Source organism: Paenibacillus sp. NPDC056933, from assembly GCF_042674385.1.
Lineage (GTDB): Bacteria > Bacillota > Bacilli > Paenibacillales > Paenibacillaceae > Paenibacillus.
On the sequence record NZ_JBHUQN010000005.1, the window covers coordinates 1 to 57671 of the forward strand.

Sequence of the window (57671 nt, forward strand, 5' to 3'; positions counted from 1 at the left end):
TCCGCTCGACTTGCATGTATTAGGCATGCCGCCAGCGTTCGTCCTGAGCCAGGATCAAACTCTCCAATAAAGTATTGAAAAGAGCGATTAGCTCAATTTGAATCTGACGAGATTAAAATCTCATTTGTGCTTCGAAATCATACCGTCCGAAGACGAATACTGATTTCTCAGCGTCGATCTTGCAAGCAAGATCGTTACTCACTCGTTGTTCAGTTTTCAAAGATCAAACTTGTTTCTGTACTTCTTTTCCGTGTCAGCCGTTCGTTTCAGCGGCGACTTAAATAATATATCATACTGGCGAAACCAATGCAATAGTTTTTCCAAAAAAACATTTAATAGATTCTAAGTCCTTGACGCCCCTACTAAAACAATAGTGGATTTGAGGCACAATTCCATTTCCATACTGTCGTAAAATTGCCCTGTTCTAAATACAAACCTCCAAAAGACCAGCTCTTCACAGAGTTAATCTTTTGGAGTTAAATAGCATTTACTTTACAAAGTTATTGCTGGATCCAGGGATTCCTACGCTTTTTATCAGAACTTCGGTTAGTGGATGTTCCCTTGCGTTCTTTTGGAGTTCTCCCGGATACGGTTACTTTGGATTTGCTTTTCGCTCCAGGTCTGGCTGTTCTGCGTTTCGCAGTTCCTGTTTTGGCTGCTTGTTTAGGTTTCGTTTCTAGATGTGAGTCAGCCTCACTCTCTAAAGCGGACTGGCTCAAATTTGCCTCGTCACGTCTTCCTTTCTTGCCCTCCCCTTTACCTTCGGATGGATAAAGTTCACCAAATGCCCCAAGCGGTGACGGCGGTACTGTATTTTGAGTAGGGTATGGGTTCTGGTAAGCATATTCCACCGGGTGATTCGGCATCATGGAAGTGGTCATTTCAGGTTGAACGCCGTATGGGTTATATGTGCCCCACGCCGGTTCCTGGTAGTTGTGTGATGGATAAGTATAATGATGAGCAGGCATATGATGGTTGCCACATCCGCATGGTGGGTATGGGAGCATAGAGTAAGGAGAAATAACAGGCGGTTGGTGGTTCATATGTCCATGGGCTGCAAACGGAGGATAAGGACTGTTCACTTGACTTGCTGGCGCGATCGGATATGAGTTGTTCTGCATTTCTGCAGATATGTTTGGCATAAGGTTGTTATGATTATACTCATTCCCATTCCATGGAGCGTTAGGTGGAGTTCCTATAGAGTAAGGGCTCACCTCCGTTATACCAGGGAAGGCAGCATGGTTATTTACACCAGCCGTATACATGTCTTGTGGAGTAATGTATACCTCTTGCGCAGGCACAGGGACTTGCACATAGGGATGCTCTGCTGGAGCATGAAGCATTTTACTGCCACAGCCACACGGTGCTTTGGCCTCAGGCGCTACTTCCGAAGGAAACTGCATGTTATTGGGCATTACGGGTAAAGGCATAACCTCAGGAGAAATTTTAGGCATGGTATACGTCGGTGACTCAGATATCGGTTTTAATTGAACCTCAGATTTAGTTTGTTCTTTTTTCTGAACTTGCTTCTCCGGTTCCATCTCAGGCATTTCAGGCAATTGCGGTAGAGCTTCCACCTCAGGCTTCACATTAGGGACGACCGGATTTGCGGGAACAGGAGCGGGAACCGAATTAGAAACTTCAGGTACCGGTGCAGGGACTGGCTCTACGGGTACAGCTGGAGCCGTTTCTTCTTTAACTCCCGTGTATTCCTTTCCTTCAGGCGACAACTTCTCATGAGCAACATTAGATGATGCACCATTCTCTGAACCCGTATTTCCCGGTGTAGCCATCGATGGAATGTACACAGTCTCCCCTACAAGAAGAGCATTGGGATTTTTCAATTGAGGGTTCGCATTGATCATGTCCTTCAACGGAACTCCCCAAGCCTGTGACAATTTCCATAACGTATCTCCTTGCTGGACTTTATGACCGTGCAACATGCCCTCAGGCTTTGGTGTTACAGGCTCCGCAGGAATTTTGACCTTCATACCGATTTCCAACTTGTCGGGATCTGCAATTTGCGGATTAGCTGCAATAATTTTGTCCAACGCTACATTATATTTTTGGGACAGCAGATATAATGTGTCGCCTTTTTTCACCATGTGTATTTTCACTTGGAACTAACCTCCTAGACGTGATACTTGGGCAGTACATTCGCCCATACCGTTACTACATCCTATGCAGAAATTAGGCTAATGACATCAACTAAGCAAAAAAAATCCTCCCAGCCCCAAAAACCGCATACTCCGAGTATGCTGAATTTCTTGAGACAAGAAGGACTTCTCGCTACGCTATTCAGTTCGTTCAGTTTAATCTTCCCATACTTTGTAACCGTCTTTGTCGACAATCTGACGGAACGCTTCAAGCAGTCGGAGCGTTACAGGTCCTGCTACACCCGTTCCGATTGTTCTGCCATCTACCTCGTATGCAGCAATTACTTCCGCAGCGGTTCCAGTGAAGAAGACTTCGTCGGCAATGTATACATCATGCAGGGTAAATGGTACTTCTTTTAATTCAAGATCCAGCTCACCACACAGATCGATAATCGCCTGACGAGTAATCCCTTCCAGTGCACCCAGATAACAAGGAGGCGTATAGACTACACCATTTTTAATAATAAAGATGTTATCACTTGAACCCTCTGTAACATAACCTTGTGAATTCAGCATAATTGCTTCACCCACACCTGCATAGTTGGACTGGATTTTAACAAGTATGTTATTCAGGTAATTTAGCGATTTAATTTTGGGATTCAATGCGTCCGGGATGTTGCGTCGTTGGGACACAGATACGGCTTTCAATCCAGTAAGATACGCTTCTTCCGGGTAAATTGCGAGTTGCTCGACAATGATAATAACAGATGCTTTAGGGCAACGCAGCGGATCAAGACCCAGATTACCAGGACCACGAGAAACGATTAGGCGAATATAACCGTTACGCATATCATTGCGACGTACCGTTTCTGCCATCACTTCCAGCATCTCATCATAAGACAGCGGAATGTTCAGACTGATGGATTTAGCCGAATCATACAAACGATCCAAATGCGCTTTGCATCTAAAAATGTTGCCGTTGTAAATCCGAATACCCTCGAAAATACCATCTCCATACAAAAATCCATGATCATATACGGAGACGGTAGCGTTCTCTTTGGTTACATATTGACCATCCAAATAAATCCATTGTTCTGACACGTATGACTGCACCTCCATAATATTTCATTCCTCGTTTTCGAAAACTACGTTTAACCCGTTGTTTTGCAACCAATGACAAGCCATTGTCTGCCCATTTTACCCAGTCTTATGACAACCTTCAACAGACCACGCAACTAATTTAGGTCGTTTTCAGCGAAGGATATGAATAACAGGGATAACTACCCAGAACACGTACCTGACAATTCAAAGCTTCAATCTCGGCCATGGCCGCGGTAAGCAATACAGAATCGGCACTTTCCTCAACATCAATATAGAAATAATAGCTCCCCAACCGCTTCTTTGTTGGACGCGATTCCAGTCGTGTCAGGTTTAGCTTCCGCCAGGCAAACGCCGACAAAACCTGATGTAACGCACCCGGCGCATCTTCAGGCAGGGTAACAAGCAAGCTGGTTTTTACATGGTCGGGCTCCCGTGGTATTTGTACGGGTTCATTACCTATCAAAACAAAACGAGTATAGTTGTTGTCATGGTCGGTTACCCGTTCAGCCATGATGTCCAAACCATGCTTCTGTGCAGCAAGCCTTGTGCCAATAGCAACCCAGCCTTTGCAGGGATTTCTTTTCACAATTTCTACAGCTTCCGCTGTACTGTTAACACCTTCAAGGTCCGCTCCAGGTGAATGCAGGCGAATAAAATTCTGGCACTGCGGGATAGCCACGGGATGGGACATGATCTTCGTGATTTTCCCAAAATCATATTCGCCGCTCTCTGTTTTAAACTCGGAGCCATGCCCAATGACATTTTGTATAGATGGATACACCCATTCTGCTTGCATCGGTATATCCACTTCATTAACGAGCCAGTCCATATGCAGACTAACCGAACCTTCAATTGTATTCTCAATGGGAATGACACTGTATTGTGACTTCCCACTATCCGTTGCACGGAAGACATCAGAAATCAGCTTGGAATGAATCAATTCCAAAGGCTCCCCATTAAACAGAAAATCTACTGCTTCATGGGAAACTGAACCTTCAGGTAATACTGCAATTCTTTTCATGCGTTAACTTCCCCTTTAATTCTGTCCAAAAAAGGACTTTCATCTTGATCAGACAGCACGGTAACACCGTCCAAGTCCGGATCCAGCCATAATGCCGAAGCAGTAATACCTTCACGACTCATGGTATCTATCAAGTATTGCTTCAGTTCTTCCTTGCGGGTGTCATGACGATCTACCAACGTCAAAACGGTTGGACCAGCTCCGCTCAAAGCAGCGCCTAGAGCCCCATGACTGACTGCATGTTCCAGAATCTCAGCCATCCCTGGTACCAATGATGCTCTGTATGGCTGATGAATACGATCAGACATCGCCTTTTGGATCATATCCAATCGCCCACTTGCCAAAGCTGCAACGAGTAAGGATGATCTGCTTATATTGTGAATGACATCAGACTTGTCGAACTGCTGCGGGATCACATTCCTTGCTTTTGAAGTGGACAACTCGAAGTCTGGTACGATAACTAACGTCTGCAAATCCTGATGCGGCTCTATACGAATATGATCTACACGACTGCCATCCCACGCCGCAGCAATGATACCTCCATATAATGAAGCCCCCACATTATCCGGATGTTTCTCCAGTGACGTAGCCATGTCCAGAAGCTTGGCATCCGATAACGGAGTACCAACTAATGCATTAGCAGCAGCCAATGCAGCTACGATAGCCGATGCACTGCTTCCCAGTCCACGTGTGAGAGGAATATCGGAGTACATGGAAATATCCAACTCAGGCACGGAAATCCCGGCTTCGTTGAACACCATCTGTGCAACTTCGTATATCAAATTGGATTTATCTGTAGGCAGACCTGTCAGATGGTCCCCATATAAATGGAATGTCGTTTGCTCAGCCGGTTTTATCTCAAGCCAGGCATAGAGAGACAAAGCCATGCCCAGGGTATCAAACCCTGGACCGAGATTGGCTGTACTTGCCGGTACCTTAACTGTTATCCTTTGCTGCAAACTCATACGGATTGCTGCTCCAGCTGTGCAATGGCCGCCATAACCGCTTCTTCCGAGTCTTCAACAACAAGCGGTTCAGTTGCTACCGTTTTGATGGCAATATTAGGATCTTTCAGACCATGACCTGTCAGTACACAAACCACAGTCTCTCCGCCTTTAAAGTACCCTTCACGCTTCAGTTTGTATACACCAGCAACGGAAGCAGCCGAAGCAGGTTCAGCGAAAATCCCTTCACGTGCAGCAATCGTACGGTAGGCAGTCAGAATCTCTTCATCAGTAACATAATTAATCTGTCCGCCAGACTCTTCAGCTGCAGCTACAGCGGTTTTCCAACTAGCCGGATTACCAATTCGAATGGCAGTTGCCACTGTTTCTGGCTCCAGAATCGGTTCACCTTTGACAATCGCCATGGCGCCTTCCGCTTCAAAACCGACCATACGCGGCAGGGAGTTCGATTTGCCTGCTTCTTTATACTCCTTGAACCCTTTCCAATAGGCCGAGATATTTCCTGCGTTACCCACCGGAATGGCGAGTACATCAGGTGCCTCCCCAAGCTGCTCAATCACTTCAAATGCAGCTGTTTTCTGTCCCTCAATCCGGAACGGATTCACGGAGTTCACGAGCGTAATTGGATGTTTGGCTGTAATCTCACGCACTATTTCCAATGCACGGTCAAAGTTGCCATTAATCGCAATCACCTTGGCTCCGTAGATCATGGCTTGAGCCAGCTTACCTAAGGCAATATTGTTATTTGGGATCAATACGATACAATTCAGTCCCGCACGAGCCGCATAGGCAGCTGCAGCTGCTGAAGTATTACCTGTCGATGCACACATGATCGTGCGGCTGCCTTCTTCCATCGCTTTGGCAACAGCCATAACCATGCCGCGGTCTTTGAAAGACCCTGTCGGGTTCAGACCTTCATATTTGAAATATAAATTCAATCCGAGTTCCTCGGAAAGATTCTCCGCATGAACCAGAGGTGTATTTCCTTCGTGAAGCGTAAGCAGGGGCGTATTTTCATTAACCGGAAGGTGTTCTCGATAAGTTTGCAGTAATCCTTGATATCTCATTGGGGGTAAACTCCTTTGTCGTTAATAATCCGAATATTATAATTGCATGTACTATATGGTTAGACGTGTAACATAAACTTTAGCTTTGATTTGAAATTCAAACCGAAATTTAGGACGATTTATCCTTCAACCCGGTAAACACTCTTAATGCGACGAATGACGGAAAGAGATTCAAAATGTTTCAAAACTTTATCCATGCTGGCCTTGCTAGCGTTATGCGTAACAATGATAATCTCTGCATCCGGGTTATGCTCGTTTGGCTGTTGCACAACCGAAGCCAGGCTGACTTCATATTCAGCGAAGATTTGAGTGATTTGTGCAAGAACTCCTGCTTTATCATCCACATGCAGCAAAATGAAGTTTTTCGACATAATGTGCTCGTCACTTTGCAGGCGCTTCTGCTTATAAGGCACAATCGCTTTGAGACCATTCACGCCCAACTTCAGGTTTTTGATCACAGCCACAATGTCCGCAACTACAGAAGTTGCTGTCGGAAGTTCACCTGCACCCGCGCCGTAGAACATGGTCTCTCCTACAGCTTCACCGTGTACATACACCGCATTAAACACGCCATTGACGGAAGCTATCGGGTGATTCTGTCTTACCATCGTGGGCTGAACACTAATGGTGATCTCATCGTCCCGACGGTCTGCGATACCCAGCAGCTTCATCTCGTAGCCAAGTCTTTTGGCATACGTTATATCTTCACGGGTGACGGAGGAAATACCGCGGACGGTCACATCCTGCAGTTCCACGTTAGTTCGGAAGCCGAGAGTACCCAGTATCGCCATTTTCCGAGCTGCATCGAGTCCTTCGACATCCGAAGTAGGATCAGTCTCTGCATATCCAAGTGCTTGAGCCTCTGCCAAAACCTCTTCATACGAGGCGCCTTCCTGGCTCATTTTGGTCAAAATAAAGTTCGTTGTTCCGTTCACAATCCCCATGATGCGGGTAATCCGGTCGGATGAGAAACCTTCAATTAGGGTCCGTATAATCGGAATACCCCCAGCCACACTGGCTTCATAGAATACATCACATTGCTTCTCCTGTGCCTTGGCCAAAATCTCCGAACCATGCAGAGCCATCAGATCCTTGTTCGCGGTTACGATATGCTTGCCCCGCTCCAGTGCTTCAAGAATGTATTCCTTGGTCTGATCAATACCGCCCATAACCTCAACAATTACATCGATATCCGGGTGACGAATGACTTCCCAGGGATCTTCTGTGAGCTTTGCACGATCTACGGCGATGACACGCTCCTTCTCCGTATTCTTCACTGCAATTTTCTCGATGATAATCGGTGATCCAACCTGACTACTTAGATCCTCCTGATTTCCCTCTACGATACGAACGACCCCAGTACCCACTGTACCCAAACCCAACAATCCCACTTTCACCGGTTTCACTAACTAATCAACCCCCTAAGTCTTTTTTCGCCTGCCACCCCTATACATTAAATCAGAACTACAACCTATGTTTAAACGTTTTGGGTAACGTCCAATTAACCTTGGCCTACAATGCGCGTGCGCCGAACTCCGGGCATATCCTGCATCCGATCCAGCATTTCCCCGATTTCCCCATGGAGATGTGATGTCTCTACGGAAATGACAACGTTAGCTCTTCCCTGGAGCGGGATACTTTGATTAATGGTAAGCACGTTCGCTCCATAACCAGCTACATGTCCGAGCACACGAGACAAAATTCCCGACTGATGCTCCAGGTCAATGGAAATCGTTACAATTCTCTCCCTCTCAAGCTGATTAATTAAATGGATCCCATCCTTGTACTTATAAAAAGCACTTCGGCTTAGTCCAACCTGCTCAACTGCTTCATGCACTGTTTTGACATCCCCGGAAGCCAGCAGTTCTTTTACCTGCATGGTCTTCACCACTGCCTCTGGCAAAATGTCTTCCCGTACTAAGTAATAGCGTTCATTCACAGAACGTCCTCTCCTCAAAGACTCATGTATTCATATAGTGGACATTATATAGGATCTATCTCAAAAGGGCAATACCTCACATGTCTATTTTTAGAAAACTGTTCCTCACAGTATACAAGTTTCAACCTGGAGCATGTAAGAGTAAATAAAAAAAACGCAGAGAAGTGGGTCATCTCCCACGACTCTGCGTATTGCTTTAATGCTTTTTATTGTACAAGGTTCACTGCTATCTTAGTAGTAGCTGCTACCTTCCACAAATTCAAACTCAAAATCACCAATGCGCACAATGGTTCCTTCTTCAGCTCCGCGTTTACGCAGTTCCGCATCCACACCCATATGTCGCAATGTACGCGCAAGTTTGAGAATGGCTTCATGGGAATTCAACTGCATCCGTTTCATCATACGTTCAATCTTGGCACTCTCAACAACGAAGATTTCATTCTCCCGTACAATACGGAAGCCATCGTCCTCTTTTTTGTCCAAGCTGTATACTTTGCGTTCGGATAAGTCTGCAACTTCTTCCACCACAGGCTCGTCCGGGATTTGATCCAGCAGATCAGCTGCACGGTACAGGAGCTCTTGAATCCCTTTTCGTGTCAGTGACGAGATAGGCATCACTTCAATATCCGGTTGAACCTCCCGAGCCTTCTGTAAGAATTCCTCAAGATTGGCTTCGGAATCGGGCATGTCCATTTTATTGGCTGCTACAACCTGTGGTCTTTCGGCGAGGACAGGATTGTACAATTTCAGTTCCTCGTTGATTTTCTGCCAGTCTTCGAACGGATCGCGTCCTTCGGAACCCGACATGTCAACAACATGAATGATAATGCGTGTCCGTTCTACGTGACGCAAGAACTCATGTCCAAGTCCAATCCCTTCGTGGGCACCTTCAATCAGGCCTGGCAAGTCGGCCATAACAAAGCTGCGACCTTCACCTACACCAACAACACCCAGGTTAGGTGTAATGGTTGTGAAATGATATGCTCCAATCTTCGGCTTGGCTGCCGAAACAACAGACAACAGCGTGGATTTCCCAACACTCGGGAAACCAACCAAACCAACATCTGCCATGACCTTAAGCTCAAGTACGATGTAACGTTCTTCGCCCTCTTCACCATTTTCGGCCAGTTCTGGCGCTGGATTGTTAGGCGTGGCAAAACGAATGTTTCCCCGTCCGCCTCGTCCGCCACGAGCAACAACAACCTGTTGACCATGACGTGTCAAATCAGCCAGCACTTCTCCACTGTCTTCATCCAAAATCACAGTCCCTGGTGGAATACGTACAATCATGTTCTCAGCGTTCGCGCCATGCTGACTTTTATTACGTCCCTTCTCACCACGAGGAGCCTTGAAGTGGCGCTGGTAACGGAAATCCATCAACGTACGCAGACCTTCATCCACACGGAAAATGATGTCAGCTCCTCTGCCTCCATCACCCCCGGCAGGTCCGCCGTTCGGTACATACTTCTCACGACGAAACGAAATAATTCCGTCCCCTCCGTCTCCGGCTTTCACATAAATCTTCGCTTTATCTACAAACATTGGTTAACCCCTTCTTCCTATATTCCGCAAGGCATTCTGAATTGTATAAACGTATCCTCAGACGGAAGCTGCTCCGTTCTGACTTTTTTTCCTTTGAGTACGGCATTGAGCTGCCGCAATGTTTCCGGATCGGGTGTTTGATCCCCATCCAGCCGGACAACCACATCTCCGTGATCCTGTCCGAAGTTCAAGGTCAGTTTGCGAACCTCTCCCCAAGACGACCGGCCGCCGCCATATTGATAGGCTCGAATCGCATCGGCAATCGCCCCCGTAAGCGACTCGCCATCCTCGGGAGAGACCAGAGCACTAAGCTGCAACTCTTCCTCTACGACCACATGCAATTCCAGAGCGACTCCACTGGTCCGGAAAGATTGAAGATAAAATACGAGTGAAGGAATACCCAATCTGGAGATTCGGCTTTCTTCGTTAACCCGCTCTACTATTCTTTCCACACATTGCACTGATTTATCAAGTTTGCCCAGTCTAAGATATCCATACAATACCTGAAGATCGTTCATCCAATCATGCCTATGATGATTTAATGATGCAATTGCTGTCTTTTCCATAGATTGTATGATGGTTCTGCGTTCCGCCTCTGCCTGTCTCTTCATCACATTCACAGAAACAAAAAGCACCGCGACGGACCACAATGCGTATACAGCAATTGAAATAATCACTGGATACAGCATAACGAAAACCAAAGGAATCAGAAGTGAACATGCCGCAATCCAGGGCACTCTTTTCCAAGATTTCATGGCTTCTCCCCGTTCTACAAAACTCGGTTGGTTTAAACCCCACCGTAACCAAGTATAACATGTCTTTTCTGCCAGTTCATTATCGAATAGCCTTTAAATACAAAAAGCCTCCGGCAAAAATGCCGAAGGCTCCTTAGGCGGAATGCCGATATTATGCTTCTACTGCTGCTGCTACTGGAGCAACATTCACAGGGTAGATGCTTACTTTTTTACGATCGCGTCCCCAACGTTCGAATTTCACAACGCCGTCAACTTTCGCAAACAAAGTGTCATCTTTACCGATACCCACGTTAGTACCTGGGTGAATTTTCGTTCCGCGTTGGCGAACGAGAATGCTACCACCAGTTACTGTTTGACCGTCAGCACGTTTAACGCCAAGGCGTTGTGCGTTACTGTCACGACCGTTCTTTGTGGAACCCACACCTTTTTTCGATGCGAATAACTGAAGATTTAATTTCAACATGATTGGTTGTCCTCCTTCTTTAATTATTTGACTTGCTCTATCTGAATATACTTTCCGTATGACTCTGCAATATCAGTGAGCATAACCACCATGGATTCGAGTAGCAATTGTACCTGGGACCAGGTTTCATCTCTCGCAAGCACTGGCAAAGAAGCACTTAAAAAGCCATTCTTCATCTTGGCATCCATTTCGACACCAGTCAATGCTTCGATCGAGTTCACTGTACCCACTGTAACAGCGGATACCCCGGCACATACGATGTCTTCTCCCCGCTTGGCAAAATTAGCATGCCCTTTGATGGAAAAGCGATCAATGCTCCCGTCATCATTACGAAAGATTTCAACGATAATCACTTATCGCACCCTCTTACGCTTTGATTGCTTCGATAGTTACTTTAGTGTACGGTTGACGGTGACCTTGCTTCACATGGTAGTTCTTTTTCGGTTTGTATTTGTATACAACAACCTTTTGTCCTTTGCCATGTTTCTCCACTTTAGCCGTTACAGTTGCTCCGGAAACCAATGGTGTACCTGCTGTCAAACCTTGATCGTTAGATACAGCCAGGACACGGTCGAACGTTACGCTTTCGCCATCGTTCGCAGTCAATTTCTCGATGAACAGAACATCGCCCTCTTGGACTTTGTACTGTTTGCCGCCTGTTTCAATAATTGCGTACATTTGCCTTGCACCTCCTCATGTCTCAGACTCGCCCGTTCTCAGGTGACAGTGTCCTTGCGTAACTGTTCTTATACCCGGCCAGTGCGGTTACAGCATGTGCAAGACCAATAGGCTAGACACATACCTGATGATTATACCACCACCCACACTAAAAATCAATGCAAAGGTGAAATATATCTTTTGCCTGTCCCATGACAGGAAGAACACGGCTCCACATAAGGCAGCGTGCTCTCTTCCCGCACCTTCTTGCGGGTAAGTTCGAGCAGCCCCAGCTTGGTCCAGCCCATTACAAAAGCTTTGGTACGATCCTTCTTAAGCTCATTTTCGAGCGATGCCGCAACCTCCTGCCGATTCATCGCTTCCTCCATATCAATGAAGTCCACAATAATCATTCCACCGATATCCCGAAGCCGCATTAAACGAGCAATCTCAACGGCAGCCTGCATATTCGTCTCCGTTACAGTCTCTTCCAGACTGTCACCGCCTGCTCCAGTGTACTTGCCTGTATTGACATCAACTACGGTGAGTGCCTCCGTATGGTCAATAACGATATAGCCGCCTCCTGGCAGCCACACTTTGCGGGCAAAGTCCTTGTTCAATTGCTCCTGTACACCGTAAGCGGCAAAAATGGATTCCGCTCCCCGGTACACCTGAACTTTAGGCTGATGGCCAGGACATATCTCCTCCAGTAAAGCAGTCACTTCACGAGCTTGTACTTCATCATCAGTAATCACTTCATCGCTACCAGGAGTGTACACATCCCTAATAATTCGCTGAACCATATTTTGATCCCGATGCAGCAGGCTTGGTGAAGGCAAACTTTCCGATTTCTCGCGAATCAGGTGCCACTGCTCACGTAATGTTTCCAAGTCAGCCTCTATGGCTTCCCGCTGCTCCTCTGCGGATACGGTTCGTATGATAAGCCCTTCTTCGCCCCGTCTTAATTGTTCACCCAGTCCTTTGAGCCGGGAACGATCTCCCTCACGGGCAATTTTCTTGGAGACAGCTACATAGTCGGCAAGTGGCATGTAGACAAGCCAGCGGCCCGGCAGTGAATAATGAGTCGTCACCCGGGCCCCTTTGCTTCCAACAGGTTCCTTCAGAACCTGGACAATTACATCCTGACCCGGACGAAGCAACTCCGAGATCGTTGGCTTCACTTTGGGCTGTTTCTCCAGATTGGGATGTAATACATCATCTACATACAGAAAAGCATTCTTTTTCTGACCGATATCCACAAAAGCAGCCTGCATACCTGGCAACACGTTCACTACTCTTCCCTTGAAAAAGGAATTCAGCAGTCCACGCTCCCGTGTACGCTCTGCTGTGAATTCTACAGCTTTGCCTTCTTCCAGAAGTGCCATTTGCACGAGGTTATGTTCATTATGTAAAATCATTTGTTTCATGGCTTCACTTCTAGAAGACAATTCAATTCATCCACATCCATTCTGTTTCATTGCACTACTCGTTGTACATGTATTAACCCAATTCCGGACAGGTTCACCACGATACTACAACTTCTCGGTGTTTTGTTTGAAATAGGAACCAATGATGCGTTGCTCAGGCAAAACGGCCAAGATTCTCCCCTGTCTGTTCATTACATATATCATATGATATCTTTCTCTCTTTAATAGACGCAAAATAGGTTCCAAAGGTTTCGCCGGAAATGAGATTATCGGCTGTGCCAAGCTGCCTGTAGCTGCATATTGGGCGAACGTACCTTCACGATTCATCAGAAACCGAATAAAGCGATATGGAATATTTCGGTAATCGGTCACATTGGAATAAAACAGGAACAGTCCGATCAGCAGAATATTTAGGGGCAGCCCGTACCCGCCAGCAAACCAGCGACTAATGGCAAACACAATCACTCCAGCACTACAAACGATACTGATTCGGTAGGTCCACATCAATGTTGTATAGTAGGGAGCAAACAGGCTGACGAGTGCCTGTACAATTTTACCGCCATCCAGCGGCAGCACTGGCAACAGGTTAAATAGGGCAATCAGCAGATTCCCCTTTATAATATAATCCAAAAAAACCGGGTCCCCCACGCTACCGTATTTTAACAGCAACACGATTCCAACCATGAGCATATTCTGTAAAGGCCCTGCCAAGGCGATCATGATTTCCCGTCGCGCTGTAATATTCCCGCCATCCTCGATAATGGCAACTCCGCCAAAGGGCAGCATCTGTATCGACAGGACACGGCAGCCCAGAAGGGCTGCCGCTGCAGCATGTCCACATTCATGAATAAATACGATCGTGAACAAGGTGATCAGTTCAATAAAATGTCCGGTCATCAGGGATGCCATCATAATGATCACAAAAAAAGGATGGAACGAGATACGTACACCCCATATCCTAATCAAGGGCAACCACTTCCGCAGGGTCTACGTACTCCTCGCCCTCTTTTACAGCGAAATACAATGTGGCAGGTTGATCATTTCCGGTCTCTTTCAGACTTCCAACTGCATCTCCCGCTTCAACCCAATCATTCACCTGGACTTCACTTTCGTTCAAGCGTCCGTATATGGCTGTCACTTTGCCAGAGTGCTGAATCACAACCGTCGTTCCATTTTCCGGATCATCCAATACCTGAAGGACACGTCCAGCATCCGAGCTGACTACCTCGACAAGTCCAGTGCCACCCGATTCAGGAACAATCTCAATGCCTTTCATACTCAGTGCAAAAGGTTGAACAATGGTTCCAGAGATCGGTTTGCCCAGCAGGTGTCGAATACCCGACCCGTTCACAGGATCGGTGGTATGTCCTAGCACAGGCAGGAATGATGGCGTTCCGCCAAAATGCTTTTCGTACCAGGCTTCCGCAACTTCAAAATTCATATCCCGATGCAGCATATCGGCGATCACGGTTTTGGCAGGTGTCGTCCATGATGTGTTCAACTGGAACAATCCCCAAACGGCGCCAAAAACGAATACGCTAATCACAGTTCGTCCCACGAATGACTTTATTAGATTGAAACGAGGATGGCCGCCAGGACCATAATGACCGTTCTCTTTTTTCCATAGCCACTCCGGATCTCGTTCCTGTTCTGCCAGCGAAGCTCTTGCCGTTCGCAGATTTTCTTGTATATCCATAGACGAGAATGGATTCCGTTGCGTCGATTTACCAGCATTGAACACCGTACCTGATTCTCGCTGCTGCATGATCTCCTCATTAGCCCCATCCATCAGTCGTCGAATGCGTTCTTCTCTTCTCTGCTTAATTCTGAGTTTCGTATTCATGGAATATCCTCCCGCCGAGGCTTGTTTACTACATCCTATGAGGAGCTCGTTCATAATATGAACAAGCTTCGGCAGGAAGCAAAAATAACCCCACAACGTGGAGTCCTTCATCAAAATACGATCCCTTTGCTACACAGGCACATCTATTAAATGTTCATAATAATCAAAAAAGCCGGGCGTTAGGCCACGGCTGACATACATAAATCTGATGAGGGAAAGTTGGTTAACCCATCCCAAAAAACTTTTTGAAACGTGAGAAGGCACCCTTCTTCTGCTCCAACTGCATCAATGGAACCGTATCTCCCAAAATCCGACGGGCTATATTGCGATAGGCAATAGCCGCAAGTGAGTCTGGATTCATTACTGTCGGTTCTCCCGAGTTGGCCGCCTTGATGACAAGTTCATCATCGGGAACAATTCCAATCAGGTCAATATTAAGTACTTGTAAAATGCCATCAATATCGAGCATGTCGCCTGATTTGACCATATTGTTACGAATGCGGTTCACAACCAATTTTGGGGATTGAATGTGTGAACTCTCGAGCAATCCGATGACACGATCCGCATCACGGACAGCCGCATTCTCAGGTGTAGTGACCACAATCGCCTGATCCGCACCTGCAACCGCATTTTTGAATCCCTGTTCAATTCCGGCTGGACAATCAATAATGACGTATTCAAAATCTTTCTTCAATTCAAGGATAATGTCCTTCACCTGTTCTGGTGATACGGAGTTCTTGTCTCTCGTTTGCGCTGCAGGCAGCATATATAATTCTTCGAAACGTTTATCTTTGACCAAAGCCTGATTCAGACGGCAGCGTCCGTCTGCAACGTCACACAGATCATAAATGATCCGGTTTTCGAGTCCCATTACGACATCCAGATTACGAAGGCCGATATCGGTGTCTACCAGACAAACCTTTTTGCCGAGCAGCGCCAGCGCTGTCCCGATGTTTGCCGAGGTGGTTGTTTTACCCACGCCGCCTTTACCCGAAGTGATCACGATTGCCTCTCCCATGAGCTACACTCCTTTAAACACATTAAAATCTCGGCGCAACCGAACGATATTGCTCATCTTGTCGATCTGCATCTGATTATCCTGTAAATAAGCAAATTCCATTCCGGTCTCTCGGCTCTCCCACTCATCAGGAGGACGGCTAATAATATCCGCGATGCGCAGCTGAGTTGGAGCAAACACCGACGCCGCAATGATCGAGTCTTCGTCCCCACCAATTCCGGCATGAGCCATGCCTCTGAGTGAACCCAAAACATATATATCTCCGGTGCACGTTACCGTGCCCCCCGGATTGATATCTCCAAGAAACAAGAGATTCCCTTCATGATGAAGTACCTGACCAGAACGCACCATACCGCACATGGTCATAATCGGCGGAGGCCCTTTAACCTCTGGTTTAAGGGCCGGTGAGTCGATGGAACGAATGAGCAAATTCCCTTTTTGTTTTAGTATATCAAGAATTGCTTCTTTCTGGTCCTCCGTCACTTCCCGGCTGCCCATTTTGATATCCACATGAACAATCGGTCCGGTCAAAATATTTTGATGGCTGTGTTCCAGCTTATAGCGGAGCTCATAGAGCAATTCCTCGAATTCACATTGATCGTCCAACAGGAAAACCAGGCCGTCTCGGATGCCTTTAATCGTTACGTGATTCGATTTTACCGTCATAAGCCTGTCCCTCCCATCTCATTACATTTCGTGGCCGGGTCCCCAAGTTCCTGCTTCTTGCTCCAGAAATGTATTAAGAAGCTTCTTCTGCTTTGCTCTTTCTCTTGCCAATGCGTTCCAATTGTTTGCGAAGCGGGACATAGATGATCAGTGCAAACACAAAATGAATGAACAAATTGGGAATCATGTATTCAATCAGTGCCCAGTCAAATGTGACGTGGTTGAGTTGGAAGAGTTTGTACAGAAAGAATAACATGGTGTCATTGAGCAGACTTCCCAAAAGGACGACAGAAACCATAACCGGCAGTGGTGCACGTGGTGCTTGAAAAATAAGTCCCATCATGTAGGCAGACAAACCCATGGAGAATCCGTACGGTCCAATCATTTCCCCATAAAATACGACGTCGTGCAGGAGTCCAAATAATAGGCCAAGCACCAACGCCGTGTGCCGATGATGATATACAGCGATAAACAAAATCACGATGTAGACCAGATTGGCCGAAATGCGCATTTGCCAGGCGGAAGGAATAAGTAGCGGAAGAATCGTTCCTTCCGCAATGAACAACACGAACAGCAGCAGGAATAAGACTTGCTTGCGTGTCACCATTATTCTTTTACCTCAGGCGGGATAATGACAATCAGCTCTTTCCAATCCAGAAAGCTTGCATAAGGTTTAATTGTAGCTGTTTTTGTTAGACCATACTCGCTTTTCTCAACCTTCTCCACTTCTCCGATCCGCATATACTTCGGAAAGTTATTGATAATCCCGGAAGAGATAATTTCATCACCGTCTTTAATATTTGAATCTTCCGAAATTTTGGTCATTTTGAGCATGCCGGTCTTCGGATCATAACTCTCGATCATGCCAAATACTTTCTCTTTGCCCACCGCTGTAGCTGCAATCGCATTAGATGTAGGATCATTGGCGTCCATAGAAGTTAATAGATTAACCGTTGATGTATAGGAGCTGACATGACTGACAACCCCAACTAAGCCTTCCTGCGAAGTAACAGCCATCCCCGGCTTGATTCCTGCATTTTCACCAATGTCAATATTGATCGTTCTGCTGTTCGGGTCAGAGTTGGCACTGATGACCTGAGCAATTCGTGAACTGTAATTATACCGATTCTTTTGTTCTTCGGTAAAATTGAGGGCTTTCTGAAGCTGTTCATTCACCTGCTCCATATCATTGTATTTCAGCCGATCCCGGGTGTAGTGCCCCATAGCAATTCGAAGCTCTTCATTTTCTTGATATACCGTACGCATGTTCGCCAAATCTTTGAAAAAGCCCGCTACAGAAGAAGCGGGCTTGTAGAATACGTATTGTACAAATCCGACTGAATCCTTCAGGAATTTCTCCGGCCAGGATAGAGCGGTTCGCGGACCGAGCGTAAAGCCCATTAACGCGATAAATGTAACAAGCCCCACCAGCAAAACAAAAAGTCTTTTGTTACCCAGCAGTTTAAACAGTTCGACCACCCTCTAACATCCATTATTCTCTTCCGAGCCATGCCCGGCGGGGAGACTGTCAGACTTATAGTCCCTTCGAGAATATCAGCTGATTCTCCCCGGGTATGCGGGTAATAGCTCTCCCGGGATTAACCCGGTCCTCCATTGATATCATTCCGCTTGGTCGATAAGGCAGCCAAGCCGGGCAAATACCAATTAACGTTTGGAACGAACTGCCGAACTGCTTCTGCTCTTGAACAAATGAATATTTTCAAGTGCTTTACCTGTTCCGAGTGCAACACAATCAAGCGGGTTCTCTGCTACGATCACAGGCATACCTGTCTCACCAGCAAGAAGCTTGTCCAGATTGCGAAGCAATGCACCGCCGCCTGTGAGTACAATACCACGGTCCATAATATCCGCTGCCAGCTCAGGAGGACATTTCTCCAAGGTTACTTTTACAGCTTCAACAATGGCATTCACGGTATCTGCCAAAGCTTCACTGATTTCATCGGATGTAATCGTAATTGTCTTCGGCAGGCCGGTCACAAGGTCACGTCCACGAATCTCCATCGTTTCCACTTGCTCAAGCGGCATAGCCGATCCGATATCCATCTTTAATTGCTCGGATGTGCGTTCACCGATCATCAGATTATACTGACGTTTAATGTATTGAATAACGGATTCATCCATCTCGTCACCAGCAACACGAACCGAACGACTCGTTACAATCCCGCCCAGGGAAATAACCGCTACTTCAGTTGTACCGCCACCGATATCTACAACCATGCTTCCTGTTGGCTCCCATACCGGCAGATCAGCGCCAATTGCAGCCGCAAAAGGCTCCTCAATCGTGTAGGCCTCACGTGCACCTGCCTGTTTCGTTGCATCTTCAACGGCGCGCTGTTCTACCGCTGTAATCCCGGAAGGTACACATACCATCACGTTGGGATGACGTTGGAACATGGAACGTTGCTTTTGCGCCTGGCGAATAAAGTATTTGATCATCGTTGCTGTTGTATCGAAGTCAGCAATAACGCCGTCCTTCATCGGACGAATCGCACGAATGTTCCCTGGTGTACGACCGATCATTTTTTTCGCCGATTCACCTACTGCCTCAATTGTTTTCGTATCTGTCCGGATCGCAACTACGGAAGGTTCCCGTACCACAATTCCTTTTCCACGTACATAAACCAACGTATTTGCTGTCCCCAAATCAATCCCCAAATCTTTATTAAAACCACCAAACATGACGTTAATCTCCTTTTCTGCCTCATATAGCCGCTCCCGTAAATCAAGAGCATTTCATTTTCATTCCCACCGTTATGGCGGAGCTAATATTCGCATTTGTTTTGTGTTGCAGTTCTTTTGAGTTGCATTTGTAAAGTGAACCTATCTTCTACGGACAACGCCGTCAATATTCATAGGAAAACATCAACGCCAACCATTATATTATACTAAGCCCTTCTCCTTCAAACTTACGTAGGTTCCATCTCCGATAATAATGTGATCCAGCACGTCTATGCCAACAATTGAACCAGCTTCAATCAGTCTCTTGGTTATTTGGATATCCTCTGGACTAGGTGTAGGATCACCGCTCGGATGGTTGTGTGCGCACACAATGGAAGCGCTGCTGCATTTGATGGCAGCCCGGAATACTTCACGTGGATGTACAATGGAAGCGTTCAGGCTACCCATGGAGAGTGTTTCCTGGGCAATAATATGGTTTTTGCTATTCAGAAAAAGACACACAAAATGTTCCTTCTGCAAGTAACGTAACTGTTCGGTAAGGATATCGGCCGCATCCCGAGGCGTCCGAATTGAAGTTGACTGTGTTAGTCGGCTCTTGGCAATCCGGTGCCCAAGCTCAATGCCGGCTTTCAGCTGTACTGCCTTCGCCATACCTATTCCCTTCATCGCAGTCAGTTCTTCCATACTCAAATCCATCAACGAGCGGATGCCACCCGCTTCAGTCAGAATCCGCTGTGCCATATGCACTGCGGACTCCTGTCTTGTGCCCGTTCGAATTAAGATTGCCAGCAATTCAGCATGGCTTAAGGCGCCCGCCCCGTATTCCATCATGCGTTCTCTCGGGCGTTCTTCCTGGGGGATGTCGCGCATCATATATTGAGGCGACTCCATATGTTCCCTCTTTTCATAACGTCAATTGCAGAATTTCAAGTGTGTGGCAGTACATGTACGCCGAATCCACTCAGCATGTCACTGAGTAAGGACAGGGGCAAACCAACCACATTAAAATAACAGCCTTCAATACGGTCTATCAGTGAAGCACCAATGCCCTGAATGGCGTATGATCCCGCTTTGTCCGAAGGTTCTCCTGTCTGAACATACGCACGAATCGTAGCCTCAGACAGCTCTTTCATCGTTACATCCGTCTGACGATACTGAACCATGGATTGCCCATTGCCAGCATCAATACAGGCCACTCCAGTGAATACACGGTGTACACGCCCCTGCAGACGGGATAACATCCGTTCAGCGTCTGCTTCGTCTACGGGTTTGCCAAGAATATCGCCGTCCAGAACGACAATCGTGTCGCTTCCCACAATAACAGCATCCTGCTCACGGCCTTCCAGCCCACGATAAACGGCAAGTGCCTTGCGCATGGCAAGCTCCTGTACTGTTTGTTCTGGAGTCCATTCCGGTGGTGTATCTTCATCGGCATGACTTGGTATTACATCAAAAGCTAAATGAAGTGAGGCGATCAGTTCTTTACGCCGTGGCGAAGTGGAGGCCAGAATAATAGGGCGTTGCTGTATTTTATCCAAAATAATCGGCTCCTTAGGCTACGGCGACATCCTGTCGGATCACGCTAGTAGATGTCTTTTTTTTAGTTTCTTCGTCATAATTCGTCATACTCCTAAAATCTGCGATACAGCCATACAGCAGCAATGATACCGATCAGACTCAGGAGGCTCATTTGAAATTGAAGTGAAATGTCATAACTAATAATGTCCAGATCAGCCTGAGGCGACCAGCGAATGGTCGTGGCTTTCGTTAGAAAGGCTACGGCCTTTACAGGCTGCAGTGCCTTGGCGATCCACGCTCCGGCCAGCCAGCCGAGCAGCAGAAACAGCAATAACATGCCGAAGTTTTTTTTCATCGGTGATCTTCCCTCGCCATTTTTTGACACCCACATTATTATACGGGGTTTTGTACGTCAATACAAACACAAATCCGGCAAGGGGAACTATTTCCAGTTCCTTGCCGGATAGGTATTCCAAGGCTGTGTTATGGGAAAGAGCCTGTTACTGTTTTATCGCTTCAAGCCATTTTTTTTGCTGTAATACATATTCCATCAGATCGGACTGTACAGACCACATATGCACATTTGCCGGATTTTTGTTGTACTCAGCCAATGCGTTTACCGCACTGTTCATTGCTTTCTCCATCGCAGATACATAGGGTTGTACGTCGGTGCTCAGGCCTGGAGAAATACTATTCAAACCGGTCAGCCAGAGCTGGTGCTGGTTCTGCAATGCATTCATCGTTTCACTTGAGACTGCTGCAGGAACAGCTTGACCGAGTTGCTGAATCGAGAGGGTAGACAGTTGTTCAATCAAGGCTGAACCGCTTGTGAAGAAGCGCTGAACGTCCTCTGCTTTTCCGCCGAAAACTGCTGGATTCACTTCAGGGTTGACGATCTCCTTGACATACAATTCTACACCTTCGGCCTTCAGCCTTGAGCTAAGCAGCTTGGCCTCCTCACGGTCAGCCGAAATGCCTGCATATACCCGATTGCCGTCTTCTGGATCAGACCCTGTAGCAATGCCTGCCTGCGATAATTCCACCTTGGCCTGTTCAGCACGTTCAGGGGAACTGAATACACCATATTGCAGTGCGTAGTAGCTGCCGCCAGTGGTCGCCTCCTGAGCCTGCTGCCCAGAACCTGCCACTCCCTGCTGACCTGTCACAGCGGAAACCGCCTGATTTTCGGGAAGCTTGCTCCCTGGATCTACTGCCGTTTCCCGATTAAAAAAAGAAAGGATAACCATACCGAAGAGTGCTCCGGTGACTAGCGCCCCGGTCACAGAACCAATCATTTTCCACCCCCTCGGGGGACGATTTCGCTTATAAGAGTAGTTTTCACTGTCTGCAAGCCAATTGTGATCTCCATAGTTCTCGTCCGATCTGTTTTCGTCCTCTTCTCCCGGATACGCAGTAAAACGATTGTAGTTGAACGAATCCAAATTATCGGGTTCCGAACCCTTATCCGCTCCTGGGTAAGATACAGGTACAGTGGAGCCTGTTAGCATCGTTTCTCCCCAATCCACGGGAATGTCCTCTGGCGACCATACATGAGCTCTATTGGATTGCGACGGTGTAGGATTTTGCGGCACTTCTTCGTTCATCGTTTCAATGGTGCTGCTGGATGTGGATATCCCCCTGTTTTCAGGCTTGTCCGACTCTTTATCCCCAAAACGAAACGTCATTCTAGCATTGCTCACCCCGTACCCTCTCCTTTGTCCCATTTATAACAGCTATATGCAGTGAGAATCGGAACCATTCCATTTCATGCAAAAAACCGCCTGCTTCGGAAGCGAAGACAGACGGTTTCAGTATATTTATTTTTATTTTATTTCAGATCTTTGGCGAGCGTATCCCCAACTTTCCAGATATCACCTGCACCCATCGTGAGCACCAGATCTCCTGGCTGGAGACGGTGCTGCAGATCAGCCACTACCTCTTCCTTCGTTGGAAGATAACGTGCCGAAGCATTACTGTTTTGCACGATCAGTTCTACCAATTTGGCCGAATGTACACCTTCAATTTGTTTCTCGCCTGCAGGAGAATAGATATCCGTAATCAGAACCTCATCCGCTTCTGCAAAAGCACGACTAAACGCATCGAGCAGGAAGAACGTCCGTGTGTAACGCTGCGGCTGGAATACCGCAATAATCCGTTTCCCCGTCGCTTTAGCCGCACTGATCGTAGCCTCAATCTCCGTTGGGTGATGAGCATAGTCATCAATAATCAGCATACCACGAGCCTCACCCAGCACCTGGAATCTGCGTTTTGCTCCATGGAACTGGATAATGGCAGCGGTAATTTTCTCGAATGGAATACCTGCTTCCAGACAAGTAATGACTGTAGCCATCGCATTATAAACGTTATGTTTACCTGGAACCGACAATTCCACTGTTCCCAAAGCAGAGCCCTGATGATTCATTGTAAAGGAAATGCGACGGTCCCCGAGCACGATATCCGTTGCTGTATAATCAGCAGCGTAATCAATGCCGTATGTGGTAACCCGGGACTTCAGCTCTGGCAAAATGGCCTGAACGTTCTCGTCGTCAGCACATACAATTGCCGTGCCCTCTGGCCGAATTTGGCTCAGAAATTGTACATAAGCTTTTTTGAGTTCCTCAAAATCACTGTTGTAATTCTCCAGATGGTCTGCTTCAATATTCGTTACAATACCCAGCCATGGGTGGTACTGTAAAAATGAGCCGTCGCTCTCGTCTGCCTCTGCGACAACCCAGTCGCCTTGACCAGCCTTGGCGTTGGTCCCCACGTTCATGATTTCCCCACCAATTATGTAGGTCGGGTCTGTATCACATTTCTCCATAACCAGTGCAATCATGGATGAAGTGGTTGTTTTGCCATGAGCCCCGGCCACAGCCACACCCTTGCGCTCGTTCAGCAAACGCGCCAGCATCTGGGCACGATGCAGAATCGGGATGTTAAGCTGTTCAGCTGCCACCCGCTCTACATTATCTGCCGGAGCAGCCGTAGAGTAGACAACGAGGTCTGCCCCATTCACGTGCTCTGCGGTATGTCCAATATATATTTTCGCTCCCTTGGCTGCCAGCTTCTCGGTCAACTCCTGTGAAGCGACATCCGATCCGGTAACGGTGTATCCCATCTCAAGCATAACTCTCGCGATGGCACTCATGCCATATCCGCCAATCCCTATAAAATGAACGTGTTCCGATGTATTTAACAAAACTTTCACCAACCTTTTTCAGAATCGGTTTGATGCAAAAGGGCTGCCCGCACATCTGCAATCAGGTACAGTGTGCCAGACACCACCCCCAGATCTTCCGCTTCCGTCCGTGACTTCAATAGATCAAGTGCCTTTGCCCATTCGGGCTCGACGATGATTTCCAGCTCCTGTTTCGCAAAGGCGGGACGTACCCGTTCGACGATCTGCAGCAATTCGGCTGCATCCATTTTGCGTCGGAAGTCTGGCTCGGTCAGGATCAGCGTATCCACTAGTGGCAGTATATGCTGCAAATACGCTTCGTGATGCTTATTCGCGAGCATACCCATCATCAAAATTAACTTGTTGTGAGGATAAACGTCGATAATGCTCTTGGCGAGCGATTCAGCCCCTTCCGGATTATGTGCTCCGTCCAGAACAATTCGGGGTTGTTCAACCACTTTCTCGAACCGTCCTGCCCAGAAGGCATGCTCCAGTCCAAGTGCAATATCTTCATCATCCAGCATAAATGCCATGTATTGCCGAAGCAATTCCAGTACCATAAGCGCGCCCGCTGCATTATCGCATTGATGTATGCCCTGCATGCGGATACGAACGTCCATCTCACGGAACGGTCCTGTAAAATGAAAAGATTGTCCGTTCTCATCGCTGTCCAGCCTATGATATGAGAACCGATCTCCTGCAAGGTACACGGTTGATCGGAGACGCTCTGCCGTCTCCTGAATCACCTTCACAGCCTCTGGCTGAGTGGCACAGGTAACGACTGGTACTCCAGGCTTAATAATCCCCGCCTTTTCTCTCGCAATGGCTTCAATCGTATCTCCTAGCACATCCGTATGATCCATACCGATATTGGTAATGATGGACACCACAGGTGTGACGATATTCGTTACGTCCATCCTTCCCCCGAGTCCTGTCTCCCATACTACAACGTCCGGGTAACACTCCTCTGCATAATACAAAAGAGCAAGTGCCGTAGACACCTCAAACATCGTCGGTGACCCAAGGGCAGTGGACGCCATCTCCTGGACCAACGGATGAAGGCGATTCGAGAGTTTTAGCAGTGTCTCTTCCGGGATGTCCTCCCCGTTGTACTGAAAACGGTTTGTGAATTTGGTGATATAGGGTGAGGTATAGGTTCCAACATCATATCCCGCCTGAAGAAGCACTGACGTCAAAAAAGCGCAAGTCGAACCTTTGCCGTTCGTTCCCGCGACATGAATAAATTTGAGACGCTGATGTGGATTGCCAAGCCGTGACATCAATCCCTCGATTCGTTCCAATCCAGGTCGGATGCCAAAAGGAATAAGACCATTAATCCAGTTCACGGCCTCGTCATAGGTAAGTAAAGGAGCTGCTGTATCTGTCCCGTTAAGTTCCGTCATATGATTCACCTTCGGTTTGAGTTTGGTTGAAAAAAGCGGCCGGATGGGACAAAGGCTCTCCATCCGACCCGAATATATTAACCTTTCAGTTCCTTGATTCGTGCAATCACTTTATCCCGTTTATCGGAATAATCTGCTTGCTTGGCGCGCTCTTCCTCGATAACCTTGGCAGGAGCCTTGGCAACAAAGCCTTCATTCGCCAACTTTTTCTCCACACGCAGTACTTCGCCCTCAAGGTTCTGCAACTCTTTCTCCAGGCGAGCCACTTCCTGCTCAATATCAATCAAACCTGCCAGCGGCAAGTACAGTTCAGCCCCCGTAATGACAGCAGTCATTGCTTTTTCTGGCGAGCTCAGATTCAAACCGCTGTCGAACTCCGACGTATTACAGAAACGTTTGATGTAATGGCTGTTACGTTCAATGATGCTGGACATTTCTTCGTTGTTCGCTTTTACCATCAGTTCAATCTTCTTGCTCATCGGTACGTTCACTTCTGCACGGATATTACGAACTGCACGAATCGTATCCATGAGCAGATTCATCTCCGCAACCGCCTCAGGGTTCTCCAATGCTGGGTCATAGACCGGCCAGGATGCCAGAGTAATCGTCTCGCCCTCATGTGGGAGATGCTGCCAGATTTCTTCTGAAATGTACGGCATGAACGGATGAATCAATCGCATCGTATGATCCAGTACATATGCCAGTACCGATTGAGTTTTCTTCTTGGCAACCGGATCTTCCCCGTAGAAGGACAGCTTCGAAAATTCAATATACCAGTCACACAGGTCATCCCAGATAAAGTTATACAGCAAGCGGCCTGTTTCACCAAATTCATATGCTTCGATTAGACGCGTAATATCACGAGAAGTTTCGTTCAGGCGGTGCAAAATCCAATAATCCGCTGTTCCGAGGTCTCCACTAATATCACGATCTTCATAAGTGAACCCTTCCAGGTTCATGAGCGCAAAGCGTGATGCATTCCAGATTTTATTGGCAAAGTTACGAGCCTGTTCCACCCGTTCCCAACGGAAACGGAGATCCTGTCCCGGAGTGCTGCTCGTCGAAATCATATAACGCATCGCATCCGCGCCATATTTCTCAATAACATCCAGTGGATCAACACCATTACCGAGCGATTTGGACATCTTACGTCCGTCTGCATCACGAACAAGACCGTGCATCAGCACATCCTTGAACGGAATTTCTTCCGTGAACTCCAGAGCGGTAAAGATCATGCGCGCCACCCAGAAATAAATAATGTCATACCCGGTTACAAGTACACTCGTCGGATAATAACGTTTCAGATCATCCGTTTCTTCTGGCCATCCTAATGTCGAGAAAGGCCATAATCCGGAACTAAACCATGTATCCAGAACATCTTCATCCTGTCTCAGTTTGCGGCCAGCGTATTCCGGCAACGTTGTTGGATCTTCAGCGGATACAATAATTTCTCCAGTTTCCTCATCATACCAGGCAGGAATACGGTGACCCCACCACAGCTGACGGGAAATACACCAGTCCCGAACATTTTCAATCCAGTTCAGATACGTTTTCTCAAAACGATCTGGAACAAAACGAACCCCTTCGCCACTCTGCTGTTTCTGAATGGCTTTCTCTGCGAGAGGCTTCATCTCAACAAACCATTGTGTGGACAAATACGGCTCAACCACAGCGCCAGTACGCTCGCTATGTCCAACCTGATGCGTATGATCCTCAATGCTGATCAGTACACCCTGTTCTTTCAGGTCTGCAACAATCTGCTTGCGACAGTCACTGCGATCCAGTCCCTGATATTTGCCTGCTTCGGCATTCATTGTCCCCGTCTCATCCATTACCGTAATTTGAGGCAGATCATGACGAAGACCCACTTCGAAGTCATTCGGATCATGTGCAGGAGTAATTTTCACGGCCCCGCTTCCGAAATCTTTATCTACATACTCATCTGCAATAACCGGAATTTCGCGTCCGATAATAGGCAGAACAAGCACTTTTCCAATCATGTCAGCGTATCGCTCATCCTTCGGATGGACGGCAACTGCCGTATCACCCAGCATCGTCTCTGGACGAGTAGTCGCTACAGTGATGTGACCACTTCCGTCTTTGAGCGGATAACGCAGATGGTACAAGTGACCCTGTACTTCTTTATATTCAACCTCAATGTCAGACAATGCAGTCCGGTTCACCGGGTCCCAGTTAATAATTCGTTTGCCTCGATAAATAAGGCCTTTTTCATACAATTGAACAAACACTTTGCGAACAGCCTGGGACAAACCCTCATCCAACGTGAAACGTTCACGTGAATAGTCAAGTGACAATCCCATTTTGCCCCATTGCTGACGAATGGTTGTAGCATATTGTTCTTTCCAGTCCCATACCTTCTCCAGAAACTTCTCGCGACCCAGATCATAACGAGTCTGGCCTTCTTCACGCAGCTTCTGCTCCACCTTGGTTTGGGTGGCAATCCCTGCATGGTCAGATCCCGGCAGCCAGAGAGCGTCGTAGCCCTGCATCCGCTTGGTGCGAATCAGAATATCCTGCAGTGTGAAATCGAGCGCATGCCCGATATGAAGCATCCCGGTTACGTTTGGAGGTGGAATTACGATCGTATAAGGCTCGGCATCTTTACGTTGACCGGCCTTGAAGTATCCACGCTCCATCCAGGTGGAGTACCATTTCTGCTCCGCAGCTTTCGGATCATATGTGGTCGGCATTTCTGTTGCAGCTGAATTTTTTTGTTCAGACATGTGTCATTCCTCCGTTACTTAATCATCTTCGCCAAAAAACAAAAAAACCTTTCATCCATCAAAGGACGAAAGGTTAGCTTTCGCGGTACCACCTTTGTTTCACGCAGACAGAAAGAGACAGACTACGTCTTCTGCATATACGTGACACTTCAAGCAGATAACGGCTGCTACCGGCCCATCCTACCTCAGGAATGAATGATCGTAACCTTAACATCCCTTGTATTCAAACGGGCAACTCCCGGACGACTTCGAACAGTTGGTTCCTGCGGAATTTTCCAGCGCTACAATCCCGCTCTCTGAAAGGCCATACTGTCTACTACTCCCGATCCACGTTGTTCTTCAAAAAACATAAACACATCATACCCTGCTCGTGCCCGATAGTCAACCTGACAACAGCGGAACAAGAGCGCTGCAATGCAGGTTTAGGGCTGACAAGGCTAAAACCCGTCATCCTCAAGGGATCACGGGTTCGCAATGGACGCTGGAACCAATAGGTTAAGGGATATATAAAATCTGCCCTTCTTCCACAACCTGTTCGGATAATCGGTTATATAACTGAAGCTCTCTGGTGCTTAACTGATATCGTTCTGCAATGGTATCGAGTGTCTCTTCACGCTGTACAATGCATAATTTCACCTTACGGAACGGCGTCTGATCCACAATGGTGCCGAGGAACAGGTTCTTCCACTCCACATCATCAGGCTGGTATGCTTCTTCCTGGAGTACTCCCGCGAGCGCCTCTTGCTCCCGCTCCGCTTCAGCCTCACGTGTCGCTCTGCCGGAGGATAACAAGGAGGATATACCTACACCCTCTTCCTGTCTTGGTGCAGACTCTCTCTTGCTGCCAAAAGCAACCTTGAGCTCCGGCTTGTCTTCCGTCTCAGCCACAGGTTCGGGGATGAAGGCTTCGATAGCAGCAGACTCATTCGCCTCCACTGCTTCCAGAGGTCTGTCTTCCTCCGAAATCTCCGGTTCGGACGATGCGAATACATCCTGCCAGTTCTCTGGCTGTGAACCAGCCGAGACATCAACAACTTCCTGGTTCTCTTGCCTTGGTTCAGACCGGGCAGATTCAAAGTGCCATACATTCGGTGCTGCCGCTCCATTGGAAAATTGTGGATACGGTTTGGAATCGATCTGCTCCGAATTCCTTGAGTTCGTATGTAAGGTCTCGACGGAAGGCTCGGACCAGACAGACGACTCTTCAGCCAAAGGAAGCAACGGCTCAGATTCAGGATATGAAGCCAAACGGTCTGCTGTCTCCGCCATAAAAGATGAAACTGGAGAAGGCGGATTGAACAACTCATTGGATTGCGCTTCAGCCTTTTGCTCTGGTGACTGAAATTGTTCAGCTGAGGCCTGGTATAGTTGTTCCTGCTTTAACTCCTCTTCGTTTCGTAACACATCTTCGCCAGCAGAAGGAACAACAAATTCCTGAGCGCCATAGACAGGTCCCGCTGCACTCGTAAGCCCTTCCTCTTCACTCCGTTGAAGCAAATACTCCTGGGCAAACGTATTGGGATAGCTGCCTGTCTGCTCTGTTTCAGCAGAACGAGTGTCTGGCTGAGAGTCGGGTGAATGCACGACGGTAAACTCATCTGCTGACCACACCTGCGGTTCCTCTACCGGAAAGCCCTCAATGCCTCGAAGCGACAGTACGCCCGTAATGTTCAGACTTCGGTTGGATAACAGATCAACATCAAAATTTTCAATCTCAACGGAAATATCCTCAATGGATCTCACCCGGTTCAAGGGTACCGTGATCTCTACCGGAATAAAATGTTTGAGCTCCTCCGAGATTTCGTTCTCTCCCCGATAAGCACCTGTAAGCAGTAGATGGCCACGCAAGGTAGCATGATCATCCTGACCTATGACTTGAATGCGGGGGTATAACTCAATTTCCTCCAGTTCCTCTATCGCAGGAACTCCCTCTGACAAATGAACGCGCTCATAAATATCGAACCGCAAACCATAAGGTTGATTCAACAAAGGTGGCGTCCTCCTTTCGGCATATGTTCACCATGATCCTTCTCATGGGACTGATCCATGGTCCAAATCCTTCGTTACCCCATCTATATGCCTTGAATGAGATGAGCATGCCACCTTTTGTGCAAACCTTACCGGTTTATTGGTCCTTGCCTTCACGTTGTGCCAGTTGTAGGAGATCCGAAGGCCAAGGGTCAGTCACTTCAATTCGTGCTCCAGTCAGTGGATGACCAAAACTCAGTGTCTCCCCGTGAAGTGCCTGTCGTCCAATAGAATCTCTTCTACCTCCATACAGCTCATCTCCAACGAGGGGATGTCCTGCATAACTTAAGTGCACCCGAATCTGGTGTGTACGTCCTGTATCCAGTGTCAGACGAACAAGAGTAGCTTTGTCCCACACCTTCACGATCTCCAAATGGGTGACGGCTTCCTGCCCCCCTTCCGAGACACGTCTGCGTTGCTTGTGATGCCTGTCCTTGCCAATCGGAGCATCAATTGTCCTGAGCTCCTGAGATATTTGACCGCCTGCAATGGCGACATACTGGCGTCCAATATCTTTGTTACGCATCGCTTCATCCAATTTGGCGAGGGCAAAAGCATTTTTGGCATATAAAACCGGTCCGGTGGTATCCTCATCCAGACGATGAACATGGCGTACACTGGCCTGAATTCCATTCATTTCGTAATAGGAAGCCACCGCGTGATCCAGCGTAATCGCTTGGTCCATTCGACTCCCATCGGGATGAAGTTTCATTCCCGCCGGTTTGTGCACAACCAGACAGAAATCATCCTCATACAGTACATCAATATCGGCCCACCGCGGTTCAACATCTATTGGCTGAGACGCAAAAAGGGCCAGCCGAAGCCGATCCCCTGCAAGTTGTACCCCCTGGTTCTTCTTAAGCTGACGCAGCATTTTTTCTGGTAACTGAAGCTCAGACAAGAGCCATTGCTCTGCAGCCGTTTGCCTGTCTGAACTGCCTGTCACCACCTTGCCTGGCATCAGCTCAATCCATTCCCCACGGCGTTTCCAACTTTTAATGGTCATAATGATTGAAGAGCCTTACGGTTTGCCTCGATCGTATCGTCAATATCCTGCTCCGTATGCACGCCAGAAACAAACATGCCTTCGTATTGGGAAGGGGCAACACTGACACCTTGATCAATCATAGCCGCAAAGTAACGACGGAATTGATCCAGATTGCTTTCTTTGGCAATATCATAATTTGTCACCGGAACCGCACTGAAAAATGGACAAACCATGGAACCAACACGGTTAATGGTCACCGCTACCCCCGTCTCTGCTGCATTCTTTTCAAATCCAGCCTGCAAGCGAGCAGACAGCGTCTCCAGGCGATCATAAACCTCCGGTGTCAACAATTTGAGGGTCGTATAGCCTGCCGCCATAGCCAGCGGATTACCGCTCAGTGTACCTGCCTGATAGATCGGCCCAGTTGGAGCAATCTGTTCCATCAGATCACGTCTGCCGCCATAAGCGCCTACCGGAAGTCCACCACCGATAACTTTGCCCAGACAAGTCAGGTCAGGTGTTACGCCGTAACGTCCCTGAGCACAGTTCAGTCCCACACGGAAACCGGTCATCACTTCATCAAAAATGAGCAGACTTCCGTATTGAGCCGTCAGACTCCGCAGCCCTTCAAGGAAACCCGGAACCGGTGGTACGACACCCATATTCCCCGCAACAGGTTCCACAATAATGGCTGCCAGTTCTTCACCATAACGTTCAAAAGCAAGCTTCACCGACTCCAGGTCATTGTATGGAACCGTAATCGTATTTATGGCTACGCCTTCAGGAACACCTGGGCTGTCAGGCAGACCCAGTGTTGCTACACCAGAACCTGCTTTGATCAGCAAGCTGTCGGCATGCCCATGGTATGATCCTTCAAACTTCAAAATTTTACTGCGTCCTGTTACACCACGTGCCAGCCGAATCGCACTCATGGTCGCTTCCGTACCGGAATTCACCATGCGTACAATATCAATTGAAGGCACACGCTCACAGACGAGCTTTGCCATCTCTGTCTCCAGCAGCGTTGGCGCGCCAAAACTTGTTCCTTTAAGGGCCGCCTCACGCAAAGCTTCTACAACTTCAGGATGCGCATGTCCCATAATAAGCGGACCCCATGATCCTACGTAGTCAATAAAAACATTTCCATCAATATCATAGATTTTGGAGCCTTCTCCGCGCTCTGCATAGATTGGGGTAAGTCCAACCGATTTGAATGCCCGAACCGGGCTGTTTACCCCCCCGGGTATGTACTGCTTTGCTTCTTCAAATGCGCTGCGTGAGCGCTCATCATTGCGACGAGTTCCTTGTTGTGCGGTCATGAACATCCTCCTTAGTGATGAGGCCTCTCCAAACTTACTGGTAGAGGCCTTTTATCTATTTTTTTGAGAAGCCATAAAAGATCTTGTTCATCATAGCTGTTATCAAAACAAGTTATTATTTCTCAGCCAGCCAGCGTGAAGCATCTTTTCCGTAGTAGGTAATAATCATATCTGCACCTGCGCGTTTCATGCTGAGCAGAATTTCCATGGCGACTTTCTTCTCATCAATCCAGCCTTGAATCGCAGCTGCTTTCACCATGGCATACTCTCCACTTACGTTATAAGCAACCAGCGGAAGATCGAATTGATCTTTAATCGTACGCATGACATCAAGATAGGACAGTGAAGGTTTCACCATCAACATATCCGCGCCTTCCAACACATCCGTCTCCGCTTCACGCAACGCTTCACGAGCGTTCGCCGGGTCCATCTGATACGACTTGCGATCTCCGAATTGAGGTGTGGAATCCGCAGCTTCGCGAAATGGACCATAGAATGCTGACGCATATTTTACAGAATAGGACATAATCGGAATGTGACTAAAACCATTCTCATCCAGTCCGGCGCGGATGGCTTGTACAAATCCGTCCATCATGTTGGATGGGGCAATAATATCCGCACCCGCCTTGGCTTGCGACACTGCTGTTTTCACGAGCAGATCCAGCGATTCGTCATTGAGAACATCCCCGCATATATGACCGTCGATTTCAACCGTGTGTACCATGCCACAATGACCGTGATCCGTGAATTCACACAGGCAGGTATCTGCAACAACGAGCAGCTCCGGATACCAGGATTTGATCAACTTCGTGGCTTCCTGGACAATGCCATTTTCCGCGAATCCTGACGAACCGACAGGGTCTTTGGTTTCCGGAATACCGAATAACAGCACAGCTGGAATACCGAGTTCCGCAATCTCCTTCACTTCTTCCTGTAAACGGTCCAGCGAGAAGCGGAATACGCCAGGCATGGATTTGATCTCGGATTTCACATTTTCACCATAGGTAACATAGATCGGTTGGATAAAGTCATCCACAGTCAAATGGGTCTCTCTCACCATATTGCGAATACCTGCGGATTGACGTAAACGGCGATGCCGCACTATTGGAAAACTCATACGTGTGAAACCTCCTATTCATTTGGTGGGCAAAAAGCGAAGCGCGCCGGTATCGTAACGAAATCAGCACGCTTCATCTATCGATTGCGGTTCAATTTATAGCATCAATGAGGAAATGCAGCTTCTGTAGCCGGCTTCCGTTTCCACTCACACAAAACAGAGATCAGGCTCTCAATGGTAGCTTCTTCAGCCATCAAAGTGACGTTCAACCCGGCTGCCTCAGCTGTCTTCGCTGTAACGGGTCCGATACAAGCAACCTCTACATTTTTCAATAAAGGCAAAGGGTCCTGCAATCCCATTCGTTTAAGAATGTTCATGAAATTGGTGACGGTGGATGAACTCGTGAAGGTCACCGCGTGAATGCCGCCCTCTTCAAGCAGTTTCAACAGTTCATCATCATCCTCACCAGCCAGAATGGTGTCATAGATAATCGCCTCGGTGACCTGCAGTCCCCGTTCCCTCAACTGTTCAGGCAGCCAGGAGCGCGCGAGGTCTCCATGCGGTAACAGAACCCTCTGGCCTTCCTTCAGTTCACTTTCGAACGCTTCAAGCATGCCTTCTGCCTGAAATGGTCCCTGGATGACCTCAGCAACAATGCCATATTTACGGAGAGCTTCCCCGGTGGAAGGTCCCACCGCAGCAACTCTAGCTTGATGCATGGAGCGGACATCCTTGCCCTGTTCCTGCAAATGACGAAAGAAAAATTCCACCCCGTTTACACTCGTGAAAAATACCCAGTCAAATGTATTTAACGCACCAAAGGCTTGTTTGACACTTTCTTGTGCCAACTCCCCTGATGGCATCACGGTCTCAATCACCGGGAACTCGTAAGGTTCGCCGCCCAGTTCTTCAATCCGGTTCACCAATTCACTAGCCTGACTGCGTGCCCGGGTCACCAGAATTCGTTTGCCAAACAGCGGCAGTGCTTCCGCCCATTTCAATTGTTCCCGTTGGTTTACAACATCACCGACAACAATGACAGCTGGCGGTTGAAAGTTCGCAGCGATGACTTTTGCTTCGATATCCTCAAGTGTGCCTGTGATCGTGTCCTGCTCTGCTCTGGTTCCCCAGCGGACCAATGCCACCGGTGTTTGCGACGGACGTCCATGACGGATTAATTGCTCACTAATATAACCAATTTTGGCGACACCCATCATGAACACAAGTGTGCCCGTTGCATTTGTCACTTTATCCCAGTGGATACTGCGATCAAGCTTGTCCGGACTTTCATGCCCCGTAATAATGGAGATGGATGAAGCATAGTCGCGGTGGGTCACGGGTATTCCGGCGTAAGCAGGTACACTTATGGCTGCGGTTACCCCAGGTACGATTTCATAAGGAACACCGTTTTTGCGGAGCAAATCAGCCTCTTCACCTACGCGTCCAAATATCGTCGGGTCTCCCCCTTTAAGCCGGACCACAACTTTGCCTTCAAGAGCAAGGTCCACCAGTAACTGGTTGATCTCTTCCTGCTTCATCGTGTGTCGATCCGGCCGTTTACCTACATATATCTTCACCGCGCCGGGCTTCATTTGTTTAAGCAATCTTGGACTTGCCAGCCGATCGTACACGACAGCATCCGCTTTACCGATCGTTTCCCAGCCCTTAACCGTAATCAGCTTGGCATCCCCTGGACCAGCACCTACCAAAAAGACCTTTCCCACCATCTCTTCATCCCCTAACTTCTGCCAGTATCTGCTCTGCTCCCCGTTCAATCAATCTCCAAGCCACTTCTTCACCAAGACGAACCGGATCTTTGCCTGTCATAGTTTCTTTAAGAATCAGCCCACCGTCCGGTGTACCCACCATACCTGTTAATTGTAACGCGTTTTGTCCATTCGGGGAATCTGCATCTTGCTGTGGCACCCATACGGCATGAGCTCCAATCGGAACCTGACAGCCTCCATTCAATACGCTAAGGAAGCGTCGTTCAGCCAACACAGGTAATGCCGTTTCCGGGTCATTGTACAACTGTAACAGGTGAAGCAGCTCAACATCATCTTCACGGCACTCAATGCCCAGCGCCCCCTGACCTACTGCGGGAAGACAAGCCTCCTCTGACAGATATTCCGTAATCCGATCCTGCCATCCCATTCGATACAAACCAGCCGCAGCCAAAATAATGGCATCCAAACCTTCTGTCTCCAGCTTCCGTAAACGGGAATCAATATTGCCGCGAAGAGATTCAAGTTGCAAATCCGGGCGGCATGCCTTCAATTGACTGGAACGGCGCAAGCTGCTTGTCCCGACTTTTGCACCTTCAGGCAGTTGATCGAGCGTAAGTCCTCCATTGGAAATCAAGGCATCCCGTGGGTCTGCACGACGCGGAACAGCTCCATTCGTCAATCCTTCAGGCAACTCTGAAGGCATATCCTTCATACTATGAACGGCCATGTCGATCGCGTGATCCATCATTGCCTGTTCGATCTCTTTAACAAACAGTCCCTTGCCTCCGACTTTGGACAGTGTTACGTCAAGAATCAAATCTCCTTTTGTAACGATTTTATGTACTTCAAAGTCAAATGCTAATCCTTCTCGCTCACAAATATCACGTAAGTCCTGAATGACATGACCAGTCTGAGTCAAAGCAAGTGCGCTTTGTCTGCTTCCCACTTTAATTGTCCGCATATCTACACGTCCTCCTGATTATGGGATATCCAGTCCCCAATTTGTTCTTCGGTCCAATACTGAAACTGACCTGTACGAATATGTTCCAGCACATCCATCTCGGTTAAACGACGGAGCAATTTTCCCCGCAGACTCGGAGAAGATACACGTGCCTTCACTTCCATCCTCATCTGATACAAAAAATCAATATATGTCTCGTATTCCTCTCCAAATTGCTGTTCCAGCGTGGCACGAATCTCTGCTGCAGCTACAGGGCCTGCTCCAGCAGTCGATATCGCGATACTCAGCCTGCCTCGTCTCACCACACTTGGTGTAATAAAGGTACTGTTCTCGGCCGACATGGCGTCATTGACCAGTATACCCGCTTCTTCAGCTTCACGTACAACGGATAAGTTCACTTCACTATGATCCGTTGCTGCATATACGAGAAAGGCCCCCCGCAAATCTCCATTGCGGTAGGACCGGGCTATCCATTGAATTCGGGAATCCTGATGCAATTGTTGTAATGTTGACGTAATTTCCGGGCTGATCACCGTGATCTGTGCCTCCGCATGGAGCAAACCTTTTATTTTACGTTCAGCAACACGCCCACCTCCAATTACACAGCATGACTTCCTCGATAAATCTACAAATATCGGCGTGTATCGTTCCACCCTTTCACACTCCCGTCCAACGATGAAACGCTGAATATGCATTGGATAAAAAACTAATAATGACAAAGCCATAACCGATCAGCGTCCATCTTGCCATAATGACTGTAGAGAATTGCTTCCTTCTTTTGAAGACGAAGTACCCCACATAAATAGCTATGGCAAGCCCTGTTGCTATAACTTTGAGATCCAACAGCAGACTCCAGCGTGTTTCGGCCACTATAGACAACACCGCGAGCATGACCGAAACACCAAGGAGAGGCGTACCAATCAATGTGGCCGTATCCATGTATTTACCAATTACTTCCAAACTCGGCAAACGACGGACGGTATCATTCCACTTTTTATGCTTCAGCTTGCGGTGCAGGAACAGATATAACATGGCAAACACTGCAGCAACGGTTAACGCTGCAAATCCAAGATTGGCCAATGTGATATGCATAATGAGCAGTCCATGCACGGTCTGCCAATTGTGTAATGAAATCTCTCCTGCCGTGAACCACAATCGGTTCAAAACGGTTACGGAGAACCCCACAACATTCAGCAGCAAGATAACAAATTCAGAACGCTGGACACGTGTCATTACAAGAGACATCAGTACAATGCTGAATGAAAATAGAAACAAAAAATCAAAAGTTGTATAGAATGGAAAGTGGCCTTCGATCCACATACGCAGAATGACATGCGTCACCTGCAGACCCCAAACAACAACAAGAAACCCTGTGCCTGTCCGCTTCGCCCCCACATTGCGTCGAATGCAGTCCGAGAAATAGAACAGTAGGCTCAGGGCATACATATAAATTAGAGCTTCATAGACTTGTTCAGCAAGGGTCAAGCTGCCCACCCACCTTATACGCCTGCCGGAGCATAAGCCGGCACGGGATCTTGCCGGGTATCGTTAAGATGAACGGCGGCTGGTTTGCGCAATGCCGTAGCATCGCTCTGGTTCACTTTCTCAGCGGCCCCCTCTACTGCATTCTCCAGGGCAAAAATCTGAGTAAACATGCGCAGCGCTTCATCACCGTGCTTGGTTCCTGCCATTTCCTTGATCCGGTTAATCGGATCTGTCGTCATTTGATTCACGATACTCTTGGTCAAGCGACGAATGACTTTCCGTTGATGTTCATCCAGTTCAGGCAACTTGTTGAACAGACTATCCATCGTCTCTTCATGGATGGAAGCACCTTTCTCCTGCAAGGCACGAATCACAGGACGAACACCCAGTGTTTTGAGCCATTGATAATAGTCTTCCATCTCGAGTTCAATCATTCTCTCAATCTTGGCAGCTTCCACCTTGCGCATCTCCAGGTTGCTCTCCACGATTCCTTCCAGATCATCAATATCATAGAGAAATACATTGGATAACTCACCAATCGCCGGATCAATATCCCGCGGAACGGCAATATCAATCAGGAACAGCGGGCGCGATTGGCGGCGCTTCATACTATCCCGGACAACGGTCGCATCCAGTATATAACGCTCAGCCCCTGTGGAACTGATCACAATATCAACTTCATTTAACCGATCCAAGGCCTGTTCCATCGTACAAGGAGTTCCACGGAACTTGGCTGCCAGTTCCTCGGCCCGCGCAAGTGTCCGATTCGCTACGATCACTTCGGATGCCCCATTGGCATAGAGATGCTTCACGGTAAGTTCACTCATTTTGCCGGCCCCAAGGATCAACACCTTCTTGTCTGTGAACATGCCAAAAATCCGTTTGCCCAGTTCAACGGCAGCATAACTTACAGAAACCGCACTTTCCCCAATCGAGGTTTCCGAATGTGCCCGTTTACCCAATGTAACTGCTTGTTTAAACAGCTTGTTAAACCATGTTCCGGTGGCCTTCTCTTCCTGAGCTTTGAAAAAAGCCTGTTTCACCTGCCCAAGAATCTGAGTCTCACCAATGACCATGGAGTCCAGTCCACAAATAACACGGAACAAATGGCGCATAGCCTGATCATCTTCATATATATATAAGTGTTGCGTAAATTCTTCCCGCGGAACATCAAACCATTGTTCCATGAATGTCCGAATAAAATAACCACACATGTGAAGACGGTCTACCACAACATACAACTCGGTACGGTTACATGTGGCTACGATTACACCTTCCAATACACTCTTGGTCAGCTTGAGCTGCTGCAGCGCTTCAGACAAGTCCTTTTCTGCAAATGTGAATCGTTCCCTAACCTCTACAGGCGCCGTGCGATAATTCAAACCAACGACAACGATGTGCATTGCAAGTTCACCTGCCTAATAAATTTCCAATCAAAGTGTTTTCTACATATGTTCATCCATTTATGATTGACATGGTTAATTATATCACACATCCATACGGTGACTGGGCCATTTTTATGAAATGTTTATGAAATCCCCATGTAGATCATCTTATGCATTGTTATTTATTGTAGTGTCTCACCAATCTTCACCGTTATTCGTTAATCCTTCTTTAATGATGAAGATTTTCTGAAACTTGTTATAAAACAAATAGCCATGGAATTTCCATGACTATCAAGGGTGGGGATGTTAGTTAGATGTTCCATCCCAATATGTGAACGTTATTCATGCGTTGTTATTCAACATTAGATCCACTCGATTTGTTTCATTTCTGGTGTTTCAACTTGAAATTCGCCCAATCCACGTACCAGTTTCTTTGCGTACGTTTTCTCAGGTTTTAATACGGATACCAGGTAGTCAATGGCCAGTTGTGGGTCTACCGTCTCCCCGCAAGTGTAGCAATCAATCGCTGCAAAACCTCTTTCAGGGTACGTGTGAATCGAGAGATGGCTCTCAGACAGCAGTACAAGCACTGTCGCTCCTTGTGGCTCAAACTGCTTGGATTGTACGGACATCACTGTCGCGCCACATGCCTCCGCTGCTTCAACCAGTTGAGCTTGCAAATACTCCGCACTGTTCAGTAGATCAAAGTCGACACCCCAGGCATCAACAGCAACGTGTCTTCCGAAAGTTGAATATTCCATCCTTCGGCTCCCCCTTCCTAGGAATAAAATGTTTGAAAAAATTTCATCCGCTAGGACCTACGTCATTCACTTCCCGAGGTAATAATCTCTCGCAACATATAATGTCCTGAGTGAATCCTGGTTCCTATATTCTTTTCAACGAGATTAAAAATAACATCTATTCAAATGGAATGCAACCCTTTTCCGGAAGTAAAAAAATAAAAGATTTAAACTTGCAAAGACCAAAAAATCCCCTTTTGCTGGAACCAGGCAAGTGCCATGGGTCAGAGCTTCAGGGGATGTTTACTTGCATATATCGGGTATGACGTTCACCCTTAGATCAATAAGCCTCAAGCTCAAACATCCGTTGTCGGCGGAGAGCGATTTGCTCATCAATCTGATGGAGTTGTTCAGAAGTAGAAGCATGATTTCTTGTATCTAGGAGTGAGTCAATCTCGGCGTATATCCGATTAATCTCGCGCTCAACATCCCGAGCCTGGAACAGATGCTGCAATTCAAGCAGCGTATTTTTGTATTCGTAAATGACACGGACATTCTCCCCGGTCTGCTCCACAATTTTACGGACAGTGCCATGAGCATAAACATACGTCATAGTGAACTCTTCGTAAATTCGATGAACAACGCCGTCACCCTTAAAGGCCATAAAGAGCTTCCGGACTACGTTGGTCAGATGAGGGTTTACCAGGCGGCAAGATAACTCACAGATATAAAACCCTTCAAGGCGGTCAAAAGGGAAATGAACTTCCTCTCCACTCACATCCTCTAGCACGATCTCCTGGCAACCATTCTCCAGCACCTTTACTCGATGATGAATCCGGCCGTCTTCTGTCATGTGCAAAAACTGATGCATCTGGGGTTCCGACAATTTAAAAGTGGCTTTAACGTACTCTGTGGCTAACCGCTGAGCCATACAAATCTCCTCAATTCTTTCCCGATTGTCTTGCCTTCCTGTACCTGTGGCAGTGATCTCAAAATTCTTCAGGCCGGCAAGGCCGGTATTTTGGTTACTGTTGGCACAAATGCACTTATATTCATTATACACTGTCGCCTCACTATTTCGCTCCAAACCAAAACAGGATTTCTTACGAAAATCCAGAAAATTACGGATTAATCTTGGATCTCATTAAAGATACACCTAGGTTGCTCACTTTCCTGCATTAAAACGCCGCAATCTCTCGCTTATCCGTTAATTTCGTGGCTTTCGTCAGCCTGTGCGTCTTCTTCCACAGAAGCTTCACCGATCCCGGCGTGGCGGGTAATGATCTCCCATAATTCTTCTTTACCCAACCCCTCTTCGGATGAAAAAGGTACAAACAGATCGCCAGGACGAAGATCCAAAGCTTCCTTGATCACTTTGATATGTTTGGCTCTACGCGTTTTTGGAATCTTGTCCATCTTTGTCGCTACCACAACGAGAGGCAGACCATGATGGCGAAGCCAGTCGTTCATCATCATGTCATCCTTGGATGGCTCATGTCTCATATCCACCATTTGCATGACCAACTTCAGTTCTTTCCGTTCCAGCAAATATTTCTCCATCATTTTGCCCCAGGCAAAACGCTGCTGTTTCGACACTTTGGCATAACCATATCCAGGGAAATCCACAAAATAGAGATCCTGATTGATCTTGTAATAGTTCAATTGCTGTGTCTTACCAGGGGTAGAGCTCGTCCGTGCCAGATTTTTGCGATTAATCAAACGGTTAATCAAAGATGATTTCCCCACATTTGATCTTCCCGCCAAGGCAATCTCGGGCAGGCCGTCCTCGGGGTATTGTTCAGGCCGAACGGCGCTGATAATAAATTCGGATTGATTTACTTTCATATTGTATCTGTCCTCTCTTGAACGCGTATGCTCTTAATTAAAAGCTGATGTTCGTATTATGCCATGGATTGTTCTATCATACCAAAAAAACCGTTCCAACGGACGCCAAAGCTTCCGCAGAACGGTTTACTCTTCATACGATCCCTCGTTTAACGGGCTACAGCTGTAATCCTGCCTGTTCCACAAGTGCATGTTGCAGCACCTGATCCATATGGGCCACGGGGACAAATTCCACATCTTCCTTGATGCTGTCCGGAATATCCCGCAGGTCCCGCTCGTTATCCTTGGGCAATAGTATTTTTTTGTAACCGGCCCGGTGAGCTGCCAGTGATTTTTCCTTCAGTCCGCCGATTGGTAACACACGGCCACGTAGCGTTATTTCGCCTGTCATGGCAATATCTTTGGATACATGTTTGTTCGTCAGAGCAGAGATCAACGCTGTCGCCATTGTAATCCCGGCAGATGGTCCATCCTTCGGAATAGCCCCTTCCGGAACGTGAATATGGATATCGTTCTTTTCATGGAAGTCAGACGGAATTCCCAATTGTGCAGCTTTGGAGCGGGTGTAGCTGAATGCCGCCTGAGCCGATTCCTTCATAACATCGCCCAGTTTACCAGTCAGCGTCAGCTTGCCTGTACCAGGCACAACGGTAACCTCTATCACGAGGGTATCTCCACCCACTTCAGTCCACGCCAGTCCCGTCACCGTACCAATCTGATCTTCCAGTTCGGCCATACCGTAGCGGAATTTACCTGGACCAAGGTAATCCTTCACTTCATCCGATGTGATATTAATTTGACCTTCTACACCAGATACGATGTTTTTGGCCGCTTTTCGGCATAACGAAGCCATCTGCTGTTCCAGATTCCGCACCCCGGACTCCCGTGTATATTCACGAATGACACGCAACAAGCTGTCATCCCCGATATGCAGCTGATCTTCTTTCAGACCATGGTCCTGTTTCTGCTTCGGCAGCAAATAATTCTTGGCGATTTGCAGCTTCTCCAGTTCGGTATACCCCGGAATGTTGAGCATCTCCATCCGGTCCAGAAGCGGACGCGGAATGTTATGCACCGTGTTGGCGGTTGTTATAAACATAACGTTGGATAGGTCAAACGGTAACTCCACAAAGTGGTCACTGAAAGTGTTGTTCTGCTCGGGATCAAGTACCTCAAGCAGCGCTGCGGAAGGATCCCCACGAAAGTCTGAGGCCATTTTGTCAATCTCGTCCAGCAGGAAAACCGGATTAAGTGAACCCGCCGTCTTCATGCCCTGAATGATACGGCCTGGCATTGCGCCCACATAGGTACGACGATGTCCACGAATTTCCGCTTCATCCCGCACGCCGCCAAGCGATATTCTGACAAACTCGCGGCCAAGCGATCTGGCAATGGAGCGCGCCAGTGACGTTTTGCCGACCCCTGGAGGTCCAACAAGACAGAGAATCGGCCCTTTAAGCTTTTTCACCAGCTTTTGAACAGCCAGATATTCAAGCACACGCTCTTTCGGTTTTTCCAAACCGTAATGATCTGCGTTGAGCACATCTTCTGCCTTCTGAATATCCAGATCGTCGGCTGTCATCTGCGTCCAAGGCAGTCCCAGCAGCCAATCCACATAGTTGCGGATTACCCCGCCTTCAGCAGAACTCGATGGCATTTTCTCCAGACGATCAATTTCCTTTTCAACCTTTTCCTTCACCTTGTCCGGCAGGCCAAGAGCCTCCATCTGATTTCGGAGTTCCTCAACCTCGCCTGCACGGCCCTCTTTCTCGCCCAGTTCTTTCTGAATCGCCTTCATCTGCTCGCGCAGATAGTATTCTTTCTGGGTTTTCTCCATTTGTTTCTTCACGCGCTGGCTGATTTTGCGTTCAAGCTCCAGTACTTCCCGCTCATTGTTCAGGATGTCCAGCAGCTTCTCCAGCCGTTCCCGTACATCGATCGTCTCCAAAATCTCCTGTTTGTCCTTGATCTTCAGAGACAGGTGACTTGTGATAACATCGGCCAATCGACCTGGTTCTTCGATATCAGACACAGCCGCAAGTGTCTCAGGTGTAACCTTTTTGGACAAATTAATATAATTTTCGAACTGATTCAAAACGGTACGCATTAGCGCATCCGTTTCGGGACGGCTGTTCTCCTCTTCTGGAAGCTCTTGTGCCAGCACTTCGTAATACTCTTCGTTGTCCGTATATTCAATAATTTCAGCCCGTTCCAAGCCTTCCACAAGTACACGAATCGTTCCGTTTGGAAGCTTCAGCATCTGTCTGACCTTGGCTACGGTTCCGATTCTGAAAATGTCCTCTTGTGTTGGTTCTTCAATATTTACCTCGGCTTGGGAACATAGGAGAATCAAATGTTCTTCTACCATCGCTTTTTCTAAAGCCTTGACCGATTTCTCCCGGCCCACATCGAGATGCAGTACCATACTCGGGTAGACGAGAAGTCCTCTTAAAGGCAGTAAAGGAAAACGACGACCTTTCGCTTTGCTCGGTCCCATCGCTTTCGCACCTCCAATGGCTCTCAGGTTGTAGTCATTCATTATTCTATCAAATGTTCACATAAAAAACCAATGAAGGGAAGCGCTTAGCAGCTTCCCGAATCTGTTACCTGTCCTGGACGCGGCAAGTCAGCACGCAAATAAGAAGCGGATGCAGGTGGAAAAATTTCCGGTGAAGGTGGCGCTGACTCTTCGGCAAGGTCCATTTGTTTCGCTTGCTCCTGTTCAGGTACCCAGTCAAATACTTCTCGGAACACGTCCTCAACAGTATCCACCGGGATAACTCGTAAGCCATCCAGATTATCAAAGATGGACTGCCAATTCTCTGCCGGAATAATGACCGTCTTTGCCCCTGCCTGGAATGCAGCCTCTACTTTGGCCAGTACACCGCCGATCGGCTTCACCCGGCCATGAATACTAATCTCACCCGTCATCGCTGTCTCATGATCAATAGGACGTCCCTGGATGGCTGATGTAATGGCAGTGGCCATGGCAATCCCGGCAGACGGACCATCAATTGGCGTTCCACCCGGGAAATTAACGTGTAAATCGTAGTCGTTAGGACGAATACCCATGGCTTTTAATACGGTTAACACATTTTCAACCGAGCCTTTAGCCATGCTTTTTCGCCGGAGTGTGCGCGAACCGCCTCCAATCTCTTCTTCATCCACAACGCCCGTAATGTTGATTCGGCCCTGATCCCGAAGAGCCGGAACAGCAGATACTTCAATCTCCAAAATGGTACCCATATTCGGTCCATATACAGCCAAGCCATTGACAAAACCAATTTGTGGCCGCTGAGGCACCTTGCGATCTGGCCGAGGCTGAATCTGGCTGCTGCCAGCCACCCACTCCACATCGGACGCCTGCAGTGTTTCCCTTTTTTCGGTCAAGGCCAGCCCTGCAGCGAGCTGAATAATGTTCACCGCTTCACGCCCATTGGTTGCATATCGCTTGACCACATCGACAGCCTCCGGGCATGGACTGAATCCGATTTTCTGCACGGCATCTTCCGCTATTCGCCCGATCTCTTCAGGCAACAATGGACGGAAATAGACCTCCATGCACCGCGACCGCAAAGCTGGAGGCAGTTCATGGGGCGAACGTGTCGTCGCTCCGACAAGGCGAAAATCGGCTGGCAGACCATTTTGAAAAATATCGTGGATATAAGCAGGAGTATGCGTGTCTTCCGAGTTATAGTACGCACTCTCCAAAAACACCTTGCGATCCTCCAACACTTTAAGCAGCTTATTCATCTGGATGGAATGCAATTCACCAATCTCATCAATAAAAAGCATACCTCCGTGTGCCTTCGTAACAGCACCAGGTTTCGGTTGAGGAATGCCTGCTACACCCATCGCTCCTGCTCCCTGATAGATTGGATCATGAACTGAACCAATCAAAGGGTCAGCAATCCCCCGTTCATCAAAACGGGCCGTTGTGGCGTCAAGTTCCGTAAATTTGGCATCGGGCTTGAAGGGAGAGGATGGATTCTTTTTAGCTTCTTCCAAAACCACCCTTGCAGCAGCTGTTTTCCCCACTCCTGGGGGGCCATATATAATGACATGCTGTGGATTAGCACTGCATAGCGCAGCTTTAAGGGCCCGGAGTCCGTCCTTTTGCCCCACAATGTCATTAATCGTTGCTGGACGTGTCTTCTCGGCCAAGGGTTTGGTGAGTGAGATGGAGCGCAACTTCCGCAGTTTCTCCAGCTCCTTGCGGGATTCCCGCTCAACGGCACTGCGATTTGTTTTCTGGCCACGAAGCAAATTCCAGAAATACAAACCAATCACTACACCAAAAAATAACTGAATCATCATTATGACCATACCAAATTCCATGTCTCCACATCCTCCTGTTCTGTCCCTATCTCATAAGAGATCATGCTAATACTTGGTAGTATAGCCTTTTCACCGAGACGTAAACGGGTGTACGGCAATTTGTATGTCAGAGAATGCAAAACAGCCCGTCATTGCTGACGGGCTGTTGCAGGAACATATATAAACGAATCAGTGCGAGCGACCTGGAATAACCCCTGTCGTTTCATAGGACTCCACGATTTTGTCGATCTCTTTTTTCAATTCCTCAACCATGATTTCTTCCGGCACTTTACGGATCATTTTACCATGACGGAATAACAAGCCTTCTCCGCGTGCACCGGCAATACCGATATCCGCTTCTTTTGCTTCGCCGGGACCGTTAACAGCGCAACCTAACACCGATACTTTGATCGGCACCTTGAGCTTGGAAATATACTCTTCCACCTCATTAGCAATGGAGAACAGATCGATATCCAAACGGCCACAGGTCGGGCAGGAAATCAGCGTAGCTGCATTGGAAATCAGCCCAAAGGTTTTGAGCAGATCACGAGCAACCTTGATTTCTTCAACCGGATCCGCACTAAGCGATATCCGCATCGTCGAACCAATGCCCATGGATAACAAGGCACCCATACCCGCAGAACTTTTGATTGTACCCGAGAACAACGTGCCCGCTTCGGTAATTCCCAGATGCAACGGATACTTGATAATCTCAGCCGCTTTGGAATAAGCCGCAATCGCCATCGGTACATCCGAGGCTTTGAGAGACACAATAATATCATGGAAATCCAATTCTTCCAGGATACCAATGTGATAAAGTGCACTTTCTACCATAGCATCAGCTGTTGGATAACCATATTTTTCGAGCAAATGGTTTTCCAGAGAACCTGCGTTTACCCCGATCCGAATCGGAATACCTTTCTCTTTACAAGCTTTGACGACTTCTTCTACTTTGGCACGTTTACCGATATTGCCTGGATTAATCCGTACTTTATCGATGCCGTTCTCAATCGCAAGAAGAGCCAGTTTATAATTAAAATGGATATCCGCTACAAGCGGAATATGGATCCGCTTCTTGATTTCCTTAATGGCTGCGGCGGCTTCCTCATTGTTTACCGTTACACGCACCAACTGGCAGCCTGCTTCTTCCAACCGCAATATCTCTGCCACGGTTGCCTCAACGTCTGCCGTTTTCGTTGTACACATGCTCTGGATGATGACCTCGTTGCTGCCACCAATCGTTAAGTTCCCCACTTTTACGGGACGTGTATCTTGTCTTAAAAACATGAGTGATTTCTCTCCCCACAACGTCAAAGCTCCACCCTGACAGAGACATGATTCGCCTTCTGCCAGGAGTGGAGAACTGACAAGTCTATATTTCAGTGTTGAAACGGAATATTCACCTTGAATTAGGCACTTTCTTCCTGCTTGTCGTCCTTCGATTGGCTCAGTTCAGGCACGACTCTCTTCTCAACGACTTCTTCTGTAATGACACAGTTCGTAACATCATCACGGGAAGGCACTTCGTACATAATCTCAAGCATAATGCCTTCGATAATGGCACGCAGTCCACGTGCACCCGTGTTACGTTTAATGGCTTCCTTCGCAATCGCAAGCAATGCGGCTGGTTCGAACACCAGATTCACATTATCCAGCTCCAGCAATTTTTGATATTGTTTGGTCAGCGCATTTTTTGGCTCGGACAGAATCCGTACCAATGTATCTTCGTCCAGCGGCTCCAACGTGGAGATGACTGGCAGACGACCTACGAACTCCGGAATCAGACCGAATTTCAACAAGTCTTCCGGCAACACCATACCCAAATATTCGCCCGGTTTCAGATCTTTTTGCTCCGTAACAGTGTTAAAGCCGATCACTTTTTTACCGATCCGGCGTTTGATCATTTGTTCCAGGCCATCAAAGGCACCGCCGCAAATGAACAGGATGTTGGTGGTATCAATCTGGATGAATTCCTGATGTGGATGCTTACGGCCACCTTGTGGTGGTACGGAAGCTACAGTTCCTTCCAGAATTTTCAAGAGCGCCTGTTGAACACCTTCACCCGATACATCACGTGTAATGGATGGGTTCTCGGATTTACGCGCTACTTTATCAATTTCATCGATATAAATAATGCCGCGTTCTGCTTTTTCCACATCATAATCAGCAGCTTGAATCAGCTTCAGCAGAATGTTCTCTACATCCTCGCCGACATAACCTGCTTCAGTCAATGAAGTTGCATCAGCAATAGCAAAAGGAACATTAAGGATTTTGGCCATCGTTTGCGCCAGCAACGTTTTACCAGAACCCGTAGGTCCTAATAGCAAAATGTTACTTTTTTGCAATTCAACGTCCTCAATCTTGCTTTGTGTGTTGATGCGCTTATAGTGATTGTAAACCGCAACTGACAAAGACTTCTTCGCCTGATCCTGTCCAATAACGTATTGGTCAAGAATGTCACGAATTTCTTTCGGTTTTGGAATATCTTTAAGGTCCAGTTCTTCGTCATGACCGAGCTCTTCCTCAACGATTTCGGTGCAAAGTTCGATACATTCATCACAAATGTAAACGCCTGGTCCAGCGACCAGCTTACGCACCTGTTCCTGAGATTTACCGCAAAAAGAGCATTTCAATTGCCCTTTCTCATCGTTAAATTTAAACATGAAACCACCCCTTTAGGAATTGATCGGTCTGCTGAGCACCTGGTCAATAATGCCGTACGTTTTGGCTTCTTCAGCACTCATGAAAAAGTCACGGTCTGTGTCCCGCTCGATTTTCTCAAGGGGTTGACCTGTACGATCGACGTATATTTGATTCAGTTTCTGACGTGTTTTAATAATCCATTCTGCGTGAATTTTGATATCCGCAGCCTGTCCCTGAACGCCGCCAAGCGGCTGATGAATCATCACTTCACTGTTCGTCAGCGCGTATCGTTTGCCAGGAGCACCGGCTGTCAGCAATAACGAGCCCATGCTTGCTGCCATACCTACGCAAATGGTCGATACATCCGGCTTGATATATTGCATCGTATCGTATATACCCATCCCTGCGGTGACAGAACCACCAGGTGAATTAATGTACAAGCTGATATCCTTCTCTGGATCGTCGGCTGCCAAAAACAAAAGCTGCGCTATGACAAGATTGGCTACATCGTCATCAATCGCACTGGTTAAAAAAATAATGCGATCCTTCAGCAAACGCGAATATATATCGTAAGACCGCTCGCCTCGATTGGTTTGTTCAACAACCATTGGCACCAGACTCATGAGACCAACCTCTTTTCTACATGTAATTAGACATAGGCTACCTGTAAAGCAAACCCAAATTCATTCTAACACGTTCCTATGACAATGTCATTTTTCACAAGTAGTGTCAAGACGAAGTGAGTTTACTTTTTAGCCTGATCATATTTAACCATGTTTTCTATGTATGTGCAAATTGGAGCATTCCTATGCCGTTTCACCTTTTTTTTATTTAAAGTGGAACCATGGGATGTTAAATATGCATAACCAAATATCGCAACGACTTACACCCATATTATCACTGAATCATCTATAAAATGGATGCCATAATTTAAAAATAAGGCACGCAATGATTCACGTGCCTTATCGTTTATTCAGCTGTTCATTACGTAACAGCTTGTCTTATTTTTCGTCAGCTTCTGCAGCAACTTCTTCAGCTGGAGCTTCAACAGCTTCAACAACTTTGCTGTTTTCAACGAGAACGTCAATCGTTTTACGCAGTTTCACTTCATCACGAAGGCTGTCCAGGGAACCATTACCTTCGAGAATGCCACGAATCTCCTCAGCAGGACGCTTGTAAGACTCAGCCATTTTTTCGAGCTCTTGATTCACTTCTTCGTCAGACACTTCGATGTTCTCCGCTTTACCAACTGCTTCAAGAACCAGGTTGTTGCGAACACGCTTGGAAGCATCTTCCTGCATTTGCGCTCTAAGGTCAGCTTGTGTTTGACCGGAGAAGCTCAGGAACATTTCCAGGTTCATCCCTTGGTTACGCAGACGGTTGTCGAAATCACGCATCATGTTTTGTACTTCGCTGTCAACCATTGCAGCAGGAATGTCCACTTCAGCATTTTCAGCCACTTTTTCTACAACAGCATTTTCTTGAGCTGCTTTGGCTTCGTCTGCTTTACGGGATTCCAATTGTGTTTTCAGATCAGCTTTGTACTCTTCAAGCGTATCGAATTCGCTGACATCTTTTGCAAACTCGTCATCCAGTTCAGGGAGCTGTTTACGTTTGATTTCATGTACTTTCACTTTGAATACCGCTTGTTTGCCAGCCAGTTCAGCTGCATGATAGCTCTCTGGGAAAGTTACTTCAACGTCTTTGAAGTCACCTGTGGACAGACCCACAACCTGCTCTTCAAATCCCGGGATGAACGTGTTGGAGCCAAGTTCCAGGGAATAACGCTCAGCTTGTCCGCCTTCAAACGGTACACCATCAACGGAACCGTCAAAGTCGATTACAGCAACATCACCGTTTTGTGCAGAACCTTCGTCGATAACAACGAGTTCAGCGTGACGCTGTTGAAGACGCTCGAGCTCTTCAGTCACTTCTGCATCCGTTACTTCATGTTTGGCTACAGCAACTTCAACGCCTTTGTAGTCACCCAGTGTAACTTCAGGTTTAACGGTTACTTTCGCTTTGAACTTGAATACTTGTCCTTTAGCGAATTGTTCGATATCTACATCAGGACGATCAACCGGGAAAATATCCGTTTGGTCGATGGCTTCTGTATAAGCTTCAGGAAGCAAAATGTCGATGGCTTCTTGATACAAGCTTTCCACACCAAAACGAGCCTCGAAAATTGGACGTGGAACTTTACCTTTACGGAATCCAGGTACGTTTGCTTGTTTAACCACTTTATTAAAAGCTTTGTCGAGTGCTGCAGTTACACGATCTGCACCCACTTCAACCTCAAGAACCCCTAGGTTCTTCTCTATCTTTTCCCAAGTTGCTTTCATTGTATACTTTCCCCTCCAAAATTCACATGTTCACGTAGGCAATCACGTACAAAATAACCATTTTAGTATAAACAAGATTAGATTCTTTTTCAAGGGGAATCCCTTGATACGGTTTGAGGAAAACGTTTCCGACTCCTATTGACCGTCCAAACCGGCTGAAACAAACTGCTTCATCGATCGATATGCCTGCTCCAGACGAAAGCGCATCGCCCCTGTCACAGCGTACATTGAGCGAGTATCTTCCTCGTCATGTGAACCTCCCAGACTGTCTGCAACGGTCATATGTAGAGCAGCTGCCCATATATCTGTCATGGAATCATTTTCTTCCAGCATGGACATATAATCACGGGTTCCGTACACCGCCATGACATATTGTATCCACAATTCCTGGGCAAAATAAAAGAGCGTAGGTTCATGAACCTCCGTCTGATCCGCTACCCGTTCAAGAATCTGAACAATCTGGAGCGGGAAATCTTCAGGTCTAAGAGGAACGGTATCTATCTCCACTTCAACCGGCTCTTCCCCACGAGTAAATGCAATAACACCCTGAACTCCACGACGGCGCAATGTCTGCAGCACACGAAACTGAAGCAAGGGATGCAATGTCTTGTCTTTGAGCCAACCAGTCAGCGAATCATCAATCTCCGGCCGATCGAGATAGGCAAGCTGCTCCAAAGCCAGCATCGTTTGTTCGGATAACGGCTCTTCCATCACAGTTCGAAGCAGTTTATCAGCATAACCATCATCCTGCTCCAGTTTGGACCGGGCATGTTGACGTGCCATGTCCTCTTCACTGATTTCCTCTTCCTCGCGCTCTTCATGGACCATCGGTGGATCTTCCCCGTAATGAGGGAAAGCCGCTTGAAGCCATTCGAGCAACGCTCGCCATTCGTCGTAATGCCGCTCTTCCTGCCCTTGGCATTGCAGTAAAAAGCGAAGCAGGTCCATCGCTTCACCGTATCGTTCGTTTTCTAGCATAACCGTCAATTGAATCTGGTAATAGTCCAGCGTCTTAGGAAACAGCACGATATTGTTGCTGTGCTCGGTTTCCGGGGTCGTGGATTCCTTAATGGGAGCACCTCCTCTGTATCCAGAATCTCCAGTCGCAATCAACCATAAATAGATGTATATTAAACGAAAATCGATCTATTTTTTGAGTTCTTCTGATATTCTAACATAACCTTAATTATAATGAAAAAAACGTTACTGCCGCCAAATATAATATACGAAAAATAATTTAAAATAAAACGGTTGATATTCATGATTATTTATGATAAAATAATTTTTGCTTGAAAAATTTCGTGTCTCAGTAGCTCAGCTGGATAGAGCAACGGCCTTCTAAGCCGTCGGTCGGGGGTTCGAATCCCTTCTGGGACGTATTAAAAAAAGCTTCCTCCGGGGAGCTTTTTTTGCGTTCCGGGGATGTGAACCCCAATGGTTCGTCGGAGCATCCGCTTCGTTAGCACTACTTCGCAGTCTCGACTGTAAGGAGAGTATCCCTTCTGGGACGTATTAAAAAAAGCTTCCTTAGGGGAGCTTTTTTTGTGTCCTGGGGATGTGAACCCCAATGGTTCGTCGGAGCATCCGCTTCGTTAGCGCTACTTCGCAGTCTCGACCCGTAAGGAGAGTATCCCTTCTGGGACGTATTAAAAAAAGCTTCCTTCGGGGAGCTTTTTGCGTTCCGGGGATAATCTGCTCCGTTCGTTGTCTGTTGTTGACACGAGATGTTATGCTTATTGGTGTATATGTATGTATCAATGTATACATATTAGACAAATAACCCATAGGAGATTTACCATGCCCTCATCTTTACATCAAAACTCACCTGACCGTGCTGCAGTCGATAATTCATCGTCAGCCTCCATGAAACTTGGACTCTTGCTGGCAGGCATTATCGTTATCGCAGCGACCATGCGCTCACCCATTACGGCAACAGGTCCTATCGTGGAACTGATCCGTGCAGATACAGGAATAAGTCATACGATGGCAGGGTTACTTACCTCTCTTCCTCTGCTTGCCTTTGCGGCAATTTCTCCGTTTGCCCCACAACTGGCGCGAAGATTCGGATTAGAAACGGCTTTGTTAACGGCCATAATTCTTGTAACCATAGGCGTAACCCTCCGGTTCATGCCCTCTGTTCCCATTCTCTTCGCAGGAACAGCGATTCTCGGATGTGGCATTGCCCTAAGCAACGTATTGCTGCCCAGTCTGATCAAGCGGGATTTCCCATTGCGAGTAGGACTCATTACCGGCCTCTACTCCGTATCCATGAATATCTGGGGTGCCATCGCCTCAGGAATAAGTGTCCCCGCGGCAGGCTTGACCTCCATGGGATGGCACGCATCACTGGGTATGTGGGCCGTACTGTCCATTCTGGCACTGATTCTCTGGCTGCCTCACGTCCGTACAGGACGTCGTGGTGAAGTTTACGTGGCTTCGAGAACGGAAGCGAAGCCGGTTCGTCTGCGCTCTTCTTCCTTAGCCTGGTCTGTCACACTGTTCATGGGACTGCAATCTTTAATTTTTTACACCACGATTACCTGGCTGCCCGAGATTTTATCTGATCAGGGTTTCAGTTCCTCTTCGGCGGGTTGGATGCTATCCCTGATGCAAATGGTTAGTGTTCCGGTAACGTTCATCGTTCCCATTATGGCAGGACGCATGAAAGATCAACGTGGGTTGACAGCAATCACATGCTCTTGTCTGATTCTGGGATATGCATTCCTTTTAAGCGGTATCCCCTCCCTCATAACCGTCGGTGTTGCTTTGGCCGGCGTGGGAGCCGGGGCTTCATTCGGACTTGTAACCATGTTTTTTGTACTGCGTACAGCCGATGCCAGACAAGCTGCAAGCCTATCAGGAATGGCTCAGTCATTCGGATATATGTTGGCGGCAGTCGGACCTTTGCTGTTCGGGGTGCTTCATGACTGGACAAAAGGATGGACCCTTCCTTTGCTGGTCCAGGTTATCCTTGCCATTGTTTTACTGATCGCAGGGATCAAGGCCAGCAAGAATAGAGTAATCGGTTAGATTAAAAAATGGATATCCATTCCATATATGCAGCAAAATATAAAACCAAACGGCCTCCATCCCGCGAAATCGAGATGGAGGCCGTTTATGCGAAGAACCATTCCTTCAATAAATTAGTGCCGCAGGATTCACTTCACCTTAACCGTGATGGTGTCTGTGCTGGTAACTCCGGAAGCGTTGATTAATTCCGCCCGATACTTGTACGTTCCTGATGTGCGTCCCGACAGCTTACTCACAGCGCTTTGCGCAAAAGGCGTAGCTGCACTGAGTGCCTGGGTGTCGATCAACTGATCATTTTCATAGAGGCGATACTCCGTGGCATTGGTTCCCCACCATAAATTCATGGTAACCTTATAATTGCCGTCACCATCCCAGTTATCGTGAGAGAGAACAGCTTTACCCGGCGATGCGTTGGTCACCCGAACCGTCAACGTCTGACTCCGCGTTGTCCCCTTGTCGTTGGTTAACTCGGCTACGTACGTATATGTGCCGTTGGCTTTGCCCGTGATTTTCGTCCGAGCAAATTGCGCCCAAGGAGCATTGTAGGTCAACTTCTGTGTATCGATCAGAACTCCATCCTCATAAAGCTTATAGCTCGTGCCGTTCTCGCCCCACCACATGTTCATAGTGACGGTATACGAGCCCTCAAGCAAGCCGTTAACTTGTCCGTTATTGTGAGACAATGCAGGCGTTCCAGGCGCTCGGACAGCCGGGGTTTCCGGTTCGGTCTCTTTGGATTCCAAATGTAGTGCCGTGCTGGCCTTACCCGAAAGTCCCTGCTGGTCTGTTACCGTAAATTCAACGATGTATTCCCCTGCTTCAATTCCTTCCAAAGGAAGACTGAAGCTACCATCTTGTTTTACTTCAAAAACACCGTCCTTATAAATTGAACCATTCTCTTTTTTCACGACATACGTTGCTTCCAAGGCAGCAGACGGGTCAAACTCGATGTTCCAGCCCTCTCGGAGAGCAGGAGCGACACGGAAGTACAAGTCGTCCACGCTACCGTTAATGACAGCAGTTTCATCCTGTTTGAACTCCAGCTTTTCTGGAGCGGTTACAGCCGGAGCTATCTTTTTCACCAGGAATGGGGAGGTGTCTTCCTTGTAGGTTTTGCCATCCACACCGATCGTCGTGATGTCAACCGTGTATAAACCATCCGGAATTTCAGTCACTTCGTCTGTTGTGTAATCCGCATATTCGCCATCCCATGCCAGATTATATCTTGTATTGGCAGCGAAGTTATAGTTGCTACCAAAAATGTAACCGATGTATCCGTCATGATAGTGTCCCCCTTCCGGGTTAAGACCATCAAAAATCTCAATCAGAGCGAAATTCATTGGATTATAAAATTCCATGGCAACATTGAGTGTATCCAGCGTACCATCAGACTTCAATGGATAATGGAACGGATTCTTCTCTGTACCTTTTACAGTCTCAATGTATTTAACTCCTGCCAGCGTAATATTGAAATGCGCAACATAAGGAACCGTAAATGTATTCGTTCCATTGGACAATTGAAGATATCCTTGTGCTTCTGTTACTGCAGTCACACCTTTTGGAACAGTGATGGTCACCTGCAACTCTTCCTCACCATTCAATGTGAAGGAACTTTTGTCCACCGCTACAGAAACGCCAGGCACCGTGCGTGTTGGGTTTACATTTACAGTGTAGTCTCCACCACTGCCATTCAGCGACTCCACTTTAATCGTTTTGGTGACGGTTTTTTCGTCCGTGCTCAGGAAATTACCGAAATTGACACTTCCTGTGACATTAGGCTTCTCAACAACTACGCCATTCTCTGTGTATTTCGTTACATCCAATACTTTAACAAATGCAGCAGGATCAATCGTTTTCACCGCCTGAATACGTCCTGCGCCTTGATCAAACACATCATATTTCGTCGTGTCGAGCACTTTACCATTGTTCATAAGTGCCACCTTAATATCAAAAGGTGTCCAGTCACTATGTTTCTCAATCAACAGGGCAACCAGTCCGGCAACATGTGGTGTCGCCATACTTGTACCTGATTTCCGATCATAAGCTTGTGAATAATCTGCTCCAGGCTCATCCTTGCCGTATGCAGGAATGGTAGACAGAATGCTGGCACCAGGCGCGACCACATCCGGTTTAATATCAAGGGTCACCTTGGCTGGTCCACGGGAACTGGTCGTACTCATTTCATCTCCCGGCGTTTGACCACGCTCAAAGTCACTAAAGCTCACTTTAACCGGTTGTCCTGCATCCAGTTCAGCCTTGATGACTTCCCCATCCTCCTTCGACATGCTCAAAGTAGGAATTAACTCAAAATTATCTCCCAAACTCACACCGATCGGTCCCGGGATATTGTTATATACAATAATGGCAACTGCACCAGCTGCTTTGGCATTGGCTACTTTCTCCACAAATGCCAGTTCACCACGCTGTACCAAAGCCACTTTACCTGTAAAATCCTTGCCTTCAAAATCAGTTGGTTTGCCGAGTCCGGCAAAAACAAGTTCATATGAATCCGTTAAAACAGATTCCGGGTCTGCTGAAAGACTCCAGCCCATGATATCAAGGCGATAGACAGACTCTGTCACAGCCAGCGGGTTTTGCTCTGTTTCAGTTGGAGCAGCCGCTGGCTTTTCTTCTACAGGCTCAACTTCCGGAGAAGCTGCGACAGGTGCAGAAGGTGAGGTTGGTTGAGTATCCTCTTCTGAAACGTCACCCTCTGCATCTGGTGTCGGCACTGGCTCACCCTGATCCGACACTTTAGGACTATCCGTCCCCGGTGCTGACCCCAGTTCAGGTGATTGCTCTGCCTCAGGTACCGGCTGTTCTTCAGGAAGTGTACCTTTACCTTCCTCACCAATCCAGAAATGCGTATTAGCCGTAATGATCTGGCTAGGCCCTGTCGAGTTGCCTACAGTGATTGCCATAGCCGATGCTCCCGGGGAACCCAAAGTATAACGATTCGGACCATCATTACCACTTGCCACAACTGCAGTCACGCCAGACAGCATGGCATTATTAAGTGCAACGGAAGTGATATAACTTGGATCATTTGCGGAGTTACCCAGCGAGAGATTGATTACATCCATGCCATCGGCAACGGAACGGTCAATTCCACCCAGCACCCATGAAGTTTGCCCACTTCCATAAGGTCCAAGCACACGATATGCATAAATATCGGCTTCAGGTGCAATCCCAACAATGCCATAATCTCCAGCTTCACGAGCAGCAATGGTACCCGCTACGTGAGTACCGTGAGAGGTGTAATAAGCACTTCCTTTTTCATTAAATTCAGGTTCGCCCGATCCCTTCCACTCTTCACGTGTTGTTTCATAAGGATCATTGTCATTTCCAACGAAATCCCATCCACCCTTATAAGCGTCTTGCAGATTAGGATGTTCATAGTCGATCCCTGTATCAATGACGCCTACTTTAATGCCTTGTCCTTTATACCCCAGATCCCATACTTCCGGTGCACCAATAAAAGGCGCTGTATCTTTCATATATGGATCCACTTCATCTGTTTCCGGAGATAACGTAATCTCAATGTCAGGATATACGCTAACAACACCCGGTATACGAAGCAATTGTCCCAATTGGTTTCCTTTGAGCTCAATAGCTACACCATTCAGGGCATATGCATAATTTTCCAATACTTCATGTTTGATTTTTTTCTGAGTGAGGCTATGTACAAATGACTGTTGTTG

48 protein-coding genes, 1 tRNA gene, 1 rRNA gene and 2 other annotated features (1 of these 52 running past the window's edge) are annotated in these 57671 nt (G+C 47.5%); of the genes, 2 read left to right on the forward strand and 48 right to left on the reverse strand.

Annotated elements, in window-relative coordinates; genetic code table 11:
• From ACFTRD_RS26475 to ACFTRD_RS26705, 47 genes are all read right to left on the reverse strand, one after another.
• Positions 1–70: ribosomal RNA gene (locus ACFTRD_RS26475) — 16S ribosomal RNA — on the reverse strand; the annotation flags it as partial.
• Between the two features lie 430 nt (positions 71–500).
• Entirely contained in the window at positions 501–2117 is a 1617-nt protein-coding gene (locus ACFTRD_RS26480; RefSeq protein WP_379385277.1) for a LysM peptidoglycan-binding domain-containing protein, read from the reverse strand.
• Between the two features lie 195 nt (positions 2118–2312).
• The gene (ilvE, locus tag ACFTRD_RS26485) at positions 2313–3197 is read right to left on the reverse strand and encodes a branched-chain-amino-acid transaminase (RefSeq protein WP_192270251.1); all 885 of its coding nucleotides are present in this window, start codon (positions 3195–3197) and stop codon (positions 2313–2315) included.
• 139 nt (positions 3198–3336) lie between these two features.
• Positions 3337–4218, reverse strand: coding sequence for a prephenate dehydratase (gene pheA / locus ACFTRD_RS26490; RefSeq protein WP_379385279.1), 882 nt, complete (start codon positions 4216–4218; stop codon positions 3337–3339).
• Complete coding sequence (gene thrB / locus ACFTRD_RS26495; protein ID WP_379385281.1) at positions 4215–5183, reverse strand: homoserine kinase; 969 nt, start codon at positions 5181–5183, stop codon at positions 4215–4217. Before thrB ends, pheA begins: the two co-directional genes overlap by 4 nt.
• On the reverse strand, positions 5180–6250 hold the full coding sequence (thrC, locus tag ACFTRD_RS26500) for a threonine synthase (RefSeq protein ID WP_379385283.1): 1071 nt from the start codon (positions 6248–6250) through the stop codon (positions 5180–5182). The genes thrB and thrC overlap by 4 nt, the downstream gene beginning before the upstream one ends.
• A gap of 119 nt (positions 6251–6369) precedes the next feature.
• Complete coding sequence (locus ACFTRD_RS26505) at positions 6370–7656, reverse strand: homoserine dehydrogenase (protein WP_192270259.1); 1287 nt, start codon at positions 7654–7656, stop codon at positions 6370–6372.
• 95 nt (positions 7657–7751) lie between these two features.
• Entirely contained in the window at positions 7752–8189 is a 438-nt protein-coding gene (locus ACFTRD_RS26510) for an ACT domain-containing protein (protein WP_024633956.1), read from the reverse strand.
• A 231-nt stretch (positions 8190–8420) separates the two neighbouring features.
• On the reverse strand, positions 8421–9731 hold the full coding sequence (gene obgE, locus ACFTRD_RS26515) for a GTPase ObgE (RefSeq protein ID WP_379385286.1): 1311 nt from the start codon (positions 9729–9731) through the stop codon (positions 8421–8423).
• 17 nt (positions 9732–9748) lie between these two features.
• Positions 9749–10486 carry a Spo0B domain-containing protein gene (locus ACFTRD_RS26520; RefSeq protein WP_063568125.1) on the reverse strand — a complete coding sequence of 246 codons (738 nt, stop codon included), beginning with the start codon at positions 10484–10486 and terminating at the stop codon, positions 9749–9751.
• A 151-nt stretch (positions 10487–10637) separates the two neighbouring features.
• Positions 10638–10949, reverse strand: a complete 312-nt coding sequence (rpmA, locus tag ACFTRD_RS26525; protein ID WP_024633959.1) for a 50S ribosomal protein L27 — start codon at positions 10947–10949, stop codon at positions 10638–10640.
• Between the two features lie 23 nt (positions 10950–10972).
• On the reverse strand, positions 10973–11302 hold the full coding sequence (locus tag ACFTRD_RS26530; RefSeq protein WP_379385289.1) for a ribosomal-processing cysteine protease Prp: 330 nt from the start codon (positions 11300–11302) through the stop codon (positions 10973–10975).
• A 13-nt stretch (positions 11303–11315) separates the two neighbouring features.
• Positions 11316–11627: a 50S ribosomal protein L21 gene (gene rplU / locus ACFTRD_RS26535; protein ID WP_062328098.1), complete on the reverse strand. Its 312-nt coding sequence runs from the start codon at positions 11625–11627 to the stop codon at positions 11316–11318.
• 14 nt (positions 11628–11641) lie between these two features.
• Positions 11642–11726: a sequence feature (ribosomal protein L21 leader region), on the reverse strand.
• Positions 11727–11782: 56 nt separating this feature from the next.
• A complete protein-coding gene (locus ACFTRD_RS26540) occupies positions 11783–13033 on the reverse strand; it encodes an Rne/Rng family ribonuclease (protein WP_379385292.1) in 1251 nt (416 codons plus the stop codon).
• 105 nt (positions 13034–13138) lie between these two features.
• The gene (locus ACFTRD_RS26545; protein WP_379385294.1) at positions 13139–13999 is read right to left on the reverse strand and encodes a M50 family metallopeptidase; all 861 of its coding nucleotides are present in this window, start codon (positions 13997–13999) and stop codon (positions 13139–13141) included.
• Positions 13992–14876, reverse strand: a complete 885-nt coding sequence (locus tag ACFTRD_RS26550) for a peptidoglycan DD-metalloendopeptidase family protein (protein WP_379385296.1) — start codon at positions 14874–14876, stop codon at positions 13992–13994. Before ACFTRD_RS26550 ends, ACFTRD_RS26545 begins: the two co-directional genes overlap by 8 nt.
• A gap of 223 nt (positions 14877–15099) precedes the next feature.
• Positions 15100–15894, reverse strand: coding sequence for a septum site-determining protein MinD (gene minD / locus ACFTRD_RS26555; RefSeq protein ID WP_024633965.1), 795 nt, complete (start codon positions 15892–15894; stop codon positions 15100–15102).
• 3 nt (positions 15895–15897) lie between these two features.
• Positions 15898–16560 (reverse strand): septum site-determining protein MinC, encoded by a 663-nt coding sequence (gene minC, locus ACFTRD_RS26560; protein WP_192270271.1) that lies wholly within the window; start codon positions 16558–16560, stop codon positions 15898–15900.
• Positions 16561–16633: 73 nt separating this feature from the next.
• Complete coding sequence (mreD, locus tag ACFTRD_RS26565) at positions 16634–17167, reverse strand: rod shape-determining protein MreD (protein WP_192270273.1); 534 nt, start codon at positions 17165–17167, stop codon at positions 16634–16636.
• A complete protein-coding gene (mreC, locus tag ACFTRD_RS26570; RefSeq protein ID WP_192270275.1) occupies positions 17167–18039 on the reverse strand; it encodes a rod shape-determining protein MreC in 873 nt (290 codons plus the stop codon). The genes mreD and mreC overlap by 1 nt, the downstream gene beginning before the upstream one ends.
• 186 nt (positions 18040–18225) lie before the next feature.
• Positions 18226–19260 (reverse strand): rod shape-determining protein, encoded by a 1035-nt coding sequence (locus ACFTRD_RS26575; protein ID WP_062328075.1) that lies wholly within the window; start codon positions 19258–19260, stop codon positions 18226–18228.
• A gap of 201 nt (positions 19261–19461) precedes the next feature.
• The gene (gene radC / locus ACFTRD_RS26580) at positions 19462–20151 is read right to left on the reverse strand and encodes a RadC family protein (RefSeq protein ID WP_192270277.1); all 690 of its coding nucleotides are present in this window, start codon (positions 20149–20151) and stop codon (positions 19462–19464) included.
• 35 nt (positions 20152–20186) lie between these two features.
• Positions 20187–20798 carry a Maf family protein gene (locus ACFTRD_RS26585; protein ID WP_192270279.1) on the reverse strand — a complete coding sequence of 204 codons (612 nt, stop codon included), beginning with the start codon at positions 20796–20798 and terminating at the stop codon, positions 20187–20189.
• A 92-nt stretch (positions 20799–20890) separates the two neighbouring features.
• A complete protein-coding gene (locus tag ACFTRD_RS26590; RefSeq protein ID WP_379385302.1) occupies positions 20891–21133 on the reverse strand; it encodes a DUF4321 domain-containing protein in 243 nt (80 codons plus the stop codon).
• A gap of 145 nt (positions 21134–21278) precedes the next feature.
• Positions 21279–22478, reverse strand: coding sequence for an SPOR domain-containing protein (locus ACFTRD_RS26595; protein WP_379385304.1), 1200 nt, complete (start codon positions 22476–22478; stop codon positions 21279–21281).
• A gap of 128 nt (positions 22479–22606) precedes the next feature.
• On the reverse strand, positions 22607–23926 hold the full coding sequence (murC, locus tag ACFTRD_RS26600; RefSeq protein WP_379385719.1) for a UDP-N-acetylmuramate--L-alanine ligase: 1320 nt from the start codon (positions 23924–23926) through the stop codon (positions 22607–22609).
• 56 nt (positions 23927–23982) lie between these two features.
• Complete coding sequence (locus ACFTRD_RS26605) at positions 23983–25359, reverse strand: bifunctional folylpolyglutamate synthase/dihydrofolate synthase (protein ID WP_379385306.1); 1377 nt, start codon at positions 25357–25359, stop codon at positions 23983–23985.
• A gap of 77 nt (positions 25360–25436) precedes the next feature.
• Positions 25437–28103 carry a valine--tRNA ligase gene (locus tag ACFTRD_RS26610; RefSeq protein WP_379385308.1) on the reverse strand — a complete coding sequence of 889 codons (2667 nt, stop codon included), beginning with the start codon at positions 28101–28103 and terminating at the stop codon, positions 25437–25439.
• 58 nt (positions 28104–28161) lie between these two features.
• Positions 28162–28442, reverse strand: a binding site (T-box leader).
• 156 nt (positions 28443–28598) lie between these two features.
• Positions 28599–30092: a LysM peptidoglycan-binding domain-containing protein gene (locus ACFTRD_RS26615; RefSeq protein ID WP_379385310.1), complete on the reverse strand. Its 1494-nt coding sequence runs from the start codon at positions 30090–30092 to the stop codon at positions 28599–28601.
• 136 nt (positions 30093–30228) lie between these two features.
• Positions 30229–31137, reverse strand: a complete 909-nt coding sequence (locus ACFTRD_RS26620) for an RluA family pseudouridine synthase (RefSeq protein WP_379385312.1) — start codon at positions 31135–31137, stop codon at positions 30229–30231.
• Entirely contained in the window at positions 31134–32438 is a 1305-nt protein-coding gene (hemL, locus tag ACFTRD_RS26625) for a glutamate-1-semialdehyde 2,1-aminomutase (protein WP_379385314.1), read from the reverse strand. Before hemL ends, ACFTRD_RS26620 begins: the two co-directional genes overlap by 4 nt.
• Before the next feature lie 115 nt (positions 32439–32553).
• Positions 32554–33555 carry a porphobilinogen synthase gene (hemB, locus tag ACFTRD_RS26630; RefSeq protein ID WP_379385316.1) on the reverse strand — a complete coding sequence of 334 codons (1002 nt, stop codon included), beginning with the start codon at positions 33553–33555 and terminating at the stop codon, positions 32554–32556.
• Between the two features lie 104 nt (positions 33556–33659).
• Positions 33660–35222, reverse strand: a complete 1563-nt coding sequence (gene cobA, locus ACFTRD_RS26635) for a uroporphyrinogen-III C-methyltransferase (RefSeq protein WP_379385318.1) — start codon at positions 35220–35222, stop codon at positions 33660–33662.
• Between the two features lie 4 nt (positions 35223–35226).
• Positions 35227–36183: a hydroxymethylbilane synthase gene (hemC, locus tag ACFTRD_RS26640; protein ID WP_379385320.1), complete on the reverse strand. Its 957-nt coding sequence runs from the start codon at positions 36181–36183 to the stop codon at positions 35227–35229.
• 2 nt (positions 36184–36185) lie between these two features.
• A complete protein-coding gene (locus tag ACFTRD_RS26645; protein ID WP_379385322.1) occupies positions 36186–36836 on the reverse strand; it encodes a precorrin-2 dehydrogenase/sirohydrochlorin ferrochelatase family protein in 651 nt (216 codons plus the stop codon).
• Between the two features lie 4 nt (positions 36837–36840).
• On the reverse strand, positions 36841–37668 hold the full coding sequence (gene ccsA, locus ACFTRD_RS26650) for a cytochrome c biogenesis protein CcsA (RefSeq protein ID WP_379385324.1): 828 nt from the start codon (positions 37666–37668) through the stop codon (positions 36841–36843).
• A 14-nt stretch (positions 37669–37682) separates the two neighbouring features.
• A complete protein-coding gene (gene hemA / locus ACFTRD_RS26655; RefSeq protein ID WP_379385326.1) occupies positions 37683–39071 on the reverse strand; it encodes a glutamyl-tRNA reductase in 1389 nt (462 codons plus the stop codon).
• A gap of 344 nt (positions 39072–39415) precedes the next feature.
• Positions 39416–39814 carry an adenosylmethionine decarboxylase gene (gene speD / locus ACFTRD_RS26660; RefSeq protein ID WP_192270310.1) on the reverse strand — a complete coding sequence of 133 codons (399 nt, stop codon included), beginning with the start codon at positions 39812–39814 and terminating at the stop codon, positions 39416–39418.
• A 319-nt stretch (positions 39815–40133) separates the two neighbouring features.
• A complete protein-coding gene (locus ACFTRD_RS26665) occupies positions 40134–40724 on the reverse strand; it encodes a non-ribosomal peptide synthetase module (RefSeq protein WP_379385329.1) in 591 nt (196 codons plus the stop codon).
• A 269-nt stretch (positions 40725–40993) separates the two neighbouring features.
• On the reverse strand, positions 40994–41638 hold the full coding sequence (gene yihA, locus ACFTRD_RS26670) for a ribosome biogenesis GTP-binding protein YihA/YsxC (protein WP_379385331.1): 645 nt from the start codon (positions 41636–41638) through the stop codon (positions 40994–40996).
• Between the two features lie 157 nt (positions 41639–41795).
• The gene (gene lon / locus ACFTRD_RS26675; protein WP_379385333.1) at positions 41796–44135 is read right to left on the reverse strand and encodes an endopeptidase La; all 2340 of its coding nucleotides are present in this window, start codon (positions 44133–44135) and stop codon (positions 41796–41798) included.
• An 86-nt stretch (positions 44136–44221) separates the two neighbouring features.
• Positions 44222–45976, reverse strand: a complete 1755-nt coding sequence (gene lonB / locus ACFTRD_RS26680; protein WP_379385335.1) for an ATP-dependent protease LonB — start codon at positions 45974–45976, stop codon at positions 44222–44224.
• 168 nt (positions 45977–46144) lie between these two features.
• Positions 46145–47242 (reverse strand): flavodoxin-dependent (E)-4-hydroxy-3-methylbut-2-enyl-diphosphate synthase, encoded by a 1098-nt coding sequence (gene ispG, locus ACFTRD_RS26685; protein ID WP_379385337.1) that lies wholly within the window; start codon positions 47240–47242, stop codon positions 46145–46147.
• Between the two features lie 122 nt (positions 47243–47364).
• Positions 47365–48618 carry an ATP-dependent protease ATP-binding subunit ClpX gene (gene clpX, locus ACFTRD_RS26690; protein ID WP_192270320.1) on the reverse strand — a complete coding sequence of 418 codons (1254 nt, stop codon included), beginning with the start codon at positions 48616–48618 and terminating at the stop codon, positions 47365–47367.
• 12 nt (positions 48619–48630) lie between these two features.
• The gene (clpP, locus tag ACFTRD_RS26695) at positions 48631–49221 is read right to left on the reverse strand and encodes an ATP-dependent Clp endopeptidase proteolytic subunit ClpP (protein WP_024633993.1); all 591 of its coding nucleotides are present in this window, start codon (positions 49219–49221) and stop codon (positions 48631–48633) included.
• Between the two features lie 378 nt (positions 49222–49599).
• A complete protein-coding gene (gene tig, locus ACFTRD_RS26700; RefSeq protein ID WP_379385340.1) occupies positions 49600–50940 on the reverse strand; it encodes a trigger factor in 1341 nt (446 codons plus the stop codon).
• Positions 50941–51075: 135 nt separating this feature from the next.
• Positions 51076–51918: a hypothetical protein gene (locus ACFTRD_RS26705; RefSeq protein WP_379385721.1), complete on the reverse strand. Its 843-nt coding sequence runs from the start codon at positions 51916–51918 to the stop codon at positions 51076–51078.
• A gap of 325 nt (positions 51919–52243) precedes the next feature.
• On the opposite strand from ACFTRD_RS26705, the gene ACFTRD_RS26710 reads away from it, so the two are divergent.
• Together ACFTRD_RS26710 and ACFTRD_RS26715 are read left to right on the forward strand one after the other, a co-directional pair.
• Positions 52244–52317, forward strand: a tRNA-Arg gene (locus ACFTRD_RS26710).
• A 420-nt stretch (positions 52318–52737) separates the two neighbouring features.
• Entirely contained in the window at positions 52738–53970 is a 1233-nt protein-coding gene (locus tag ACFTRD_RS26715; protein ID WP_379385342.1) for a CynX/NimT family MFS transporter, read from the forward strand.
• A 128-nt stretch (positions 53971–54098) separates the two neighbouring features.
• Here ACFTRD_RS26715 and ACFTRD_RS26720 read toward each other — a convergent pair whose 3' ends face one another.
• Positions 54099–57671, reverse strand: the 3' portion of a protein-coding gene (locus ACFTRD_RS26720) for a S8 family serine peptidase (protein ID WP_379385344.1). 336 nt of this gene lie beyond the right edge of the window; only the last 3573 of its 3909 coding nucleotides appear in the window; its start codon lies off the right edge, out of view; the stop codon is at positions 54099–54101.

Excerpts from the sequence above, each read along its gene's own strand:
- pheA (WP_379385279.1), bottom strand. The coding sequence starts at position 4,218 with ATGAAAAGAATTGCAGTATTACCTGAAGGTTCAGTTTCCCATGAAGCA.
- thrB (WP_379385281.1), bottom strand. The coding sequence starts at position 5,183 with ATGAGTTTGCAGCAAAGGATAACAGTTAAGGTACCGGCAAGTACAGCC.
- thrC (WP_379385283.1), bottom strand. The coding sequence starts at position 6,250 with ATGAGATATCAAGGATTACTGCAAACTTATCGAGAACACCTTCCGGTT.
- obgE (WP_379385286.1), bottom strand. The coding sequence starts at position 9,731 with ATGTTTGTAGATAAAGCGAAGATTTATGTGAAAGCCGGAGACGGAGGG.
- ACFTRD_RS26520 (WP_063568125.1), bottom strand. The coding sequence starts at position 10,486 with ATGAAATCTTGGAAAAGAGTGCCCTGGATTGCGGCATGTTCACTTCTG.
- rpmA (WP_024633959.1), bottom strand. The coding sequence starts at position 10,949 with ATGTTGAAATTAAATCTTCAGTTATTCGCATCGAAAAAAGGTGTGGGT.
- rplU (WP_062328098.1), bottom strand. The coding sequence starts at position 11,627 with ATGTACGCAATTATTGAAACAGGCGGCAAACAGTACAAAGTCCAAGAG.
- ACFTRD_RS26540 (WP_379385292.1), bottom strand. The coding sequence starts at position 13,033 with ATGAAACAAATGATTTTACATAATGAACATAACCTCGTGCAAATGGCA.
- ACFTRD_RS26550 (WP_379385296.1), bottom strand. The coding sequence starts at position 14,876 with ATGAATACGAAACTCAGAATTAAGCAGAGAAGAGAAGAACGCATTCGA.
- minD (WP_024633965.1), bottom strand. The coding sequence starts at position 15,894 with ATGGGAGAGGCAATCGTGATCACTTCGGGTAAAGGCGGCGTGGGTAAA.
- minC (WP_192270271.1), bottom strand. The coding sequence starts at position 16,560 with ATGACGGTAAAATCGAATCACGTAACGATTAAAGGCATCCGAGACGGC.
- mreD (WP_192270273.1), bottom strand. The coding sequence starts at position 17,167 with ATGGTGACACGCAAGCAAGTCTTATTCCTGCTGCTGTTCGTGTTGTTC.
- ACFTRD_RS26575 (WP_062328075.1), bottom strand. The coding sequence starts at position 19,260 with ATGTTTGGTGGTTTTAATAAAGATTTGGGGATTGATTTGGGGACAGCA.
- radC (WP_192270277.1), bottom strand. The coding sequence starts at position 20,151 with ATGGAGTCGCCTCAATATATGATGCGCGACATCCCCCAGGAAGAACGC.
- ACFTRD_RS26590 (WP_379385302.1), bottom strand. The coding sequence starts at position 21,133 with ATGAAAAAAAACTTCGGCATGTTATTGCTGTTTCTGCTGCTCGGCTGG.
- murC (WP_379385719.1), bottom strand. The coding sequence starts at position 23,926 with ATGAGTGCCATCGCGAGAGTTATGCTTGAGATGGGATACACCGTTACC.
- ACFTRD_RS26605 (WP_379385306.1), bottom strand. The coding sequence starts at position 25,359 with ATGACGGAACTTAACGGGACAGATACAGCAGCTCCTTTACTTACCTAT.
- ACFTRD_RS26610 (WP_379385308.1), bottom strand. The coding sequence starts at position 28,103 with ATGTCTGAACAAAAAAATTCAGCTGCAACAGAAATGCCGACCACATAT.
- ACFTRD_RS26620 (WP_379385312.1), bottom strand. The coding sequence starts at position 31,137 with ATGACCATTAAAAGTTGGAAACGCCGTGGGGAATGGATTGAGCTGATG.
- hemL (WP_379385314.1), bottom strand. The coding sequence starts at position 32,438 with ATGACCGCACAACAAGGAACTCGTCGCAATGATGAGCGCTCACGCAGC.
- hemB (WP_379385316.1), bottom strand. The coding sequence starts at position 33,555 with ATGAGTTTTCCAATAGTGCGGCATCGCCGTTTACGTCAATCCGCAGGT.
- cobA (WP_379385318.1), bottom strand. The coding sequence starts at position 35,222 with ATGGTGGGAAAGGTCTTTTTGGTAGGTGCTGGTCCAGGGGATGCCAAG.
- hemC (WP_379385320.1), bottom strand. The coding sequence starts at position 36,183 with ATGCGGACAATTAAAGTGGGAAGCAGACAAAGCGCACTTGCTTTGACT.
- hemA (WP_379385326.1), bottom strand. The coding sequence starts at position 39,071 with ATGCACATCGTTGTCGTTGGTTTGAATTATCGCACGGCGCCTGTAGAG.
- speD (WP_192270310.1), bottom strand. The coding sequence starts at position 39,814 with ATGGAATATTCAACTTTCGGAAGACACGTTGCTGTTGATGCCTGGGGT.
- ACFTRD_RS26665 (WP_379385329.1), bottom strand. The coding sequence starts at position 40,724 with ATGGCTCAGCGGTTAGCCACAGAGTACGTTAAAGCCACTTTTAAATTG.
- yihA (WP_379385331.1), bottom strand. The coding sequence starts at position 41,638 with ATGAAAGTAAATCAATCCGAATTTATTATCAGCGCCGTTCGGCCTGAA.
- lon (WP_379385333.1), bottom strand. The coding sequence starts at position 44,135 with ATGGGACCGAGCAAAGCGAAAGGTCGTCGTTTTCCTTTACTGCCTTTA.
- lonB (WP_379385335.1), bottom strand. The coding sequence starts at position 45,976 with ATGGAATTTGGTATGGTCATAATGATGATTCAGTTATTTTTTGGTGTA.
- ispG (WP_379385337.1), bottom strand. The coding sequence starts at position 47,242 with ATGTTTTTAAGACAAGATACACGTCCCGTAAAAGTGGGGAACTTAACG.
- clpX (WP_192270320.1), bottom strand. The coding sequence starts at position 48,618 with ATGTTTAAATTTAACGATGAGAAAGGGCAATTGAAATGCTCTTTTTGC.
- clpP (WP_024633993.1), bottom strand. The coding sequence starts at position 49,221 with ATGAGTCTGGTGCCAATGGTTGTTGAACAAACCAATCGAGGCGAGCGG.
- tig (WP_379385340.1), bottom strand. The coding sequence starts at position 50,940 with ATGAAAGCAACTTGGGAAAAGATAGAGAAGAACCTAGGGGTTCTTGAG.
- ACFTRD_RS26705 (WP_379385721.1), bottom strand. The coding sequence starts at position 51,918 with ATGCTAGAAAACGAACGATACGGTGAAGCGATGGACCTGCTTCGCTTT.
- ACFTRD_RS26715 (WP_379385342.1), top strand. The coding sequence starts at position 52,738 with ATGCCCTCATCTTTACATCAAAACTCACCTGACCGTGCTGCAGTCGAT.